Below are 57,201 nucleotides of genomic sequence, written 5' to 3' on the forward strand. Positions count from 1 at the left end.
GGGGCGATCCGGATCAAGGGGCTCCGGATGTGCCGTGTACGGTACGCATCCAGTTCCCCGGCGGCTCCTGCCGGACCCGGAGCCGCCGCCGGATCCGCAGTCGGACCCCGGTCCGCGGTCGGACCCGGGCCCGCAGCCCCGCGGGTACTCCCGCCGCCGCGCCCGGGAGCCGACCGTCCGGGCCGAACTCCGGGGCGCCGCCCCGCCGCAGTGGGGTGGGCCGCGCCCACCCGTACCGAACCGCAACGACCACCAGGGGAACCACATGGGCAAGACCGCACTGATCACCGGCGTCACCGGACAGGACGGCTCGTACCTCGCCGAGCTCCTGCTCTCCAAGGGCTACACGGTGCACGGCCTCGTGCGGCGGTCGTCCAGCTTCAACACCGAGCGCATCGACCACGTCTACCAGGACCCGCAGACCGCCAACCGGTCCTTCGTCCTGCACCACGCCGACCTCTCGGACGGCGTCGCCCTCGTGAACCTGCTGCGCGACATACGGCCCGACGAGGTCTACAACCTCGGCGCGCAGTCCCACGTCCGCGTCTCCTTCGACGCCCCGCTCTACACCGGTGACGTGACCGGTCTCGGCGCGCTGCGCCTGCTGGAGGCCATCCGGGCCAGCGGTGTGGACACCCGGATCTACCAGGCCTCCTCCTCGGAGATGTTCGGCGCCACTCCGCCGCCGCAGAACGAGGGCACCCCGTTCCACCCGCGCAGCCCGTACGGCGCCGCCAAGGTCTTCGCGTACTGGACCACGGTGAACTACCGCGAGGCGTACGGCATGTTCGCGGTGAACGGCATCCTCTTCAACCACGAGTCCCCGCGCCGCGGCGAGACCTTCGTGACCCGCAAGATCACCCGCGCGGTGGCCCGGATCAAGGCCGGCCTCCAGGAACACCTCTACCTGGGCAACCTGGACGCCGTGCGCGACTGGGGCTACGCGCCCGAGTACGTCGACGCGATGTGGCGGATGCTCCAGCAGGACGAGGCGACCGACTACGTCGTGGCGACCGGCGTTGCCGCCACCGTCCGCGAGTTCGTCGAGGCCTCCTTCACCCACGCGGGCCTCGACTGGAACGAGCACGTGCGCTACGACGCGAAGTACGAGCGTCCGAGCGAGGTCGACGCCCTCATCGGCGACGCGAGCAAGGCCCACGCGCTGCTCGGCTGGAAGCCGACGGTCCTGGTGCAGGAACTGGCCCAGATCATGGTGGACGCCGACGTGCGCCAGGTCGAGGACCAACTGGCCGGGGCCACCGTCCGCATCGACCGCTGAGGTGCCGTAACACCGCTCGCCTCGCTTAAGGTTTGCCGTGTCCCGGTCGCGTCTTCCAGGGCGTGACCGGGCCTTTTCCGCCGTATGTCCGCACCGCACCCTCCTTCCTGATCCCCGTTGATTCCAAGTTGGTATGCAATGGGTCAAGTGAGGTGACCAGGCCGTCCAGTGAGCCCTAGTCTGCGCCAGTACATATGGCTGTTCGGATAGTTTCAGCCAATTGAAACCGGGCTATTGCCCTGGGGGGCTCATGCGTAGATCCAGAGGGCTGACTGCTGCCCTCGCCCTGTCACTGGTCGGTGCCGGCGCCGGATTGGGTCTGGTGCTCATGCCCCAGGCCTCCGCCATCACCCAGCCCGTGGCCTTCACCGCCGACGACCTGCCGACCTGGCAGCCGAACGGCGTCGTCTTCGCGATGGCGCAGACGAGCGGGACCGTCTTCGCCGGTGGCACCTTCTCGACGGTCCGTCCGCCGGACAACGCCGGCAGCGGTTCCGAGCAGGAAGCGGTCAACTTCGTCGCGCTCGACGCCGCGACGGGCAACCCGACCGACTGCAAGCTCAGCTTCACCGTGGGCGACGGCACCGCGACCGTGCGCGCCCTCACCGTCTCCAAGGACGGCAAGACCCTGTACGCGGGCGGCTACTTCGGCGCCGTGAACGGCACCCCGGTCGCCAGCCTCGCCGCGATCGACATCGCCACCTGCGCGCCGAAGGCCTCGTTCCACCCCAGCTTCCCCGCCACCGTGCGCGCGCTCGCCGTCACCGACGACACCCTGTACGTGGGCGGCGACTTCAACACCGTCGAGGGCCAGACCCGCGGGCGGTTCGCCGCGGTCGACGCGACCTCCGGTGCCCTCAAGCCCTTCGTCGCCGACGCCGACGAGCCGGGCCGCGCCATCGCGGTCACCCCGGACGGCAAGAACGTCATCCTGGGCGGCGACTTCTTCGACATCAACGGCAAGAGCACGCACGCCCTGGCCGTGGTGAACGCGACCACCGGCGCCCTCACCAAGGCGTACAGCAACATCCCGAGCAACTCCGTCGTCAAGACGATCGCCACCGACGACAACGGCGGCTTCTACACCGGCAACGAGGGCTCGGGCGGCGGCGTCTTCGACGGTCGCATCGGCCTCAACCTCAGCGACTTCAACGAGAAGTGGCGCGACCGCTGCCTCGGCGCGACCCAGTCCGTCCTGCCCTACGACGGAGTCCTCTACAGCTCCTCGCACGCGCACGACTGCTCGCTGGTGAACGAGTGGCCCGACGGGAAGCGCAACTTCCTGCTGGCCCAGCCGACGAACTACACCGGCCCCGCGCCCGCACCCGAGGGCGGCTTCGTCGCCAGCCCGCGCAAGCTCGGCTGGCACCCCACCGCCAACGACGGCATCGGCGAGGGCATCGGCCCGCGCGTCATGGCCGTCGCGGAGAAGAGCGACGTCAAGTACCTCTGGGTCGGCGGTGAGTTCACCCTCATCAACGGCAACCCGCAGCAGGGACTGACCCGTTTCGCCTCCACCGGTGACGTCGGCGCCCCGACCACCCCGGTCGCCAGCGCCGCCAGCGTCAAGCCCGGCGAGGCCCAGGTCCGCTGGCGCACCAGCTACGACCAGGACGACAGCAAGCTGACCTACCGCATCTACCGCAACGGCTCGGCGAACCCGATCGCCTCGGTGGTCGCGGACTCCGTCGAGTGGGAGCGCCCGCAGGCCTCCTGGGTCGACACCACGGTCAAGCCCGGCCAGTCCTACACCTACCGGGTGACCGCGAGCGACGCGGCGGGCAACACCAGCGCCCTGTCGGCGAACGTCTCCGTCACGGTCCCGACCTCGGTCCAGACCTACCCGAACCAGGTCCGCGCGGACGGCGCCAACCTGTACTGGCGCTTCGACGACACCGTCAGCCCGTACGTCGCCGACTCCTCCAACGGCGGCAACACCAGCGGCATCCAGCTGAACGCCCCGGCCCTGCGCCAGAGCCCCGGCGCGGTCTCCGGCACCAGCACGGCCATGGGCTTCAACGGCACCAGCCAGCAGGTGTACAGCGACCACCGCCAGACGGTGGGCAGCTCGTACTCGATCGAGACGTGGTTCAAGACCAACACCACGCGCGGCGGCAAGCTGGTCGGCTTCGGCAACAACACCGACCGTGCCAGCTCGTCGAACGACAAGCAGATCTACATGACCAACGCCGGTCGCCTGATGTTCGGCGCGTACAACGGCTCGCCGCGCACCATCTCCACCGGTCTGTTCGACACGTACAACGACAACAAGTGGCACCACGTGGTCGCGACCCAGGGTCCCGGCGGCATGGCGCTCTACGTCGACGGCCAGAACAAGGGCACGCTGAACGTCACCAACTTCACGCCCTACACCGGCTACTGGCACGTCGGCGGCGACAACCTCGCCAACTGGCCGTCCCGCCCGACGAGCAACTTCTTCGCGGGCCAGATCGACGAGACGGCCGTCTACCCGAGCGTCCTCACCCAGACCCAGGTCAAGAACCACTTCGACCTGGCGAAGGCGCCGACCGACACCGTGTCCAAGGTCTCCGCGAACGAGGACACCTACATCAACCAGGGCGCCCCGAGCACCGCGTACGGCACCTCGTCGTCGCTCGCGGTGCGCGGCACCTCGGCCTACGAGACGTACCTGCGCTTCAACCTCCCGGCCGCACCGGCCGGTCAGGTCCTGAAGGCCGCGTCGCTCCAGGTCAAGACCAGCACCCAGGCGAACGCCGGGACGACCGACACCATCAACGTCGTCCCGATCACCGGAACCTGGAACGGCACGGACACCACCTTCAACACCAAGCCCGCCCTGGGCGCCACCCCGCTCGGCTCCCTCGCCGGCGTCCCGGACGGCTCCGCCATCCAGAACGTCGAGCTGGACACCACCGCGGTCACCGCGGTGCTGGGCGGCAGCTACAGCATGGCCCTGACCAGCACGGGCACCGACCCGCTCTGGATCTGGTCCAGCGAGTCGACCGCCGCGGACGCCGTTCCGCAGCTCGTGCTCACCTTCGGCCCGAAGTAGCCCCGGCCGGATGAAGAGGGGTACGGGGCCCGGCACACCGCCGGGCCCCGTACCCGTATCCACAGCCCGCACCACCCAGTACCACGGGAGCCCCCTGATGTACCGACGCTCCGCAGCGGCCGCGGTCCTGCTGGCCGCCGCCCTGACGCTGACCGCCTGCGGTTCGGACGCCAAGCCCGAGGCCGCGGGAACGGCCAAGCCGAAGCCCCCGGCCTCCTCCGGGGTCCCGGACCCGGCGGACGCGCAGTCCACGGCCACCGCGCCGCCCGCGGCGAAGCCCACCGGGCCGGTGCTGCCGGACGCGAAGCTCACCCCGGCGACGGGCAGCTTCACGGCCCAGGAGAAGAAGTACCTGAGCGGGCGCGTGCCGGAGAGGATGGACCCGGCCGCGGTGCTCCAGACCGGGCAGGAGGCGTGCCAGCGGGTGCAGCGCACCGCGAAGCACGACAAGGACGCGGCGGTCGGCTCCATCATCGCGGGGGAGATCCCCACGGCGAAGGACGCGATCCCGGCCCTGTGCCCCGACCAGCAGCCGGTGCTCACCGCTGCGCAGAAGGGCTTCCCCGACGGTACGCGCACGGACCTGGCGGCGGGTTCGTACCGGGCGCTGACCCAGAGCACCACGTGCACCTGGCAGGCGAAGGGCAAGGACGGGTCCGTCCTGGCCTCCAGCCCGATGACGCTCCCCGCGGGGGCCAAGATCGTGGCCGAGGTCCCGGCCGGCACGGCGGAATTCGCCTCGACGGGCTGCTACGCCTGGATCCCGGCGTAGCCCCCCGCCTCGATCGCCGGCGGGGCTGAATTCCAGCCCGCCCGGCGTTCGAGGGCCCGCCGGAGGCGGTGGTGCCTCCGGCGGCGCCTCAAACGCCGGCGGGGCTTGGGGTGAGCCCGGCTGGGCTGAATTCAGCCCGCCCGGCGTTTGAGGGCCCGCCGGAGGCGACGACGGCGTGGCTTGCTGTGCCCCCGGCGGCGCCTCAAACGCCGGCGGGGCTGTAGGTGGCCCGGCGTATTTCAGCCCGCCCGGCGTTTGAGGGCTCCCGCGTAGACGGACAGGACCGTGTCCAGGACGCCGTCCATCGAGAAGGACTCCGCGGCCAGCTTGCGCGCGGCCAGCGACGCGGCCCCGTTCACCCCCGGATCCAGCAGCTCCAGGACGGCCTCGGCCACCCCCTCCGGCCCCGGCTCCACGGCCCGCCCGGCCCCCGCCGCCACGACGTCCCGGGCCAGCCCGTTCGAGTGGGTCACCACCACCGGTACGCCCACGGACAGCGCCTCCAGCACCGACATCGGGAACGGCTCGTCCACCGACGGCAGCACGTACACGTGCGCCCGGCGCAGCTCCTCCAGTACCTGATCGCTGCTCAGCGCCCCGGGAATCGTCATGCTCCCGTCCAGCCGCATCGTCATCATCTGGTGGAACACGGCCCCGTACTCGCCCTCGTTCGGCCCCGCCACCACGTACCGCGCCTGCGGCACCCGCTGCGCGACCAGCGACATCGCGTTCACGAAATCCACCGGACGCTTGCGTTCCTGGAGCCGCGCCGAGTAGAGGATCCGCGGCGGCCCCGACAGCGCGGGCCGCGCCTCCTGCGCCGGTACGCCGTTCACCAGCCGCACGGTGTTGTCCAGCCCGGCCCCGCCGACGACCGCGTCCAGGGCCTCCCGTTCGTGCGGGGTCAGGTACAGCACCGCGTCCGCCCCGCGCAGCAGCCGTCGTACCGCCACCGCGTCCAGGACCTTCGCCAGCAGCTTCCCGCTCGGGTCGACCATGCCGTGGGTCTGGAGCACCAGCGGCTTGCCGGCGCGCAGGGCGGCCAGCGCGATCGGCAGGGTCACCAGGTCCCGGGCCAGGTGCACGTGGACCACGTCCGCCCCCCGGACCAGCCGCCCGGCCGCGGCCAGCAGCGCGGGCGAGGTCATCCCGCTGAAGCCCAGCGGCAGCAACCGCTTCGCCGGGTACAGCGCGGCCGGTACGCCCTCGACCTCGGTGGGCCAGGGGTCCGGGAACCCCTCGCCGAGCGCCAGCAGCGAGGCCTCGTGCCCGCGCGCCCGCAGCCCCTTGGCGAGGTTGAGCGCGACCCGTACCGGCCCGCCGAAGGCGTGCGTGGGGGAGTGCAGGGTGACGGCGTGCAGAACTCTCACCGGCGGGGCCTCACTTCGGTTCGTCGACCGGGCGGCGCGTGCCGTCCGCGGTCTGCAGGGTCAGCTCCGGCAGGTCCTTGTGCACGACGGCCCCCGCGCCCGCCACGGCGCAGCGGCCCACGCTCACCCCGGCCAGCACGGTCGCCCGTACGGCCACCCACGCGCCGTCCTCGACGGTGATCGGGGCGTTGCGGTACCGGAAGTCGGCGGCCCGGTGGTCGTGCGAACCGGTGCACAGCATGGCCTCCTGCGAGACGCAGGCGTGCGCGCCGATCGTGATCGGCTCCAGGTTCAGCAGCCAGGCGCCCTCGCCGATCCAGGTGTGGTCGCCGATCGTGAGCTTCCACGGCCACAGCACCCGCACCTTGTGCCGGATCAGCACGCCTTCGCCGATCTGGGCGCCGAAGGCGCGCAGCAGCGCGACGCGCAGCCGGGCCGGGCAGAACCACGCCATGAACACCGTGTTCATCACGGCGAACCAGAGCGCCTGCGTCAGCAGACCGCGCCCCTTGTCGTAACCGGCCAGTGTGAAGGCCGGGAGATTGCGCACCGAAGTACCCCCCACTCCATCCCCGTCGGGTCAGACTAGACTGCGCGCGGACCAGGCACGGGGGGCGGGGGCACAATGGCGACGGACATGCGCGGACCCGTGTCCGCACCCCGAAGGACGGCAGCCGCCGCGCACCCGCAGGACGCGGACCGGCGCTGGGGGAAGGTCACCACCCCGCGCACGCTGCTCTCCCGCGCGCTGTCCGTCCCGCTCGCCCTCGGCTTCAGCGTCTTCCTGCCGCTGTTCGTGGCCTCGCAGTCCGGCGCGGGCGCCCGGGACGCCGCGTTCTGGCTCCAGTTGGCCCTCACCGTGTACGCCGGCGCCCGTCTCTCCGCCATGGTTCTCACCAGCCGCCGCAAGCTGCTCCAGGGCTCCTTCTGGCTCTTCGTCTACATGGCCATGGGCGTCGCCCCGCTCGCACAGGCCGTCCTCGGCCAGGTCCCGACGCCCGTGGTCGGCCCGCGCTCCGACCTCACCGTGGCGATCGGCCTGGTGCTCCTCGGCTGCACCGCCTTCGACGTCGGGGTGCTGCTGGCCCGCCACCGGCCCGCGGGGCGCGCGGGCGGTTCGCAGCGCGAGCCGCGCCCCGTGATGACGCACCACCGGCGGCTCCAACTGCTCACCCTGCTGGCCTTCCTGGGCAGCGCGGCGCTGATCATGAAGCTGGGCGGCCCGGCCGTGTTCTTCAGCAGCCGCCAGGAGATCATCGCGGGCATCCAGGAGGCGGGGGTCTCCACCGACGGGCAGGCGGGCCAGGCGTTCCTGCGCGGCTTCGGGACCGTGCCGGCGCTGCTCGCGCTGCTCTGCTACACCCGCTGGCTGGTCACCTCGGTGCACGCCCGCCGCAGGCCCTCCGTGATCGCGGTGTGGACCGCGCTGGCGGTGCTCAACATCATCGTCAACAACCCGATCTCCAACCCGCGGTACTGGTTCCTGACGGTCATGTTCGCGCTGCTCTTCACGGTCTTCCCGGTCAGTGCGGCGATGTACCGGGCGGCGCTGTCGATGGCCGTGGTGGTCGCGCTGCTCGTCTTCCCCTTCGCGGACCGCTTCCGGTACGACGAGAAGAACTACAAGCCGGTCGAGACGACCTCGTTCCTGGAGCCGATGGCGCTCAAGGACTACGACCAGGTCGGCATGTTCGCGAACACGATCACCTTCTCGAACTCCGGTCCCGGCCACTTCTACGGGCGTCAGCTGGCCGGGTCGGTGTTCTTCGCGGTGCCGCGCTCGGTGTGGCCGGGCAAGCCGCGCGACACCGGGGTGATGGTCGGCCAGTGGATGGGCACGGTCAACACCAACCTGTCCTCGCCGATCTGGGCCGAGCTGTGGCTCGACTTCGGGCCGCTGGGCATGGGGGCCGGGCTGCTGGGCATGGGGTACGCCGCCGCGCGTGTCGACCGGCGGTACGCGAAGCGGGCCGTGCGGAGCACGCCGCCGGGGAGCCTGATCTCGATCGTCGTCCCGCTGGTCGCGGGCTACTCCTTCATCCTGCTCCGCGGTCCGCTCCTCCAGGCCTCGGGGCGCGTCGCGATCGCCGGTATGTGCCTGGCCCTGATCGCCACCTACCGCCAGGACCGCGCGGTAACCCTCCGCTGACACCCCAGCCCTCAATCGCCGGGCGGGCTGAGGTCGGCCCGTTTCAGCCTCGCCCGGGGGTACCTCCCAGCGGTAGCTGGGGGAGTTTGAGGCGCCCCCGGAGGGTCCACGGCGTGCGCCCGGCGACGGTCCGGTAGTGGTCCGGTCTCCGCCGGTGTTGCCTCCGGCGGGCCCTCAATCGCCGGGCGGGCTGGGGTCGCCGCCGGCCCCGCACCTGCGGCAGGCCCGCTCACCCGGCACGTCGTGACCCCGACGCCACCGCGGCCCGGAGTGTCTGCCGGCCGGAGCGTCCGGAGCCGGGTTGCGGGCGGCGGGACGGCTGCGGGACCAGGTCCGAGCCGCCACCGGTACTTGGGGCCGTCATCTGATCTCGGTGTGCCCGGGCGGTGGTCATCAGCGCGTCGAGGCTGTCCCTGGTCCGCAGCAGCTCGGCGATGTGGGCGGAGAGACGTTCACGCTCCAGCGCCATCCGCTCCAGCGCGGCATCGGAAGCCTCCTCGCTGGGCGTTTCGACGCAGGGCATCACCTCGATGATGGTGCGGCTGGACAGGCCGGCGGTGTACATCCGCTGGATGAACGCGATCCGCTCGACCTCGCTCTCCGTGTAGTGCCGCTGCCCGCTGGGACTGCGGGTGCTGGTGAGCAGGCCCTGCTCCTCGTAGTAGCGCACCGACCGGACACTGACTCCGGCGCGTGACGCGAGCTCCCCGATCCGCATACAGCCCTCCCGGCCGAACCCCGCGTCACAGGCTCTTGCCTCTGACATCGGTGTGAGGTTTTAGCGTAGCCGTTGCGCCGAAAGCGCGGACACAGCAACAGCTACGAAGGAGTCCTGATGACGAGTCTCTTCAGCAGCTACGAACTGGGCGGCCTCACGCTGCCCAACCGCATGGTGATGGCACCGATGACCCGGGTCCGGGCCGCCGAGGGCGGTCTTGCGACCCCGTCGATGGCGGCCTACTACGCCCAGCGGGCCAGCGCCGGGCTGATCGTGAGCGAAGGGGTGCAACCGAGCCTGATCGGGCAGTCGAACCCGGGCACTCCCGGACTGCACACCGACGAGCAGGTCGAGTCCTGGCGCTCTGTGACAGCCGCGGTCCACACCAGCGGGGGACGGATCTTCGCCCAGATCATGCACGGCGGACGAGTCTCGCACCCCGACACCACCGGCCTGCAGCCCGTCGGGCCCTCCGCCGTAGCCGCCGTCGGCGACGTGTTCACCCCTACCGGGCCGCAACCCGCCCCGATGCCGCGCGCCCTGGACACCGCCGAAGTTCCCGAACACGCCCTCTCCTACGCCGAGGCCGCCCGGCGCGCCGTGAAGGCCGGCTTCGACGGAGTGGAACTGCACGGCGCCAACGGCTACCTGATCTCACAGTTCCTGTCGTCCAACGCCAACCTGCGCACCGACCGCTACGGAGGGTCCGTCGACCACCGCATCAGGTTCGCCGTCGAGGCCGCCACCGCCACCGCCGAGGCCGTCGGCGGCGAGCGGACCGGCATCCGGCTCTCACCGGGAGGGACCTTCTGGGGAGTTCGGGAGGCCGAGGTCCGCGACCTCTACACCGCGCTGCTGAGCGAACTCGCACCGCTGGGGCTGGCCTACGTGCACCTCGAAGCCACCACCGACGAAGACACGCTCGTCGCACTGCGCCGGGCATGGCCGGGCACCCTCGTGATGAACCCGGTGTACCCGATGGGCCCGAAGCAGACCGGTCGGGAAGACGCAGACCACTGGCTCGACCTGGGCGCCGACCTCATCAGCTTCGGCCGTGCCTTCCTGGCCAACCCCGACCTGGTCGAACGACTGCGACGCGGGCACCCCCTGGCCCCCGCCGACGAGACCACGTACTTCCAGGGCGGCGACACCGGCTACCTCACCTACCCGGCACACCAGTACGCAGCCTGACCCGGTCCCTTACGGCTCCGGTACTTCCACCAGGTGCGCTGTGCCCAGGTCGACCGCATCGCGGACGGCCGGGGGCAGTCCGTAGGAGTTGATGTAGACGCAAGGCAAGCACCGCTCCAGCCCGGCGAGACCAATGCGGTCAGAGCACTCGTAGGCCGTCTCTTCGGGCTCGACCGGCAAGATCCGAAAGAGACGGCCTAGGTGCTGCTCGGGCTGGAGGGGGACGGTTCGGCCTCGCCGGCGATCGAGGCGCCCCCGGAGGGGAGGGGGGAGAGGCGGGAGACGCGGGTCCAGGCGGCCGCGGCTTTGAGGGCCGAGCCGGCCGCCAGGCCCCAGGCGGCGCCCTGCGCCCCCCACAGCACGTAGCCCGCGAGCAGCAGCGCCACGGACACCACCGAGAAGACCACCTGCACGGCGAGCGTCGCCTTGGGCGCGAGCACCCGCAGGGTCAGCAGGGCGCAGGTCCCCAGCCCCATCGCCGCGTACTGCGCCCCGGTCGCCGGGAGCAGCGCCGCCGCCGAACCCCAGGTGTCGCCGAGCAGCTGGCGCCCCAGCCGGTCGGGCAGCAGGTACAGCGCGGCCGCCCAGCCGGCGCCCAGTACGGCCAGGACCAGGCCGAGCGCGGCCGTCGTACGGACCACCGCCCCCTTTGCCCCGCGCCGCCCCAGCATCGGCGGCCCGAAGGCGTTGGCCGAGTTGAACAGCACGTTCAGCGGCCCGAAGAGGGTCGTCGCACCCCGCAGCGCGCCCACCGCGAGCGGGGTAGCGAAGACACCGAGCCCGAGCACGGCGAGCTGGCTGGAGCCGTTGCCCACCGCGAACTCGACCACGAACCGCTGCCCGAGGTGCCCCCGGCGCAGGTACGGGCGCAGGTCGGCGCGCGCGCCCCGGACGTACGGACGCAGCAGGTACAGCCCGAGCGCGAGCGCGGGCAGCGCCGAGACCCCCCATACGAGCACCAGCCGGCCGGGGGAGGCCCCCGACGGTTGGAGCAGCAGCGCGGCCACCACGCACACCAGGCGCAGCGCGTCCGCGGCCAGGGCCCGTTCGGGCGTGCGCAGGGCCGAGAAGCAGTACCGCAGCCCGTCCTGGACCAGGACCAGCGGCAACACCACCCCGAGCGCGAGGAACGCCCCGCCCGCCGGCCCCGGCAGGCCGAGACCGACGAGGGCCAGCGCGGCCCCCACGAGCACCGAGGCGGAGCCGGTGAAGGCCACCGCCGAGCGGCAGACCACGGCCCGCCGTTCCCCGTGCTCCAGGACCACGCTCTGGCCGACGTACGCCATGTTCAGGCCGAGCAGCACGCTGAAGGTCACGTAGACCATCGAGAACGCGGCGAAGCCGGCGGCCGAGGACAGCCGCGCGGCCAGCACCAGGACCAGGATGTTGGTGGCGCTGGACGCGGCCTGGTCCAGGACCGAGGAGAGGGCGGCGAGGCCGCGCCGGCTCATCTGCGTCCCGTGCGGACCGTGCGCAGGGCGACCGTGTCGCTGCCGTCGCCGGGGATCTGCGGCTCCGGCTCGGGCGATTCGCCGGCGGTCGTGGGGTCGACCGCGGGGGTGGCCGCGGGGGCGGGCGCGGGCGCGGCGGCCGCCTTCTTCGTGCGCGACGCGGACCGGCCGCGCTTCTCGCCCGGCAGCGGTCCGTGCAGGACCGCGCCCAGTACGGTGCCGCCCGCGCCGCTGATCAGTTCGCGGATCCGGGACAGGTCGCTCCGGTGCACGGCACGCGGGTCGCAGACCACCAGGACGCCGTCGACCCGGTCGACGAGGGCGAGCGCGTCGGCGTAGGAGAGGACGGGCGGGGCCAGCACGACCACGGTGGAGTTCGGGGAGTCGGCCTCGGAGATCAACCGGGTCGCGCGCGGGGTGGTGAGCGCGCGGGCGACGTTGCGCACCCGCTCGCCGGGGATCAGGTCGAAGGCGCCCGACTCACCTGCGTCCACGACGAGCTGGCGCCCGTCGGGCCAGTCGGAGTCGCCCTGCCCGGGCTGGCCGCCCTGGGCGGGCCCGCCCGGCGTCTGGCTCCAACGGGGCCGCCCGCCCGCGTCGGTGGGCAGCTGGCTGGCGAGCAGCGGCGTCCGCAGGTCCGCCTCGATGAGGAGCACGTCCTTGCCGGTCTCGGCGAAGGAGGCGGCGAGGTTCACGGCCACCGCGGCGGCCGTCTCGCTGCTGCCGCGCGGGGCGACCACGAGCAGGCGCCGGCGGTCGGCGAACCGGGAGTCGTAGGCGAGCCGGAAGGCCACCGACCGGTACTCCTCCGCGAGCCGCGGATCGGCCTCGCCGGCGGCGAGCAGCGGGCCGCCGCCCGTCTTGTCGCGGGGCAGGGTGCCGAGCACGGGCGCGCGCAGGGCGCGCGAGACATCGCCGTCGGAGCGCGGGGAGGGGTCGAAGACCAGGCGGACCCAGGCGGCCAGCAGGCCGAGCGCGAGGCCGACGGCCGCGCCGAGCGCGAGCGACATGACGATGCCGGGGCCGTCGGGCTGTGTGGGCACGGTGGCCGCGCTGGTGACCCGGCCCGGGGTCATGTCGAGCGCGTCGAGCTTGGCGATGTTCCCGTTGAGCTGGCCCACCTTGCTCTGCAGGTCGGTCCGGGAGGAGTACGCGGCGTCGCGCGCGCTGCCGGCGGGCATCTGGGCGATCTGCTTGACCAGGTCGTCGAGCTGCTTGGCCACCGGGTCGCGCTGGTCCTTGTAGCTCTTGACCATGGCGTCGCGGGTGACGTCGAGGGCGTCGCGCCGCTTGAGCAGGTACGCCTCCGTCATCGCGTTGGCGCGCTTGGCGGCCTGTGCGGGGGAGCCGGAGGTGTAGGTGAAGCGCAGCACCATGGTCTGCGGCGGGTTGGTGACCTGGAGTCCGGAGCGCAGTGCGGCGAGGCCGGAGTCGTCGATGCCGAGCTTCTTCGCGGCCTCGCCCGCGATGGAACTGCTGAGCGCGACCTGCCGTTCGGAGCCGATGTTGATCGCCTTGTCGGGGGCGATGCTCGGGTTGAACGGGTCGTCGGTGGGCGTGCGCAGCACCACGTCGGCGGTGGCGACGTAGGTGTCGGACGTCGATATGCCGAGGTACACACCGCCCAGCAGGCCGATCCCGATGCCCGCGCCGATGAGCCTGCGGTAGCGGGTCAGCTGGCGGAACTGGTCCCTGAGGAGGTCGGGTTCGTCCTCGACCGGGACCGCTGCCGGACGGTTCGTCTCGATCACGGCCGGGGACCCCCAAGTGCTTCGTCCATCAGTGCGTCGATGCGGGCGAGGCCCGCCGCACGGCTCAGGTGAGCCGCCACGTGGCGCGGACCGGCCGCGCCCAGCGCGTCCGCCCCGTGCGGATCCTCGGCCAGCGCGCGCACGGCGTCCAGCAGCGCGCCCGGGTCCTCCGGGGCGACGAGCACGCCGGCTCCCGAGCGCTCCACCTCCTGGGCGGTGCCGCCTTCCGCCGCCACCGAGGCGACGACGGGTCGGCCGGCGGCGAAGTAGGAGGTGAGCTTGGAGGGCACGCTCATGTCGAGGACGGCCGCGTGCTGCGTCACCGTCAGCACGTCCGCCGCCGCGAGGATATCGGGGAACTCGCCGTCGGCGGCAGGGGGGATGATGTCCAGGTTCGGTACGTCCGCCGACAGGCCGGCCAGGGCGCCGCGCTGGCTGCCGTCGCCCATGAGGACGAAGCGGACGCGCGGGTCCAGGCGGGCCGCGCCGACGAGGACTTCGAGGCCCTGCTTGAGGCCCATGTTCCCGGAGTGCAGCACCACGGTCTGGCCGGGGGCCCAGCCCAGGTGGCGGCGGGTCTCGGCGCGCGGCTTGGTGGGCGCGGGCACGTGCGACCAGTTGGGGACCAGGCGGATCTTCCTCGGGTCCACGCCCATGCCCACGACCCGGTCCACGAAGGTCTCGTGGATGACGCCGACCAGGGTGGCCCGCTTGAGGGCGTACGCCTCGGCGCGGGCGGCGACCACGGCCGCCTTGTCGCCGCCGCTGATCCCGCTCTGCGCGGCGGCGGCGCCCATCAGGTCCTGGACGACGGGAACGAAGGGGACCTTCCAGCGCGCCGCGAGGCGGGCCGCGAGCACGCCGCCGGCCAGGCTGGGCATCTGGGCGAGGATCGCGTCCGGCTTCGGCATCCGCGGCGGGGCCACGGCGCCGTGCAGCAGAATCGATCCTTCAAAAAGGGCGCGCTTGACGGCGGTCTGGCGCGCGGGGACGGTGTGCGCACGCCGGTGCACGGTGACCCCGGAGCGCTCCTCGGTGCGCCGCAACGCCCCCTTGTACTCCGGTTCGAGGGACCAGGAGGGGTAGTGGGGCATGCCCGTGAAGACATGGGCGTCGTGGCCGGAATTCGCCCAATGTTCCGCTATTTGTGTGGCGTACGGGCCTATGCCCGCGTGCTCGGGAGCGTAATTGGTGGAAACCAGCAGCAGGCGCCGGTGACCGGATATGGACACTGAACGTTCCCTTCCCCCCACGTTGATGCGCTGCACACCCTAATCGTTCACCCGCACGGCGGAGGACGTGCACGCTATTGTCTGCTAATCCGCCGCGCCGGGGGGTGCGGCTCCTGGGGGGTAACAGATGACGGAGCTGGACATGTCCGGACTTGGCGCGCCCGCGCGCAGGCCGTATCGGGTCGGCTACGCGCCGGGCGCCTACGACCTGTTCCACATCGGGCACCTCAACATCCTGCGGCACGCCCGTAGTCAGTGCGACTACCTGGTCGCAGGAGTGGTCTCCGACGAGATGGCAGAACTGGCCAAGGGTCGCCGCCCGATGATCCCGCTCGTCGAGCGGCTGGAAATCGTCCGTAGCGTCAAGTACGTCGACGCCGCCTTCGTGGAGACGGTTCCGGACAAGGTCGAGACCTGGAAGCAGGTCCGCTTCGACGTCATCTTCAAGGGCGACGACTGGCGCGGCACGCCCAAGGGGCAGCGCCTGGAACAGGACTTCGCCGCCGTCGGCGTCGACGTCGTCTACTTCCCCTACACCGTGCACACGTCCAGCACCCAGCTGCGCCGGGCCCTGGACGCGCTGGCCGCCCCGGCGGCCCCGCTCAGCGCCGAACTGCGCTGAGCTCGCGGAACCACTTCGCGAGGAACGCCAACAGGAACAGCGCGGCCACCGCGCCGAGACCCGTGTACGCCCACCGGAAGAGCTCCCCGCCGCCCAGCAGCAGGAACACCAGGCAGAACACGCCGTAGTCCACCGGCAGCAGCGCGATCGCGCGCAGGGTGGAGGGTGCGGCGGCGGGGCTCCCCGGAGCGGGCCTGGGCTTGAGCTTCTCGGTCAGCAGCCCGCCGAAGAAGGTCACCACCGCCGCGAACTGGAAGCCCAGCGGCACCAGGAGCCACCCGTCCCCGGTGGTCCCGTAGGCCTCGGGGAAGCGGTAGAAGGCGATCAACACGCAGGTGTGCAGCGCGGTCAGCTTCGCGCAGTCCACCACGTGGTCGAGCCACTCGCCCGCCGCGCTGCCACCGCCGCGCAGCCGCGCGAGCTGCCCGTCCGCCGAGTCGAAGGCGAAGCCGACGGCCAGCGCCGCCCACACCGCGATCCCCAGCGCCCACGAAGGCTCGCTCAGCGCCACCGCCGCGACGGCGGCGAAGCTGAAGGCGGCGCTGATCAACGTCACCTGGTTCGGGCTCAGTCCCACCCCGTACGAGCCGGCGGCCAGGTACCGGCCGGCCGGCCGGTTCACGTAGCGCGAGTACAGGGACACCCCCTTCGCCGACTTCTGCGCCCCGCGCAACTCCCGCAGCGCGGTCCCCACACTCGCCATCCGCACACAGCCCCTTCGACCTCACGATGCCCCGACGCCCCCGTTGACACGCGCGCGCAGGGGCACGCGTGTACGACGGCACATCATCGCAGGGAGATCCGCGGCGCCCGCCGCCGTTGCCCGAAAGGACCGGCCGAGGCGCGCCCCCGGCCACCGCGCGCCTCAGGACACCACCCGCAGCAGCACCACCGACCGCGCCGGGACCGTCATCGACCGACCGCCCCGGTGCCGCACCCCGGGAGCCGCCTCCTGGTCCTCCCGCGAGGTGTCCAGCACCACCTCGTACTCCGCGGCCCACGGCGCCCCCGGCAGCGTCCACGACACCGGCCGGTCCCCGGCGTGCAGCAACGCCAGGAAGCTGTCGTCCGTCACCGGCCGGCCCCGCTCGTCGCGCCCGGGGATGTCGCGCCCGGACAGGTACAGGCCCAGCGCGGCCGTGGGCGCGTACCAGTCCCGCTCGGTCATCTCGGCGCCGTCCGGGGCGAACCACGCCAGGTCCCGCAGCCCGTCCGCGCCCTGGGCCCGCCCCGAGAAGAACGCCCGCCGCCGCAGCACCGGGTGCTCCTGGCGCAGCCGCACCAGCCGGGCGGTCAGCGCGAACAGCTCCCGCCAGGCCGGGTCCTCCAGCAGCGACCAGTCCACCCAGCCCGTCTCGTTGTCCTGGCAGTACGCGTTGTTGTTGCCGCCCTGGGTCCGGCCGAACTCGTCGCCCGCCACCAGCATCGGCACCCCCGTCGACAACAGCAGCGTGGTCAGGAGGTTCCGCAGCTGGCGCCGGCGCAGCGCCGCGATCCGCGGGTCCGTGCCCTCGGGCGGCTCCCCCTCCACGCCGCCGTTCCACGACCGGTTGTCGTTGGTCCCGTCGCGGCCCCCCTCGCCGTTCGCCTCGTTGTGCTTGCGCTCGTAGGAGACCAGGTCGCGCAGGGTGAAGCCGTCGTGCGCGGTCACGAAGTTCACCGAGGCGTACGGGCGCCGCCCGCCCCACGCGTAGAGGTCGCTGGACCCCGACAAGCGGTAGCCCAGGTCCCGCACATCGGGCAGCGCGCCCCGCCAGAAGTCGCGGACCGCGTCCCGGTACCGGTCGTTCCACTCGGTCCACAGCGGCGGGAACGCGCCGACCTGGTAGCCCCCCGATCCCACGTCCCACGGCTCCGCGATCAGCTTGACCCGCCGCAGCACCGGGTCCTGCGCGATCACCGCCAGGAACGGCGAGAGCATGTCCACGTCGTGCATGGAGCGGGCCAGCGCGGCCGCCAGGTCGAAGCGGAAGCCGTCCACCCCCATCTCCGTCACCCAGTACCGCAGCGAGTCGGTGATCAGCCGCAGCACGTGCGGGCGCCCGGCGTGCAGGGTGTTGCCGCAGCCGGTGTAGTCGGCGTAGCGCCGCTGGTCGTTCTGCAGCCGGTAGTAGCCGCGGTTGTCGATCCCGCGCAGCGACAGGGTCGGCCCCAGCTCGCCCGCCTCCGCCGTGTGGTTGTAGACCACGTCGAGGATCACCTCGATCCCCGCCGCGTGCAGCGCCCGGACCATCCGCTTGAACTCGCCGACCTGCTGACCGGTGGTGCCCGAGGCCGAGTAGCCGGCGTGCGGGGCGAAGTAGCCGACCGAGTTGTAGCCCCAGTAGTTGCGCAGCCCCCGACGCAGCAGGTGGTCCTCGTGCGCGAACTGGTGCACCGGCAGCAGCTCCACCGCCGTCACCCCGAGCCGGGTCAGGTGCTCGATCGCCGCCGGATGGGCGAGGCCCGCGTAGGTGCCGCGCAGCTCCTCGGGGACGCCGGGGTGGCGCATGGTGAAGCCGCGCACGTGCAGCTCGTAGATGACGGAGTCCGCCCACGGCGTCTTGGGCCGCACGTCGTCCGCCCAGTCGTCGTCGTCGTGCACGACCACCCCCTTCGGCACGAAGGGCGCCGAGTCCCGGTCGTCGCGCACGGTGTCGGCGATGTACTGCTGCGGCCAGTCCCGTACGTGTCCGTACACCTCCGGGGGCAGCGTGAAGTCCCCGTCCACGGCGCGGGCGTACGGGTCCAGCAGCAGCTTCGCCGGGTTGTGGCGGGCCCCCGTCCACGGGTCCCACCGGCCGTGCACCCGGAAGCCGTACCGTTGCCCCGGGCGTACGCCCGGCACGAATCCGTGCCAGATCTCGTGCGTGAGCTCCGTCAGCCCGCACCGGGTCTCGGCGCCGCCCTCGTCGAAGAGGCACAGCTCCACCGACTCCGCCCCCTGCGCCCAGAGCGCGAAATTGGTGCCCCGGGTGCCGTCCGGGCCGGCCCGGAAGCGGGCCCCCAGGGGGTGCGAGGAGCCCGGCCACACGCTCGGTCCCGGAAGCGCGCCGGCCCGTACCGGATCCGCGACCACCCCGCTGACCGGGCCGCTGACCTGGCCGTTGCCGTACCCGGTGCCCCGGCCGCCCCGCCGGGCGTCGGTCCTGCCCGCGGCGTGCGGAACGGATTCCACCGCCTCGTCCTCGGCTGCGCTCGTCACTGCCCGCCTCCACGGCTCCTGGGTACCTGCGGGGGAGGGAAGGGGGCTCCGGCGTCCCGGCCGGGCCCCCTCCCCCTCTGGTCCTTCCCACTGTTCTGCCCGGAACCTGGGCCGCACTCACGTTTCCCCTGGACGGCACGGTCGTTGGACGCACCGTGAGACATGTGAAGAGGCGGGCACGGGCGGCAGTCGCCGCCATGGCGGCGTGGGCGGGCCTGATGGGCACACTGGCCGGATGCACCGAGGGCGGCGGGTCCCCGGTGGAGATCCAGCTCCCCGGGAAGGCCAGGTCGCCGCAGGAGGCCATCCGGGTCACCCCCGAGGACAACGCCAAGGGGGTACCGGCCGAGGGGCCGCTGACCGTGCACGTGCCCGAGGGCCGCCTGGAGCGGGTCGTGGTCACCAAGGTGGAGGACGCCACGGAGGAGCAGGTACCGGGATCGATCGACCCCGACGGCCTGAGCTGGCACCCCGACGCGGCGGCCGGACGGCTCGCGCTCGCCGCCAAGTACACGGTGGACGCCGTCGCGGTCGACGGCCACGACCGCCGCCAGGCCCGGCACACCAGCTTCACCACCTACGTCCCCGAGGAGCGGTTCATCGGCTACTTCAAGCCCGAGAACCGCTCCACCGTCGGCACCGGCATGATCGTCTCCTTCAACTTCAACCTGCCGATCAAGAACCGCGCCGAGGTCGAGCGGGCCATCACCATCACCTCCGAACCCGCCGCGGAGGTCACCGGCCACTGGTTCGGCAACGAGCGGATCGACTTCCGGCCCAAGGAGTACTGGAAGCCCGGGACCGAGGTCACCGTGGAGATGAAGCTCCGCGACGTCGAGGGGGCGCCCGGTTCGTACGGGGTGCAGAGCAAGACCGTCCGCTTCACCGTCGGGCGCCGACAGGTCTCCACCGTCGACGCGGCCGCCCACACGATGGAGGTCCGCCGCGACGGCCAGCTGCTGTCCACCATCCCGATCAGCGCCGGGGCGCCCAAGAACACCACCTACAACGGCAAGATGGTGGTCAGCGAGATGTTCGACGTGACCCGGATGAACGGCCAGACGGTGGGCTTCGGCGGCGAGTACGACATCCCCGACGTCCCCCACGCCATGCGGCTCACCGCCTCCGGCACCTTCCTGCACGGGAACTACTGGGCCAGCCCCGACACCTTCGGCGCCACGAACACCAGCCACGGCTGCATCGGCCTGCGCGACGACAAGGGCGGCGGCTCGGACACCCCGGCGGGCTGGTTCTTCGACCGGACGCTGGTCGGGGACGTGGTCGAGATCGTGAACTCCCAGGACAAGACCGTCGCGGCGGACAACGGCCTCGGCGGCTGGAACCTCTCCTGGCCGGACTGGGTCGCGGGCTCCGCACTCGGCTGAACCGCGACGACCGATCACGGTCCGATCGAGTGATTGTCGGACCGGAATGTCGTAGCGGGGAGTGTCGGTCCGCCCGGCTCGCCGCCGCCGCCGTCCAGCCTGTCAGCGCACACAGCGGCGACAGCGGTGACCGCGGCAGGCAACGGACGGAGCGTCATGTCAGCAAGGAAGTGGACCCTCGGGGTCGCGATCGGGGCCGTACTGGCCACCGGTGCGCCCACGGCCCTGGCAGCGGGCCCCGGCGGCCCCGGTGGCTCCGGCGGCTCCGGCGGCTCCGCGGGCGAGCGCCCCGCGGCGGCGGCGGTGCGCGCCCCGCTGCCCGGCGGGCTCGGTCCCTGCGTACCGGGGGACTGCCCCGACCCGTACCCGCAGATCGGGTTCGACGGCATCCCCAAGGGCCGCGACAACGGCATCAACATCTTCGTCGGCGGCGACTTCCGGGTCCGCGAGCGCGCCGCCGAGGCCGAGGGCCGGGTCGTCGTGCTCGGCAGCTTCGACCAGGACAAGGTGGCCGGGGCCAGCTCCGCCTACAACATCGGCATCGTCGGCGCCGGCTCCCTCGTCCCGCCGCCCGTCGGCGCGGACTTCCTCACCACCGGCAGGAACGTGAACATCGCCGCCGGCGAGCGGCTGATCTCCGACGGCGGCGTGGTCCGGCACGCGGGCACCGCCCCCGGCGCGGGTACCGTCACCGGCCCGCTGCTCCACGACCTGAACGCCGCGACCCCCTACACCCCGCTGCGCGACCGGCTCACCGCCGCCAGCACCTGCTACGCGCACCCCGGCGGGCAGCGCCGCCCGGCCACCGGCACGGTCACCAACGAATTCGGCACCGTCACCTTCACCGGCGACAACGCCTCGCCGCTCCAGGTCTTCGACGTGGACGCCGACCTGGTCGGGCGCAACAACGGGCAGGTCACCATCGCCTTCGCCCGGATCCCGGCGAGGGCCACGGTCCTGGTCAACGTCTACGGCGCGACCCGGACCGTCAACATCTCCAACGGCACCATCAACGACACCGGCCCGGGCGCCGACCCGTGGAACGTCCTGCGCAGCCGGCTGCTGTGGAACTTCCCCGACGCCACCACGGTGCACCTGAACGGCACCGGCCAGTTCCAGGGCAGCGTGCTGGTCGGCCCGCAGGCCTCGGGCACCGAGGTCACCCTGCCCGGCATGAACGGCCGCTTCTTCACCACCGGCAACCTCACCCACACCGGCATCCAGGGCGGGGGCGGCGGCCAGGAGTTCCACGCCTACCCCTTCAACGGCGACCTGCCGGACTGCGGCGCACCTCCGGTGGTCGAAGGCAGGACCTCCGTCGTCAAGCACGACGCGCAGGGCGCGGCCCTGGCCGGAGCGAAGTTCGAGCTGTGGCACGAGACCAACGGCGTGCCGGGCGCCCAGTTCACCGGCATGAACGCCGACACCAAGGTCAAGGACTGCACGACCACGGCCACCGGAGTGTGCGACTTCACCGGCCCGCTCGGCACGTACTACTGGCGCGAGACGGCCGCCCCGACCGGCTACCTGCTGCCCGCGAACCCGGTCCACACCGTGCGGCTGACCCCGGAGAACGCCCAGGAGGGCGTCCGCGTCGTCGCGGTCAACGAGAAGGAAGCGGTGCCGCCCGGCACCGCCAAGGTGGTGCTGTGGAAGACCGACAAGGACACCGGCGTACCGCTGCGCGGGGCGCGGTTCGAGCTGTGGAAGGAGACCAACGGCGTCCGCGGCCTGCAGACCGCGGGCGGCCCGGGCACCGGCCCCGACACCAAGCTCCCCGGTGACTGCGTGACCGACGCGCAGGGCAGCTGCACCGTCGAGCTGCCGATCGACGCCACGTACTACTGGCGCGAGACCGGCACCCCCGCGGGGTACGAGCCCCCCGCCGACCCGGTCAGGGAGTTCGCCCTGGACGAGGGGGACGTCAAGGACGGCATCATCCTCAACGTCCCGAACAAGAAGAAGCCCGAGGACCCCAAGGGCAAGATCAAGGTCCTGAAGGTGGACAAGAAGACCCAGCGGCCGCTGCGCGGCGCGGTGTTCGAGGTCTGGAAGGAGACCAACAACACCAAGGGCCTCCAGCGGCGCGGCATCAACGCCGACACGCTGGTCTCGCAGGGCTGCGCCACCGATCGGAGCGGGGTCTGTGAGTTCCCGAACCTCTCCGACGGCTACTACTACCTCGTGGAGACGGACGTCCCCGACGGGTACCTGCTGCCGAAGGACCGGGTGACCGGACCGCTGCACCTGGACCAGAGGACCCCGAACCACGTCCTGATCCAGCGCCTCGCCAACGAGCGCGACCACCACGGCAAGGGCAAGGGCGGCCGCGAGCCGAAGGGCCCGCGCGGCTGAACCGCCGCGGGGGCCGCACGCCTCCCGGGTGCGCCGGTGGGGTGACCTCGTCACCGCATCGGCGCACCTGCGCGCGCCGGGCGGGCCGGGGCCGGTTTAGCTGGCAGCGGCGGCCCGGTCGGCGGGCGCGAGGAGGCGGGCATGGCGACTGGCGCGATACGCGGAGCGGCCGCACTGGCCGCCGTACTGGCCCTGGGCGGCCTGACCCGGCCCCCGGGACCGCAGCGGCCCCCGGAACCGGCGGCGGCCGGAGCGCCCCGGTCCGCGCCGGAGGCTCCCTGCACCTCCCGCACCGGCCCCTACCAGCGCGAGCTGGAGGCGTACCTGGAGCGTCCCGTCGACGGGATCCAGAGCCCGGCGGACTGCGCCGCCGTGCGGACCTTCCAGCAGGCCCAGGGGCTGCGGCCCGCCGACGGGTACGCGGACCTCGGGACCTACCGCACGATGGTCGCCGTACAGGCGCGCCCCGACCCCAACGCGCAGGGGCTCTGCCCGGTCCGCCCGCACCGGGTCACCTGCGTGGACATGGACCGCCAGCTCCTGTGGGTGCAGCGCGACGCGAAGGTCGTCTTCGCCCCGGTCCCCATCCGGACCGGCCGCGACACCCAGGAGACCCGACCCGGCTGGCACGAGGTGTACTGGCGGGACGAGGACCACTACTCCTCCCTCTACGACAACTCGCCCATGCCGTACTCGCAGTTCTTCGACGAGGGCCAGGCCGTCCACGGCCACCGCGGGGACCTCTACGACTACGGCGGATCGGCCGGGTGCGTGAACCTCACCGTTCCCGACGCGGCCCGGCTGTGGGACCTGTTGACCGAGGGGGACGCCGTCTACGTCTGGGGCACCAAGCCCGGCACGGACGACTGAGCGGCCCGCCCGCCCGTTCCACCCGTCCCCACCCGCACGTTCTCCGCATGTTCACAGGCTCTTGGGACGGAACGGTGACACACCCGTTTCCGTTCGTGATCCCCCCGTGTGATTCCATTTCGCCATGCGCGCGACTGCCCGCGCGCGGGGGACATGGGGGAGAACAAGAGTGAACCTGCAGCCGATCCGCGGCCGCTTCCGCACGGGGCTGCCGGCCCTGCTGCTCGGAGCGGCCCTGCTGCTCACCACCGGGTGCAGCGGCGGGTCACCCGACGCCAAGGTGGGTGGCGGGGACAACGGCAAGGGCGGAGCCGTCGCGAACGGCAAGAGCGGTACCGAAGCCTCCCAGGCGACGGTCACCATCAAGCCGGACGACGGCGCCAAGGAGGTCGCGACGAGCGGCATCCTGAAGATATCCAGCACCGGCGGCAAGCTCACCACGGTGACGGTCGCCGATACGAAGGGCAACGCGGTCGAGGGCAAGCTGGGCGGCGACGGCGCCAGCTGGGAGCCCGCCCGCAACCTCGCCTCCGCCACCGAGTACAAGGTGCACGCGGTCGCGAAGGACGGCTCCGGACGCGAGTCCGCGAAGGACATCACCTTCACCACGCTCACCCCGACGAACACCTTCGTCGGCCACTACGTGCCCGAGGACGGCGACACCGTCGGCGTGGGCATGCCGGTGTCGATCAACTTCAGCCGCGGGATCACCAACCCGCAGGCCGTGGAGAAGGCGATCACCGTGACCGCCGAGCCCGCGGTCCCGGTCGAGGGCCACTGGTTCGGCAACGACCGGCTCGACTTCCGCCCCGAGAAGTACTGGGCGGCGGGCACCAAGGTCACCGTCAAGATCGCCCTGGACGGCGTCGAGGGCCGGCCCGGGGTCTACGGCAAGCAGACCCGCACCGTGACCTTCAAGGTCGGCCGCTCCCAGGTGAGCACCGTGGACGCGGCCGCCCACACGATGCAGGTGGTCCGTGACAACGCCGTCCTCAAGGACGTCCCGATCACCGCGGGCGCCGCGGCCAACACCACGTACAACGGGCAGATGGTCATCAGCGAGAAGTACAAGGTGACCCGGATGAACGGCGCCACCGTCGGCTTCGGCGGCGAGTACGACATATCGGATGTCCCGCACGCGATGCGGCTGTCGAACTCCGGCACCTTCGTGCACGGCAACTACTGGGCCTCCTCCGACACCTTCGGTTCGGAGAACGTCAGTCACGGCTGCGTGGGCCTGCGCGACGCCCGCGGCGCCGGTGACGACGACATGCCCGGCGCCTGGTTCTTCAACGAGTCGCTGATCGGCGACGTGGTGGTCGTGAAGAACTCCAAGGACAAGGAGATCGCCCCGGACAACGGCCTCAACGGCTGGAACATGCCCTGGGCGGAGTGGATCAAGTAGCTCTCGGGCAGCTCACGAGCGGCTCCGCCGCGCGGGAATCCGGGTGGCCCGGTGCTGTGACCCACAGCACCGGGCCACTCCCGGTTAACCCCCGCTAACCTTCCCCGTATGACCATCACCCTCGAAGTCTCGGCAGGCGTCGGCACCATCCGCATGGACCGTCCGCCCATGAACGCCCTGGACATCGCCACCCAGGACCGGCTGCGCGAGCTGGCGGTGGAGGCGACGGACCGGTCCGACGTCCGCGCTGTGATCCTCTACGGCGGCGAGAAGGTCTTCGCGGCAGGCGCCGACATCAAGGAGATGCAGGGGATGGACCACGCGGGCATGGTCGCCCGCTCCCGCCCCCTGCAGGACGCCTTCACCGCCGTCGCGCGGATCCCCAAGCCCGTGGTCGCGGCCGTCACCGGCTACGCGTTGGGCGGCGGCTGCGAGCTGGCCCTCTGCGCGGACTACCGGATCGCTGCCGCCGACGCCAAGCTCGGCCAGCCCGAGATCCTGCTCGGCCTGATCCCCGGCGCGGGCGGCACCCAGCGGCTGTCCCGGCTGATCGGCCCCTCCAAGGCCAAGGACCTGATCTTCACCGGCCGCATGGTCAAGGCCGAAGAGGCCCTGGCCCTGGGCCTGGTGGACCGCGTGGTGCCCGCGGCCGAGGTGTACGAGCAGGCGCACGCCTGGGCCGCGAAGCTCGCCCAGGGGCCGGCGCTCGCCCTGCGCGCCGCCAAGGAGTGCGTGGACGCGGGCCTGGAGGCGGACATCGACACCGGGCTGGCCATCGAACGCAACTGGTTCGCGGGCCTGTTCGCGACCGAGGACCGCGAGCGCGGCATGCGCAGCTTCGTCGAAGAGGGCCCGGGCAAGGCCAAGTTCCTCTGAGCGCACGGGCGTCGTCCGCAGGGTCCTCCCTGCGGGTGGATTAGCCAGGGCTTAAGGGAACCTTAAAGAATCGTGGAGATCCACTGTGGGTGATGATCTCGCAGCGGTGAGTCATCGCAGGTGAGGGGGGTGTAATGGCCCTCTGATTGCCTTCGGCATATGACAGGACGCCCCCCGGAATGAAGCATTCCGAGGGGGCGTTTTCGCGCGGAACCGCTCCGGGGGGCAGCTTCGCCCTTCATGATGGGTGCATGGCGGGCCTGGAGGGTGTGGAACAGCCGCGGCAGCGCAGCAGCGCTTCCGCCGTGCGACCGACGGCGGCCCTGGAGGACGAACAGGGCCTGAAAGCAGTGGAGTTGTACGGCAGTCCGGCCGATGGCGAGGTGACCCTGCCCTCGCTCCCCGAGTCCGCGGCGATCGCCCGCCGCCTCACCCAGTGCGTGGCGGCCCGGCTGTGGGGGCTGTCCCCGCAGACCGCCGAGCACGCCGTCCTGCTCGTCTCCGAATTGGTCGGCAACGCGGTCCGGCACACCGGGGCCCGTTCCTTCGGGCTGCGGATGCTGCGCCGCCGCGGCTGGATCCGCATCGAGGTGCGCGATCCCTCGCGCGGTCTGCCCTGCCTGATGCCGGTCCACGAGATGGACACCACCGGTCGCGGCCTGTTCCTGGTCGACAAGCTCTCGGACCGCTGGGGCGCCGACCTCTTACCCCGGGGCAAGACCACCTGGTTCGAGATGCGCGTGTCCGACCGCTGAGCCGCCCCGCCGCCCGACCCCCGCAACCCGAGCCCCGCAACGCAGAAGCCCCCTGTCGCCGTAGTGCGGCGCTTCGGGGGCTTCATGAGTGAGCCGAGGATCGAAGGGGGTGTGATCCTCGGCCGGCGACTTCGCTCGGGTCAATGGGGAAGCCGTGGTTCCGACTATGGCAGATGAGGGCCCAAATGCCAAAAGTCCCAAGTCGGGCACAAGTGTGCATATCCTAAGACTTTCCACCTAAATCCTAGGTGAGGTGGGCCACTCACCTCGCAATCAGTGAATAAATATTGACTGCTCTGCGTAAATCGTTGATCACATAGTGGACAGCCCGTCGGCCGGGCGCCCTGTACCAACGGCCCGAATTGGGTCAATCATTACCTTCAGGGCCAACCACCCCTTAAATGGGCAGGTGCTCTGCTACCCAGACCGTCGTACGGCCCTGCGCGCCGGAGCGGCGGTCGCCGCCGGGGCCCTCACCGCCGCCTGCGGGACGGGCCGCTCCGCCGCCCCGCCCGCGGCCCCGCCCCCCGCCACCCGACGGGCCGCCGCGCCCGCTCGGGCCCCCGCCCCCCGCCGCTTCGCCGGGCAGCCCGTCGAGATCGCCCACGGAGCCCGGGACAGCCCCAAGGTGGCGCTCACCTTCCACGGGAACGGGGAGCCCGCCATCGCCCGCGCGGTCCTCGCCGAGGCCGAGAAGGCCGGGGCGCGGGTGACCGTACTCGCCATCGGCGCCTGGCTCGACGCCCACCCGGAGATGGCGCGCCGGATCCTGGACGGAGGTCACGAACTCGGCAACCACACCCAGCGCCACCTCGCGATCAACACCCTGCCCGAGGCGGAGGCCTACGCCGAGATCACCGGGTGCGCCGATCGCCTCAAGCGGCTCACCGGGTCCATCGGCACCTGGTTCCGCCCCTCCCAGACCCAGTACGCCAGCCCGCTGGTGCGCACCCTCGCCGGGCGGGCGGGCTACCCGCACGTCCTCTCCTACGACGTGGACTCCCTCGACTTCACCTCACCCGGCGCCGCGGCCGTCATCCGCAACGTCACCGGGCCGATCCTCGGCGGATCGGTGGTGAGCCTGCACTTCGGCTACGCGGACACGGTCGACGCGCTGCCACCCCTCCTCGAAGACCTCGCGCGCCGCAAACTGCGCGCGGTGACCACCACGGAGCTGCTGACCTCATGACGACCAACCGCCTTCCCCGGAAGGCCACCGTGCTGCTGGCCGGACTGGTCCTCGCCGCCCTCGCCGGCTGCGGAGCGGCCGACAAGGGCACGCCCGAGGCGCTCGGCTCCGGCGGGCCCGCCAAGCCCGTGAAGGCCGTTCCGGCCGCGCCGCCGGGGCTGGCCGGAATGCCGCCCCTGCTCGCACCCGACGACGTGTACGCGGCCGACCGGCCGAACCAGCTCTCGCCCGTGGTCAAGAACTTCCCGTCCCGGGTCTACGTGCCGAACACCAGCTCCAACACGGTGTCCGTCATCGACCCGGCGACGTACAAGGTGATCGAGACCATCCCGGTCGGCATCCAGCCGCAGCACGTCGTGCCCTCCTGGGACATGAAGACCCTGTGGGTGAACAACAACCGGGGCCACACGCTCACCCCGATCGACCCCGCCACCGGCGAGGCGGGCAAGCCCGTCGAGGTGCACGACCCTTACAACCTGTACTTCACGCCGAACGGCAAGTACGCCATCGTCATGGCCTCCATGGACAAGGAGCTGGTCTTCCGCGACCCGCACACCATGGATCGCGTGAAAACCGTCCCGGTGACCTGTTTCGGCGTCAATCACGCCGACTTCTCCGCGGACGGCCGGTACTTCATCGTCTCCTGCGAGTTCTCCGGTGAACTCCTCAAGGTCGACACCGAGAAGATGGAGGTCGTCGGGCAGCAGAAACTGCCTTTCGAGGGAGCGATGCCGCAGGACGTCAAGGTCTCCCCGGACGGAAAGACCTTCTACGTCGCGGACATGATGGCGCACGGCATGTGGGTGCTCAGCGGCGATGCCTTCGACACCCCCAAGCTGCTGCCCACCGGAAAGGGCTGCCACGGTCTGTACGTGAGCCGTGACTCCCGGGAGATGTACGTCTCCAACCGCGGCGAAGGCAGCATCTCCGTCTTCGACTTCAAGCAGAACCGGCTGACCAAGAAGTGGGACCTGCCCGACGGCGGCAGCCCCGACATGGGCGGCGTCTCCGCCGACGGAAAGGTGCTGTGGCTCTCGGGCCGCTACAACTCCGAGGTCTACGCGATCGACACGAAGAGCGGCGAGCAGCTCGCCCGCATCCCCGTGGGCAGCGGCCCGCACGGCCTCGCCGTCTACCCGCAGCCCGGCCGTTACTCGCTCGGCCACACCGGCATCTTCCGCTGACGCGCCCGCACGTGACGGTGGACCGGAGGTCCGCCGACCTCCGGTCCACCGTCACGTGCGGCGGCCGCCCCTACCAGGCGACGGGGAGCCGCTCCGGGAGCCGCTTGATGAAGCCCGTGCGCCACACCAGGTTCTCGGCCGGCACCGCGAGCCGCAGCTGCGGCAGCCGGTCGACCAGCACCGACAGCGCGATCTCGGCGTGGGCGCGGCCCAGCGCCGACGCCGGGCAGAAGTGCCGCCCCGCACCGAAGGCCAGGTTCGCGTTCGGTGCGTCGCGCTCCAGGTCCAGCTCGTCCGGCCGCTCGAAGGCCTCCGGGTCGAAGTTCGCGCCTTCGAGGAGCACGAGGACCAGCTCGCCCTCCTTGATCAGCACGTCCCCGACCTGGATGTCCGCCAGGGCGATGCGCGGCAGCCCGTCACCGACGGACAGGTTCCAGCGCAGCAGCTCGTCCACGGCCTTGCCCATGCGCTCCGGGTGGGCGCGCAGGTAGCCGATCAGCTCGGGCTTCTGGAGCAGCGCGAGGATCGCGAGCACCAGGAAGGCCGAGGTGGAGACCGCGCCCGCGCCGAAGAGCGAGACGGCCACCGTCGCGAACATGTCGTCGGTCAGGTGCGCCGATTCGGGGTCGGCCTCCTTCAGCTCCGCGAACTTTCCGAGGAGCCCCGTACGCTCCTCGGCCGGCAGCGCCAGCTGCGCCCGCAGCGCGTCGGAGAAGTACCCGACGTCCTTGTACCAGTTGAGGGCCGAGTCGGCGAAGGGCTCGCGCGCGGTCATGAACGCGACGTCCAGCCCCGACATCAGCCGCCGCCAGTCCTCGAAGGGCACGCCCAGCACCTGGCAGTGCAGCGCCGCGGAGAAGGGGTCGGCGAACCCCGCCCGCAGGTCCGCCGGGCCCCCCTCGGCGACGATCTGGTCGATCAGTTCGCCCGCCTTGGCGGCGAGCCAGTCCTGGAGCCCCTTCTGGCGGGGGTTGAGCGCCTTCATGACGGCGTTGCGCAGCCCGGCGCTGTTGATGTTGCCCATGTTGTTGACGACCTCGGGGGGGATCGTCAACGCGTATTGGCGGGGCACCCCGGCGTTCGCGGTGTCCTTGAGGCTGAAGCGCTCGTCCTCCAGCACCTGCTTGGCCAGCGCGTAGCTGCTCACCAGCCAGGCCGGGTCGCCCGTGAGGGTGCGGACCTTGGCGACCGGGGCCTTCTCGCGCAGCCACGTGCACTCCTCGGGCAGCACGTCGCCGCGCCGGGAGAGGGGGAAGTCGAGGACCGCAGTGTCCTCCGTGCCCTCAAGCTGCTCGACGCTCATCGACGGTCCCTTCGGTTGGTGCGGTGTGTGCGCTGTGCATGGTGCTCGCGACGACCTCGGGCCGTACGACGGCGGAGGCCTGGTTGCGGGTGGCGCGAAGGCCCCCGCCGCGTGCGTAGAGGACATCGGTCAGCGGCATCTTGACGTGGTAGGCCGCGACGGAGGAGGGCACCCCGAGAATGCTCGGGGTGTCGAGGAAGAACGGCAGCTCGGCGGCCATGTAGTCGAAACAGACCTGCAACTGCTCGTCGGTGATGGATTCGCCCTCGGGGAGTTTTGAACCCACGAAGTGGAGTGCCATTTCCTCGCACCCCTTGCGGAATTCGTCGTCCGTCTCCAGGAAATGCAACACGCGCCGGTGCAGGAGTTCGTACACCGGGTTGCCCTGGAATTCGGAGAGTGCCCTCACCCGGATCTCGGCGTCCTGCGGAGCTGATTCCCCGACGCCCTTCAAGATCCGCCTCCGGACCGCCTTGATCTCCTTGGCGGCACGCTTCTCGGCGTGCTCCTGTGTGTAACCGAAGGCGGCGAACATCCGGTCCACGTGGAGGTCTGCGTAGACGAAGTCGACCTGCGCGAAGCGGGTCGTGGCCCACTGGGTGAGGCTGCTGATGCGCTCGGCGGTGAAGTAGCTGTTACCAGGACTTACGCCAATCAGCACATGGTCGCCATCTTCCCAGATGTGGCGGCAGGTACGGGTGAAGGGCAGAACTTCGAATGATGCGTCAGCTGTGATCGTCACCTGTGTGAACGCCCTTGTTGCCGCTTGTCCCTGGGAGCCCTGCGCTCCTGGTGTGGCGGCAATGTCGGTACGTTATGCCGTGATCCCGGAGCGTGACAAGTGGGGGTCCGATTTGTTGGCTGGAATTGTTGCTTCCGCCTTACTCCGGGGTAATCGAATTTCTATCGACCGCTCGATCGGGCCCCCCGGCGGGAGACGGCTCCCGGGGCCGCTACCCTGAGCCGGTCAACAAGCACCAAGAAGGGGTGGATCCATGGCGGACATCGAGAGCGCGCGGGCGACGTTCGACCGCTTCGACGCGGACGGCGACGGCTTCGTCTCGGCCGACGAGTACAGCGCGGCCATGAAGGCGATGGGCGACGCGTACGTCACCGGTGCGGTCGCGGACGCGATCGTCGCGAGCAAGGACGCCAACGGCGACGGCCGCATGAGCTTCGACGAGTTCTGGGTCTCCCTGAACAAGTAGTCCCGGTCAGCGGTACCGCACGCGCCTGCGCCCCCACCTGCCGGGGCCAGGCGCGTCAGCGACCGCCGGGCTCCACCGCGCGGCCGCCGGGCTCGGCCGCCGGCCCATCGGGCTCCTCGCGGGGCTCCGCGGACAGCCGGTCCACCTCGGCCACGGCCTCCTCCAGCCAGCTCAGCCAGAAGGTCTCCAGGGCGAGCCCGCCGTGCAGCACGAGCCGCCGCACCCGGTCCTCGTCGGCGTCCCGGCCCGGCGGGAAGTCCCGCTCGTCGATGGCCCGGTACTGCGCCAACTGACGCCGGTGCAGCTCCAGGTGGCGCCGCAGCTCCGGCCCCAGCCCCCGCACCCCGACGACCCCGGCCGCCCGCACCCGCAGCAGCAGCGGATCCCGGATCGGCTTGGGATCCTGGCTCTCCCCGATCCAGCGCGCCAGTTCGGCGCTCCCGGCCGCCAGCACCTCGTACTCCTTGCGCTGGCCGCGTACGGGCTGCTCGCTCGGCAGCGCGCGGATCAGCCCGGCCTCCTCCAGCCGCCCCAGCTCGCGGTAGATCTGCTGGTGGGTGGCCGACCAGAAGTACCCGATCGACTTGTCGAACCGCCGGGTCAGCTCCAGTCCGGAACTGGGCTTCTCCAGGAGCGCGGTGAGGATGGCGTGCGGCAGCGACATGCGGTCATCCTAGGTTCGCCCGGACCGGGCACCTCCCCGGGCGCCGCTCAGCGCCAGGCGGCCAGGGCCTCCGGGGTCGTGGGACCCGGGGTCTGCGGGGAGAGCAGGCCGTGGGCGCGCAGCAGGGCCGTCACCGCGGGGGACCAGGCGGCGCGCAGGCCCGCCGAGGCGAGCAGCTCGGGGTCCGCGAGCAGGGTCCGCGCCGGGCCGAGCCGGATGCCGGCCGGGGTCAGGACCGCGGCGTCGTCGGCCCACCGCACGGCGAGGTCCACGTCGTGCGTCGCCATCACCACGGTCGTCCCGGCCGCCCGCAGGCCCGCCAGGGCCTCCAGCAGCCGCTCCTGGCCGTCCGGGTCGAGCCCGGCCGTCGGCTCGTCCAGGATCAGCACCCGGGGGGCCATCGCCACGGCGCCCGCGATCGCGGCCCGCTTGCGCTGACCGTAGGACAGCAGGTGCGTCGGCCGGTCCCGCAGCGCGGTGATGTCGAGGGCGGCCAGCGCCGCGTCGACCCGGGCCCGTACCTCCGGGGCCGCCAGCCCCAGGTTCATCGGGCCGAAGGAGACGTCCTGTTCCACGGAGGCGGCGAAGAGCTGGTCGTCCGGGTCCTGGACCACCAGTTGCACGGCCTTGCGCAGCCGGGTCAGCCCGGCGCGGTGGTACGAGACCACCGCCCCGTCCAGGTGCAGCTCGCCCGCGTCGGGGCGCAGCCCCCCGCTGAGCAGGCGCATCAGCGTGGTCTTGCCGCTGCCGTTGCGGCCCAGCAGGGCCAGGGCCCGGCCCGGGGCGATCGGGAAGTCCACGCCGGACAGCACGGCGGGCCCGTCCTCGTAGGCGTAGCCCGCGCCCGCCAGCCGGACGAGCGGTTCGGGTTCCACGGGTACGTTCACGAGACGAAGCCCTTCGAAGCGAGGGTGACGGCGACCAGCGCGGCGAGCAGGGCTCCCGACGCGGTCAGGAACCGCCAGGACGGGGAGGACTGCGGTACGAGCACCCGCAGCGTGCCGTCGTAGCCGCGCCCCGCCAGCCCGCTCTGGAGCCGGGACGCGCGGTCGAAGGCGCGGACGAAGGCGGTCGCGGCCAGCCCCGCCACGGACCGCCACGCGGCCGCCCGGCCGCTGTGCCCCAGCCGGGCGGCCTGGGCCCGGCGGACCTGGGCGAGGGAGTCCAGCAGCAGGAAGCCGATCCGGTACATCACCAGCGCCACGTCGACGACGGGCGCCGGCACCCCGGCCCGCACCAGCCGGGGCAGCACGTCCGAGACCGGGGTGGTGAAGGCGAACAGGAGCACGCCGAGCGAGGCCGCCGACGTGCGCAGCAGCAGCTCGACGGCGTGCCGCGGGCCGTCCGGGGCCAGGGAGACCAGCCCCGCCGGGCCGCCCACCGCGAGCAGCAGGGGAGCCGCCCCGGTGAAGCAGAACCCGAGCGGGATCCGGAAGGCCCGCCACAACTGCCGCGGGGGCACCCCCGCCGGGCCGAGCAGCACGGCGAGGGTGGTGGCGGCCACCAGTGGTCCGCCGGGCCAGGGCGGCAGGCAGACCGCGGTGACGGTCAGCCCGAGCCCCAGCAGGGCCTTCTCCAGGGGGTGTCGGCGGCGCCAGCGGCTGCTGTGCGCCGCGGCGTCGATGGGCAGCACCGCCTCACGCGCCCCGGGAGCTCTGGTCGTCCCCGTGGCCCGCGCCGGCCGCGACGGCGCTCTCGCCCTGACGGCGCCCGCGGCGCACCCCGAAGTAGTAGGCGAGCACGCCCGCGCCGAGCGCCGCCTGGAGGGCGAAGAGCGCCGACTCGACCTCCCCGGAGGGGGGTTCGTACAGCGGGGAGAACCACGGCTCGTAGTCCGGCCTGAGTTCCGTGATCGCCGTCTCCGCCTGCGCGTCGGCGCCGGCGAACGGCTCCTCCTTGCCCTCGCCGAGGCCCAGGGCGATCGGGAGCACCGCCAGCGCCGCCACCAGGAGCAGCAGCAGGGTGTTGATCTTCGCGTTCCTGGTCATCGGACGGCCGTCCCCTGCTCGTGGCGCGCGGTGGTGCGGGCGCCGGTCAGCTTGGCCACGCCGAGCCGCACCAGGTCCGACTTGCTCGACTGCATCAGCAGCCGCATCACGAGCACGGTGAGCAGGCCCTCGCTGACCGCCAGCGGGATCTGGGTGACGGCGAAGATCCCGCCGAACTTCGCGAGCGAGCCCGCGAAGCCGGACGCCGGGTCGGGGAAGGCCAGTGCGAGCTGCACGCTGGTCACGCAGTAGGTGATCAGGTCGGCGAAGAAGGCGCCGCAGAAGACCGAGACCATCAGGGGCGCGTCGAACCGCTTGAGCAGGCGGTAGACGGCGTACCCGGCCCAGGGGCCCGCGATCGCCATCGAGAAGACGTTCGCGCCGAGCGTGGTCAGCCCGCCGTGGGCCAGCAGCAGGGCCTGGAACAACAGGGTGATCGTGCCCAGCACCGCCATGATCGGCGGGCGGAACAGGATCGCACCGAGCCCCGTCCCGGTGGGGTGCGAGCAACTGCCGGTCACCGAAGGGATCTTCAGGGCGGACAGGACGAAAGTGAACGCACCGGACGCCCCGAGCAGCAGGGTGCTCTCGGGATGCGCCTTGACCTCGCGGGTCAGGGCGCGCACTCCGTGGACGACGAAGGGGGCGGACGCGACGCCCCAGGCGGCCGCGTGCAAAGGGGGTAGAAACCCCTCGGCTATATGCATGTGTAGGGAGACCTCTCCAGCACCTCGTGGATGGAACAACGCACCCCGGTCGGTCTCCTGGCTCACGGGTGCTGATGCCGCGGCGCCGCCTTCCCGGCCCGGGCGGTCTCCCGCCCGGTCCAGTGGCTCCCCGCGGGGATGGCGCCGGACTTCCCGTTCACAGTGGCGAGGGCCGCACCGGTTTCCCACCGGTTTCCCGTACACCAAGGCCCGTTGACCCTACCTGACCAGGGGCAACGGGCCGTCGGCGGCGCCGTCGTACAGGTGCGCGCGGCACCCAGCCGTCTCAGCAGACGTTCGGGTGGGCGATGTCGACCACGAAGCGCTCCGGGTTGTGGAGCGTGGAGGTGGTGAACTGCGGTGCGGTGTCGAAGGCGGCGCCGAAGGTGACGTACCCCTCGAAGTCGCCGGTGAAGGCGAGGCCCTTGAGCTTGCTGAGGTAGATCTTCTGGAGCCTGGGGCCGGTGTAGACGGAGTGCCCGGCGTCGTCGTGCGCCTGGGCCGGGTGCAGGCGGATCTCCAGGAAGTACGTCCCGGCGAGCGGGACGGGCTTGCCGGAGCCGTCGTAGACGAGCTCGGAGACGGGAGTGACGGTGACCCCGGGGACGTAGCCCTGGAGGTCGATGACGATCCGGTCGTAGGTGCAGTGCCCGCCCCAGCGGGCATTGGTCACGAGCGGGGTCTGGGTGGCGGAGGCGGAGGCCGGTACGGCGAGGCCGAGTCCGGCGGTGAGGAGCAACCCGGCGGTGACGGCCGCCAGCCGCCGCCGGTGGACGGAGCCGGGGCGCGTACGGCGCCGCAGCGAGTGGACGGAGTTGCGGACGGAGCGTATGAGGTGGTCCAGCATGACGTCCCCCGATTCTTCGGATGTGGGGACAGTAGTGTCATCGTGGAAGACACGCCATACGGCCTCGCGGTTGCACGCGGCGCACGGGCCGGGGCCCGGCCCGCCGATGCGGACCGGGCCCCGGGAGCGGTCGTGCGCCTTACGGGACCGGGTTGAAGACCACGGACTCGTGCGTGTTGGACTGCCCGATGGCGGTGAAGCCGGAGCCGTTCGACTGGGCCGTGTTGTTCTGGTTCGACGCTCCGGAACCGGTGGCGACCTGCTGTGCGGTGGAGGAGTTGCCGAGGTTGCTGCCGCCCACCCCGCTGCCGAGGATGCTGGCGACGGCCGCGTTCGACGCGTTGGCCGCGCCGGCTCCGTTGTCGGCCTGCGCCACGCCCGTGCACAGGGCGGCGGCGAGGGGGAGCGCTGCGAGCGCCGCCATCACGCGGATGGTGCGGATGCTTGCCATGATCGAGTCCTCCAGTGGGCAAAAAGCGGCACGCGGCGCACGGGCCGGGGCCCGGCCCGCCGATGCGGACCGGGCCCCGGGAGCGGTCGTGCGCCTTACGGGACCGGGTTGAAGACCACGGACTCGTGCGTGTTGGACTGCCCGATGGCGGTGAAGCCGGAGCCGTTCGACTGGGCCGTGTTGTTCTGGTTCGACGCTCCGGAACCGGTGGCGACCTGCTGTGCGGTGGAGGAGTTGCCGAGGTTGCTGCCGCCCACCCCGCTGCCGAGGATGCTGGCGACGGCCGCGTTCGACGCGTTGGCCGCGCCGGCTCCGTTGTCGGCCTGCGCCACGCCCGTGCACAGGGCGGCGGCGAGGGGGAGCGCTGCGAGCGCCGCCATCACGCGGATGGTGCGGATGCTTGCCATGATCGAGTCCTCCAGTGGGCAAAAAGCGTGTGGTCCAAGGCGGTTGGCCGACCGCCGGGTGCTGCGTGCAACGTCGCAGGCCCCACTTTTGCGTACCGGATCATGAAGAAACCAGCCCAGACGCGATGGTTCCCCCTCAAGCATGATCAATCCAGTTCAAACAAATGTTTCCCGCCATTTATGCGGTCTGGATTGTCGAGAAGGGGTGCGTCTGGGCTGGTCGGTGCCGTCCGCGCGGACGGCGGGTGCTGCGGGTGCGCCGGATGATGTGGCGGGTGTGACGGTTACGGGATCAGGTCCCGGTCAGCACTCGATGACGTTGACCGCGAGCCCGCCGCGGGCCGTCTCCTTGTACTTGATCTTCATGTCGGCGCCGGTCTCCTTCATGGTCTTGATGACCTTGTCGAGGGAGACCTTGTGGCTGCCGTCGCCGCGCATCGCCATCTTCGCCGCGGTGACGGCCTTGACGGCCGCCATGCCGTTGCGCTCGATGCACGGGATCTGCACCAGGCCGCCGACCGGGTCACAGGTCAGGCCCAGGTTGTGCTCCATGCCGATCTCGGCCGCGTTCTCCACCTGCTCCGGGGTGCCGCCCAGCACCTCGGCGAGGGCGCCCGCCGCCATCGAGCAGGCCGAGCCGACCTCGCCCTGGCAGCCGACCTCGGCGCCGGAGATCGAGGCGTTCTCCTTGAACAGCATGCCGATGGCGCCCGCCGAGAGGAGGAAGCGGACCACGCCGTCCTCGTCGGCGCCGGGCACGAAGTTCATGTAGTAGTGCAGGACCGCCGGGATGATGCCCGCCGCGCCGTTGGTGGGGGCGGTGACGACCCGGCCGCCGGCCGCGTTCTCCTCGTTGACGGCCATCGCGTACAGCGTCGCCCACTCCATGGCGTGCGCCTGCGGGTCGCCCTCGGCGCGCAGCTGGCGGGCGGTGCCCGCGGCGCGGCGCTTGACCCGCAGCCCGCCCGGCAGGATGCCCTCGCGGGACATGCCGCGCGCGACGCAGGCCTGCATGACGCGCCAGATCTCCAGGAGGCCCTCGCGGATCTCCTCCTCCGTGCGCCAGGCCTTCTCGTTCTCCAGCATCATCGAGGAGATCGACAGGCCGCTCTCGTTCGCGAGCCGCAACATCTCGTCACCGGAGCGGAAGGGGTACTTCAGCACCGTGTCGTCGAGCTTGATCCGGTCCTCGCCGACCGCGTCCTCGTCCACGACGAACCCGCCGCCGACCGAGTAGTAGGTCTTCTCCAGCAGCGGGTTGCCCGTCTCGTCGTAGGCGAAGAGGGTCATGCCGTTCGCGTGGTACGGCAGCGACCGGCGGCGGTGCAGGATCAGCTGGTTCGGCTCGTCGAAGGCGATCTCGTGGCCATCGCCTATTTCCGCGCCCAGCAGGCGCAGCCGACCGCTCTGGCGGATCCGCTCGACCTCGGCGTCGGCGGTCTCCACGTTCACGGAGCGGGGGGAGTGGCCCTCCAGGCCCAGCAGGACGGCCTTGGGGGTGCCGTGGCCGTGCCCGGTGGCACCGAGCGAGCCGAAGAGCTCGGCCCGTACGGAGGAGGTCTGGGCGAGGACACCGTCCTTCTTCAGCCGGTTCACGAACATGCGCGCGGCGCGCATCGGACCGACCGTGTGGGACGAGGACGGACCGATGCCGATGGAGAAAAGGTCGAAGACGGAGATGGCCACGGTGGCGGACTCCCTTGTCTGCTCGTGGGGTGGGAGGGGGCAGGAGAGGTGGATTGTTCGGATTTTGTCCGACAGCCGAGCTTAACGCGGTGAGGTGAACGGCTCGGCTGTCGGACGGGTCACAGAAGGGTCAGGCGTGCGACAGCTCACGTCCCCGCTCGTCGGCGGCGGGCCGCTCCGCGGCGAGCTCGGCCGCGTCGGGGTCGGCGTCGAGCACCGGGTCCGGGCCCGGGAGCCCGTCCCGGTGGGCCTTGATGCCGGCCCGCACGGCCCAGTAGTAGACGGCGAGGGCCATGCCCGCGACCAGGGCGATGTCCAGGCCGTCCGGGATCCGGCCGGTGCCGCCGAAGTCGGTGCTGCCCAGGTAGGACAGCAGGGACAGGCAGCCCAGGAAGACGACGATCCACCAGGCCGGGGCGAACTGCTTGACCAGGTCCTTCTCGCCCTTGCGGGCCAGTACGACCGCCGCGATCGGGGCCGCCACCAGGGTCAGCGCGGTCACGATGCCGGTGTTCGGCCACTTCGACCAGTACAGCGCGCAGGCCGCGAAGACGAAGGTCAGCGGGCACAGCACGGCCGCCAGGGGCAGCCGGAAGGGCCGCTTGAGGCCGGGCTTGGTGACCCGGAAGACGCCGACCGCGATGGGGCCGATCAGGTAGGAGATGACCATGGCGGCCGAGATGATCGGGGCCAGGGTCTTCCAGCTGTGGCCGACGGTGACCAGCAGCAGGACGGAGAAGCCGAGGTTCAGCCACATCGCGGGCCGGGCGGTGCCGTAGACGGGGTGGGTCTGCTTGAGCTTCTTGGGGAAGAAGCCGGTCTCGGAGAGGTTCTGCACCATGTACGCGGCCGAGGCCACGTTCGCGATGTTGGAGCCGGCGGGCGAGATGAAGGCGCCGAACTGGAGCATCACCACGACCCAGTGGATCATCAGCAGCTTGGCGAGTTCGGCGAAGGGGGAGTTGAAGTTCACTCCGGCCCAGCCGCCGGCCTGCGCGAGGTGCTCGGGCGGTACGGCGCCCAGGAAGGCGGCCTGCAGGGCCAGGTAGATGACCAGGCCCAGCGACAGCGCGCCGACGAGGGCGATCGGGATGGCGCGGCCGGGGTTCTTGGCGGCCCCGCCGAGGTTGACCACGGCCTGGAAGCCGTTGAAGGCGAAGACCACGCCGGAGGTGGTGACGGCCGTCAGGACGGCGGACCAGCCGTTCGGCGCGAAGCCGCCGTGCGCGGTGAAGTTCTCGGTGTGGAAGCCGGAGGCGACCAGCGCGATCACGGCCAGCACCGGGATGGCGAACTTGACCAGGGTCAGCCCCGCGTTGATCCGGGCCAGCAGCTGGACCGACCAGTAGCAGGACAGCCACAGCAGCACGGTCAGCGCCAGGGCGACCAGCATGCCGAAGGTGGTCAGCTGGTGGGACTGGGCGTCGACCAGGTCCTTGGCCCAGCCGAAGCTCCAGGAGGACATGTACTGGGTCGCGGCGATCGACTCGATCGGGATGAGCGAGGCCACCGCGATCCAGACCGCCCAGCCGGTGATGAAGCCCAGCACCGGACCGTGCGAGAGGTGGCCGTAGCGGGCCATGCCGCCCGGGATCGGATAGGCGGCGCCCACCTCGGCGTAGGACATGGCGATCATGCCGATGAAGACGGCGCCGATCACCCAGGCGACGAGCGCCGCCGGGCCCGCGACCTGGGCCGCCGTACCCGCTCCGAAGAGCCAGCCGGAGCCGAAGATCGAACCGATGCCGATCATGATCAGCGCGAAGAGACTGAGTCCCTTCCTGTTCGCTGCGCTCATGTCCATGAGATGGGGTGTCCGTCCTGACGGGGGATGCCTGGCTGGCTGCTGCCGCGCCTTTACATGAAGCCTATTTGCCGTAATTTGGCTATTTCATAGGCAGAAAGGCACGCCCGTCTGGGACCTTGGTCGCCAAAGAGGGCCCGGGCCTGTGGAAAACAGGGCCGGACCCTCCGGGCGTGGCTAGAGCGACGGGTACAGCGGGAACTTCGCGGCGAGCGCGGAGACGCGCGCCTTGAGGTCCTCGGCGTCGAACTCGGGCTTCAGCGCGGCGGCGATGACCTCGGCCACCTCGGTGAAGTCCTCGGCGCCGAAACCGCGGGTGGCCAGGGCCGGGGTGCCGATCCGCAGGCCCGAGGTGACCATCGGCGGCCGCGGGTCGTTCGGGACGGCGTTCCGGTTGACCGTGATGCCGATCTCGTGGAGCCGGTCCTCGGCCTGCTGGCCGTCCAGCTCGGAGTCGCGCAGGTCGACCAGGACCAGGTGGACGTCCGTACCGCCGGAGAGCACCGAGACGCCGACCTTGGTGACGTCCTCCTGCACCAGGCGCTCGGCGATGATCTTCGCGCCCTCCAGGGTGCGCTCCTGGCGCTCCTTGAACTCGGGCGAGGCCGCGACGAGGAAGGAGACCGCCTTGGCCGCGATCACGTGCTCCAGCGGGCCGCCCTGCTGACCCGGGAAGACCGCGGAGTTGATCTTCTTGGCCAGCTCCTGCGTGGACAGGATCACGCCACCGCGCGGACCGCCGAGGGTCTTGTGCGTGGTGGTGGTGACGACGTGGGCGTGCGGCACCGGGTTGGGGTGCAGGCCCGCGGCGACCAGACCGGCGAAGTGCGCCATGTCGACCATCAGGTACGCGCCGACCTCGTCCGCGATGCGGCGGAAGGCGGCGAAGTCCAGCTGGCGCGGGTAGGCGGACCAGCCCGCGACGATCATCTGCGGCTTGGACTCCTTGGCGAGGCGCTCGACCTCGGCCATGTCCACCCGGCCGGTCTCGTCGACGTGGTACGGGACCACGTTGTAGAGCTTGCCGGAGAAGTTGATCTTCATGCCGTGGGTCAGGTGACCGCCGTGGGCCAGGTTCAGGCCCATGATCGTGTCGCCCGGCTTCAGCAGCGCGAACATCGCGGCCGCGTTGGCCTGCGCACCGGAGTGCGGCTGCACGTTCGCGGCCTCGGCGCCGAAGAGCGCCTTGATGCGGTCGATCGCGATCTGCTCGACCACGTCGACGTGCTCGCAGCCGCCGTAGTAGCGGCGACCGGGGTAGCCCTCGGCGTACTTGTTGGTCAGGACCGAGCCCTGGGCCTCCATGACGGCGACCGGAGCGAAGTTCTCCGACGCGATCATTTCCAGGGTCGACTGCTGGCGCACGAGTTCGGCGTCGACGGCGGCGGCGACGTCCGGGTCGAGTTCGTGCAGCGGGGTGTTGAGAACAGACATCAGGATCCCCTGGGGTCAGTTGTCGGAGTGGGTGAGCTCGGCGTACTGCTCCGCGCTGAGCAGGTCTTCCGGCTCGCCCGCGAGGCGCACCTTGAACAGCCAGCCACCCTCGAACGGAGCGGTGTTGACCAGCGCCGGGTCGTCCACGACGTCCTGGTTGGCCTCGACGACCTCGCCCGTGACGGGGGAGTACAGGTCGCTGACGGACTTGGTCGACTCCAGCTCGCCACAGGTCTCGCCCGCGGTCACCTGGTCGCCCACGGCGGGCAGCTGTGCGTAGACGACGTCACCGAGCGCGTTGGCCGCGAACTCCGTGATGCCGACCGTCGCGACGCCGTCCACGGCGTCCGACAGCCACTCGTGCTCCTTGCTGTAACGCAGCTGCTGGGGGTTGCTCATGACCTGATTCTCCTGGATGCGGGGGAGTGCTGATGAACAGGGGTGTGACGAGGCACGACGCCCGGCGCGAGGTGCGCCGTGACGTCCGCCGTGGTGTCCGTCGTGGTGCGCGGAGCGGGCTTCCCGATGGGGGGAAGCGTCACTTCTGACGCTTGTAGAACGGCAGGGCCACGACCTCGTACGGCTCATGCGTACCGCGAATGTCCACGCCGACGCCGGAGGTGCCCGGTGCGGCGTGCGACGCGTCGACGTACGCCATCGCGATCGGCTTGCCCAGCGTCGGGGACGGGGCGCCCGAGGTGACCTCGCCGATGACCTGGCCGTCGGCCACGACCGGGAACCCGGCGCGCGGGACCCGGCGGCCCTCGGCGATCAGGCCGACGAGCTTGCGCGGGGCCGCGGAGGCGGCGCGCTCGGCGGCGGCCTCCAGGGCGGCGCGGCCGACGAAGTCGCCCTCCTTCTCGAACTTCACGACCCGGCCCAGGCCCGCGTCGAACGGGGTCAGCGCGGTCGTCAGCTCGTGCCCGTACAGCGGCATGCCCGCCTCCAGGCGCAGCGTGTCGCGGCAGGACAGGCCGCAGGGGATCAGGCCGACGCCCTCGCCCGCCTCGGTCAGCGCCTGCCACAGCTCCACGGCGTGCTCGGGGGAGACGAACAGCTCGAAGCCGTCCTCGCCGGTGTAGCCGGTGCGCGCGATCAGCGCGGGCACCCCGGCGACCGTTCCGGGCAGACCGGCGTAGTACTTCAGCCCGTCGAGGTCGGCGTCGGTGAGCGACTTCAGGATGTCGGGGGACTCCGGCCCCTGGATCGCGAGCAGGGCGTACGCGTCGCGGTCGTCGCGGACCTTGGCGTCGAAGCCGGCGGCGCGCTCGGTGATCGCGTCCAGGACGACCTGGGCGTTGGAGGCGTTGGCGACGACCATGAACTCCGTCTCGCCGAGGCGGTAGACGATCAGGTCGTCGAGGATGCCGCCGTCCTCGCGACAGATGTGCGTGTAGCGGGCGCGGCCGACTCCGACGGTGGAGATGTTGCCGACCAGGGCGAAGTCGAGGACCTTGACGGCCTCGGGGCCGGTCAGCGTGATCTCGCCCATGTGGGAGAGGTCGAAGAGGCCGGCCCGGGTGCGCACGGCGTTGTGCTCGTCGCGCTCGCTGCCGTAGCGCAGCGGCATGTCCCAGCCCGCGAAGTCGGTCATCGTCGCACCGAGGGAACGGTGCAGCGCGTCAAGGGCGGTCAGGCGGGGGGCAGTGCTCATGGGTGTGGCTCCCAGGTCCCGGGGCGTCGACAGGGCATGACATGACGAGGATGATCCTCCCCATCTGTCATCGGAACCTGAGAGGTTCGCCGAGAGTTCCTCGACTTGCACCTTGGGTGGAGCGCACCGGCCAGAAGGCGGTACGGCTCGCTTTTCAGATCTGCCTCATCCACGCGGTACGGGGCCTGAGAGATTCAAGGGAGGGTCTTGCTCCTTCGGCGCCCGGGGTGCGGAGCAACTCCCGGGACTCTCCCGCGCGGATTCAAGCGGCCTTTATGCAGTTGGGTCCAGATGGCGCACATCATTGCACGGCCCGGCCGCGCATGGGGGTGCGGGTCCCGGATGTGACCCGCGCCCCGGCCCGTCCTCCCGCGCCGGCTCCCGATCCGGCGCGATGACCCGACCGGAACCATGTCCGCCGCATTACCGTCTCTTTACACTCAGGGGGCAAGGGTCCTGGTGACCCGATCCGGGGGAGGCGATCACTGTGCGCAGATTCGGCGCGGCAGCGGGGACGACGGCAGGAGCGGCGGCCGGGACGGTGGCGGGAGCGGGTGCGCCGGTGGGTGCGCCGGTGGGCGCCGTACCGGTCCAGCCGGGGCACCGACCACGGGGCACGGCCGCCGATGGAGCGGTCCCCGCGGCCCCCGTGGCCGCCGTGCGGGACCTGCGCGGCCGGGGGAGCGCGAGCCGCGGCCCGGCCCGCCTCGGCTTCGCCGAAGGCGACATCGTCGTCGTGTCCGGCCTGCCCGGCGGCGGCAAGAGCACCCTCATCAAGCGGGCCGTCGCGGGCGGCGGGATCGACTCCCAGGACGCCCGCGAGCGCTGGGAGCGCCGGATGCCCCGGGCGCTGCCGTACGCCGCCTACCGCCCGCTGGTGCGCGCCGCGCACTACTGGGGGCTGTGGCGCGTGCTGCGCTCGGGGGACTCCGCCGTCGTCCACGACTGCGGCACGCAGACCTGGGTACGGGCGCTGCTGGCCGGGGCCGCCCGCCGCCGCGGCCGGGCCCTGCACCTGGTGCTGCTCGACGCCACCGCCGAGGAGGCGCTGGCCGGGCAGGCGGCCCGGGGGCGCGGAGTGTCGACCTACGCCTTCGCCCGGCACCGCGGCGCGGTCACCCGGCTGCTGCGCGAGGCGGAAGCGGGCCGGCTGCCGGCGGGCTGCGCCTCCGCCGTCCTGCTCGACCGGGCGGCGGCGGCCCGGGTGACCCGGATCGGCTTCGGCTCCGGGCCCGGGACGCATTAGCCTCACCGGTGACAGGGCCCACGGGCCGCCGGTCCACGGACCGGCGCCGCGGCGGCCTTCGCGACCGTACGCACACGGGGAGACACGGGCATGCAGGGCAGTGGCTGGCCGGCCAACGAACTCGAAGCGGTCCTGGGCACGGCGATGGGCGACCCGCAGGCCGGACCGCGGATCCTGGAGACCCTGGCCCGCAGTCACGTCTGGGTACCGCTGCCCGCCGGCGGCGGCCCCGACGCGGGGAGCCTGACCCTGGCGACCATGGACATCGGCGGCGACGCCTACGCGCCCGTCTACAGCTCCGAGGCGCAGTTCCTGGCCTGCGTGGGCACGGGCATGGACTTCGTCGTCGCACCCGCCGTCGAGTTCGCCCGCGGCCTGCCCCCGCAGCTCGGCATCGCCGTGAACCCCGAGGGCGCCGTCGGCGTCCCGCTGCCGCCGCCCGCCGTGGCGCTGCTCTGCCGGACCGGCCGCAGCGAGCTGGACGGCCCGGCCACGGGCGGCCGGGTCCGGCTGTACGAGCCGGACTGGCAGGAGGACCCCGTGGACTTCCTGGCCGCCGCCGCCGAGGAGTTCCGGGCCAGCGGGGTGGTCGCCGCCGCCCACCGCTGCCTGGCCAGCGTCGAGGGCGCGGCCCCGCAGCTGTACGTCGGTGTCCGCCTGCTGGGATGGGAACCGGAGCACCGCAACGCCCCGATGGACGCCCTGGGACGGGCCCTGGGGCGGGTCCAACCGCCCTGGCAGGTGCAGTTGATCCTGCTCGACGCGGTCGAGGACCCGGTGGCGGATTGGATCCGTGAGCGCGTGCGCCCGTTCTACCTGCCGTAGTCGCGCTTAAGCTGTTCGCATTGCCCGGACGCACGCGTGGCCCGGGGGTACGCGTGGACGACGGGCGGACGAAGAGGGGTACCGGGTGAGTGCGTCAGGCACGGCCGCGGCCGGGCAGGTCGAGCACATGCTGCGCCAGGTGACACCCGGGCGCTACGACAGCTACGAGCAGCTGCTCCACGGGCTGGCCGAGGGCCGGCTGTGGATGCTGCTGTGGCAGGGGCAGTCCGGCTCGCCGGACGCCCAGTACGGGGGCATGGAGGTGGAGGGGCTCGGTTACGCGCCCTGCGTGACCTCCCCGCAGGAGCTGGCCGCGAGCGGCTGGAACCGCGGCTACGAGGTGGTGACCGGGCGCGACGTCGCCCGCGCCCTCTACCCGGACCGCTGGGGTCTGTGGCTCAATCCGCACGCCCAGGGCGGCGGCCTCGGCATTCCCTGGGCCGACCTGCGTCGGATCGCCACGGGCCTGGACCGGATGCCCGCCGGGCCGCTGCGGCTGTCCGAGCCCTCGATCGAGCTCCCGCAGTTCTACGGACTGCTCACCCAGCACGCCCACCGCACGCCCGCCGTGCGCTCGCTGCGGCGCGCCTGGGTCCAGCCGGTGCTCGGCTCGCCCTACCTCGCCGTGGGCCTCGACCTCTACGACGCCTCCGTGCCCGCGCTGGAGTCGGTGCGCGAGATGATGCGCCAGTCCGTGGGGGCCGTGCCCGAGGGCGTACCGGTGTGCACGGTCGCGCTCGCCGACGAGCACGATCCCGTCGCGATGTGGCTGCGCGCCCAGGCGCGGCCGTTCTACGACCGCGAGGGTCAGGCGCCGGCGTACTGACCACCTGCTGAGACCGCCGTATCAGGCCGCATGGAACCCGCTTCCGTGCGGCCTTTGCGTTGTCCTGATTTGCCCCGTCGCCCGTGTCCAAATAGCACACGAGAAGCGAGAGTTGACCCGGATGTCCGATTGTGTACCGAACGGACGGTCTTGCTCCGCTGAGGGGCCAGCGAAGTCCGGATAGCGGGTCACGGGTCCGCACATCACGGTTGCGCATCCATTCATCTGCGGGTCTGGCGGGTGATCGAGGGCCCCATGAAGACTCCCCACCCAAGAGCCGATCAGTCCTGCTGTTACCCGGCTCGGCATCTGCATTTCACTCTGCACTTCACCTTGCACTTCCAGCGGTTCCTGCACCTCACGCACCACGCAGCACGCGCCACCGAAGCCAACGCACTGAAGCAAACGCAGTCCCCGCAGTACGCGCAGTCCCCGCAGTTCCGTGCACTCCCGTGTGCCGCACGGTCACACCCGGGCGCACAGTCCCACGCACTCCGAGCGCCACTCCGCACCAACGCCGCCACAGCGGCGGGCATGGGCCGACCCACCCGTCGGCCGAGAGGGGTCCCCACCACGATGACGGCACCACTGCATGACACGAGCGCGGAAACGCCCGCTCCCGTGTCCGTAGCCGACGTCCCAGCCAAGGCCATCGAAGGCCGCTCACCCGGCCGCATCGCCTGGATGCGGCTCAAGCGCGACAAGGTCGCGCTCACGGGCGGCATCGTCGTGCTCCTCCTGATCCTGGTGGCGGTGTTCGCGCCGCAGATCGTGAGCCTGCTGGGCCACCCGCCCAACGAGTTCCACGAGGACCTGATCGACCCGAACCTGGGCACGCCGATCGGCTCCTACGGCGGAATGAGTTCCGACTTCCTGCTCGGCGTCGAACCCACCAACGGTCGCGACGTGTTCAGCCGGATCGTCTACGGCGCCCGCATCTCCCTGACCGTCGCCTTCCTGGCGGCCGTCGTCTCCGTGGTCATCGGCAGCCTGCTGGGCACGCTGGCGGGCTTCCTCGGCGGCTGGGTCGACGGGGTCATCAGCCGCGTCATGGACCTGCTGCTGGCCTTCCCGCAGCTGCTGTTCACCATCGCCCTGGTGTCCGTGGTCCCCAACTCCCTGTGGGGGTTCGAGGGTTCGGGTGTCCGGATGGGCGTCCTGGTCCTGGTGATCGGCTTCTTCGGCTGGCCGTACATCGGCCGGATCGTGCGCGGCCAGACGATCTCGCTGCGCGAGCGCGAGTACGTGGAGGCCGCCCGCAGCCTCGGCGCGGGCCGGGCGTACATCCTGTTCAAGGAGCTGCTGCCGAACCTGGTCGCGCCGATCCTCGTCTACTCGACGCTGATCATCCCGACCAACATCCTGACGGAAGCGGCCCTGAGCTTCCTCGGCGCGGGCGTCAAACCGCCCACCGCGTCCTGGGGAAAGATGCTCTCCGACGCCGTCCCCATCTACCAGTTCGACCCCATGTACATGGTGGTCCCCGGTGTGACGATCTTCATCACCGTCCTGGCGTTCAACCTCTTCGGGGACGGTCTGCGCGACGCGCTCGACCCCAAGGGCAACTGATCCGAGTCCTCGACTCATCCACTCATGTCATCCACTCATGGAGGTTGGACAAACGTGATCCGCAGAAAGCAGGCAATCGCGATCACCGCCGTGGTCGCAGCCCTGTCGCTGACCGCCGCGTGCGGTGGCAAGGGCGATGACGGTGCGAAGGACAAGGCCTCCACCGGAGCCGCCTTCGACGCCGCGACCAAGGGTGTCGTCAACGCGTCCGACAAGAAGGGCGGCGAGCTCAAGCTCTGGTCGCCCCAGGACGTCGACTACCTCGACCCGGCGCGCGCCTACTACGGCTTCGTCTGGAACCTGCAGCGCCTGTACATCCGCCAGCTGCTGGCCTACGACAGCAAGCCGGGCAAGGACGGCACCAAGCTGGTCCCGGACCTCGCCGAGGCCCTGCCGGTGCTCAGCAACGACGGCAAGACCTACACGCTGAAGCTCAAGGACGGCGTGAAGTTCGAGGACGGTACGCCGATCACCTCGAAGGACATCAAGTACGGCATCGAGCGCGTCTTCGCGCAGGACGTCCTCTCCGGTGGTCCGACGTACCTGATCGACCAGCTGGACCAGGGCCAGAAGTACCCCGGCCCGTACAAGGACACCGACCCGAACAAGATGGGTCTCAAGTCCGTCCAGACGCCGGACGACAAGACGATCGTCTTCAACCTGGCGAGCGCCAACTCGGACTTCAGCTACCTGCTGGCCATGCCGTCCTCCTCGCCGGTCCCGGTGGCCAAGGACGAGGGCGCCAAGTACACCAACAAGCCCGTCTCCACCGGTCCTTACAAGGTCGAGTCCTTCACCTCGGGCAAGGGCGCCACCCTGGTCCGCAACGAGAACTGGGACCCGAAGACCGACACGATCCGCAAGGCGCTGCCGGACAAGGTCTCCTTCACGGTCACCACCAACCCGGACGACATGGACCAGCGCCTGCTCAGCGGCGACATCGACCTCGCCGTCGACGGCACCGGCGTCCAGCAGGCCGCGAAGAACAAGATCCTGCAGACCCCGGACCTGAAGAAGAACGCGGACAACCCCTTCACGGGCTACATCCGCTACATGGCCTTCCCGCAGACGGTCGCGCCGTTCGACAACATCGAGTGCCGCAAGGCCGTCATCTACGCGGCCGACCCGAAGTCCCTGCAGACCGCCCGCGGCGGCCCGACCAGCGGTGACCTCGGCGCCAACATGCTGCCGCCCGGCGTCCCCGGCTCCGACAAGTCCTACGACCCGTGGGGCCTGACCGCCGGCGCCCCGCAGATCGACAAGGCCAAGGCCGCGCTCGCCGCTTGCGGCCAGCCGGGAGGCTTCAAGACCACCATCGCGGTGCGCAACAACCGCGCCCCCGAGGTCAAGACCGCCGAGTCGCTCCAGGCCGCGCTCAAGGCCGTCAACATCGACGCGACGATCGACCAGTACGACGGCAAGCTCTCCTCCTCCACGATCGGTTCGCCCGAGAACGTGAAGAAGAAGAACTACGGCATCATCGTCATGGGCTGGGGTGCCGACTTCAACAGCGGCGCCGGCTTCCTGCAGCCGCTGGTCGACGGCTCGTTCATCCTGCCGAACGGCAACAACAACTACACGATGCTGAACGACCCCGAGGTCAACGGGCTGTTCAAGAAGGCCGCCGCCGCTGCCACGCCGGAAGCGGCCGCGCCGATCTACACCGACATCAACAAGAAGGTCATGGAGAAGGCGCTCTACCTTCCCATCAACTTCGACAAGGCGCTCATCTACCACAACCCGCGGCTGACGAACGTCTACTTCAACGACTCGATGGGCCGCATCGACCTCGCCACCCTCGGCGTCGTCAAGTAACAGTCGGCACGTGCCTTCACCGCACATGCGCTAGTCCGAAGGGCAGGTGAAGGCCGTTAGGCGGTGGCTGCCGTCCCCACAAGGGGCGGCGGCCACCCGCCGGAGCGGCCGACTGCAGTGCTCGTCTACCTCATCAGGCGGCTGTTCAATGTCGTCGCCACTCTGCTGGTGGTCTCCGTGGTCACCTTTGGCATCTTCTTCGCGGTGCCGAAGATCACCGGGTCCGACCCGGCGCTCATGTACGCCGGCCGCGAGACCAACGAAACCGCCTTGGCGGGCATCCGCGTGAAGATGGGCTTCGACAAGCCCATTTCCGAGCAGTACTTGCTCTTCCTCAAGGGAGTCGTGGCCGGTCGCGACTACGACTCCGGCGTCGAGCAGACGCACTGCCCCGCCCCCTGCTTCGGCTACTCCTTCAAGAGCGAGGCCCCCGTCTGGGAGCTGATGACCAGCCGCATGCCGGTCACCCTCTCGCTCGCCTCGGGAGCCGCCGTCATCTGGGTGCTCGCGGGCGTGGCCACCGGCGTGGTCTCGGCGCTCAAACGCCGAACGGCCATCGACCGAACGGTCATGGTCGGTGCGCTCGCCGGCGTCTCGCTCCCCATCTTCTTCACCGGCATGGTCGCCCCGGCCGTCCTCGTCTACGGCCTCGGCTGGCTGGACGTCTCCAACTACCGCCCCATCACGGAGGATCCGGCGGCCTGGCTCAACAGCATGATCCTGCCCTGGATCACCCTGGCCTTCCTCTTCGCCGCCACCTACGCCCGCATCACCCGCGCCACGATGCTGGAGGTGATGGGCGAGGACTACATCCGTACCGCCCGGGCCAAGGGCCTCACCGAGAGCGTGGTCATCCGCAAGCACGCCCTGCGCTCCACGCTCACCCCGATCGTCACGATGTTCGGCCTCGACCTCGGCGGACTCCTCGGTGGCGCGGTACTGACCGAGACGACCTTCAACTTCCAAGGTCTGGGAACGGCGGCCGTCGCCGCCATCGGCCAGGGCGACCTCCCCGTGATCATGGGGATCACCCTGCTCGCCGCGCTCTTCGTGGTGATGGCCAACCTGATCGTGGACATGCTGTACGCCGTCATCGACCCGCGCGTGAGGCTGACGTGACCGAGACCCCTTCGACCCCTTCCCTCGTGCCCGAGCAGGCGGGTCCCTCGGATCCCGCCCGTGCCTTCCTCTCGGTGCGCGACCTCAAGGTCCACTTCCCGACCGACGACGGCCTGGTCAAGTCCGTCGACGGACTCTCCTTCGATCTGGAGCGCGGCAAGACGCTCGGCATCGTCGGCGAGTCCGGCTCGGGCAAGTCGGTGACCTCGCTGGCCATCATGGGCCTGCACCGCACCGGCAACACCCGCAGCCGCCCGCACATCTCCGGCGAGGTGCTGCTGGACGGCGAGGACCTGGTCCGGGCCGACGCCGACGACGTGCGCAGGCTCCGCGGCCAGAAGATGGCGATGGTCTTCCAGGACCCGCTGTCCGCGATGCACCCGTACTACTCGGTCGGCAAGCAGATCATCGAGGCCTACCGGACCCACCAGAACGTCGACAAGAAGGCGGCCCGCACGCGGGCCATCGAGATGCTCGACCGGGTCGGGATCCCCGAGCCGCACCAGCGGGTGGACTCCTACCCGCACGAGTTCTCCGGCGGCATGCGCCAGCGCGCGATGATCGCGATGGCCCTGGTCAACAACCCCGAACTGCTCATCGCGGACGAGCCGACGACCGCCCTCGACGTCACCGTCCAGGCGCAGATCCTCGACCTGATCCGCGACCTGCAGAAGGAGTTCGGCTCGGCCGTCATCATGATCACGCACGACCTGGGCGTGGTCGCCGAGATGGCCGACGAGATCCTCGTGATGTACGGCGGCCGCTGCGTCGAGCGCGGCAGCGCGGAGCAGGTCTTCTACGAGCCCCGGCACCCGTACACCTGGGGCCTGCTCGGCTCCATGCCGCGCATCGACCGCGACCAGACCGAGCGGCTGATCCCGGTCAAGGGCTCGCCGCCCAGCCTGATCAACATCCCGAGCGGCTGCGCCTTCCACCCGCGCTGCCCCTTCGCCGACGTGCCCAAGGGCGGCGTCACCCGCACCCAGCGGCCCGAGCTGGCCCTGACCAGTGCCGGACACTGGTCCGCCTGCCACATGTCGCAGGAGGACCGGACCCGGATCTGGACCGAAGAGATTGCGCCGAAGCTGTGACCGATACGACGGACGTGAAGAAGACGGCGGAGCAGGCGGCGGGCCGGACCGCGGACGGCGCCGGCACCGCCGAGGAGCCCCTGCTCAAGGTCACCGGCCTGGTCAAGCACTTCCCCATCCACAAGGGGCTGCTGCGCCGCCAGGCCGGGGCCGTGAAGGCCGTCGACGGCATCGACTTCGACGTCCGCCGCGGTGAGACCCTCGGCATCGTCGGCGAGTCCGGCTGCGGCAAGTCGACCATGGGCCGGCTGATCACCCGGCTGCTCGAACCGACCGGTGGCACGGTGGAGTTCGAGGGCAAGGACATCACCCACCTGGGCGTGGGGGCGATGCGGCCGCTGCGCCGTGACGTCCAGATGATCTTCCAGGACCCGTACGGCTCGCTGAACCCGCGCCACACGGTCGGCACCATCGTCGGCGCCCCCTTCAAGCTCCAGGGGGTGCGCCCCGAGGGCGGGCTCAAGGCGGAGGTCCAGCGGCTGCTGTCGCTGGTGGGCCTGAACCCCGAGCACTACAACCGCTACCCGCACGAGTTCTCCGGCGGCCAGCGCCAGCGCATCGGCATCGCGCGGGCCCTGGCGCTGAAGCCGAAGCTGGTCGTCGCGGACGAGCCGGTCTCGGCGCTGGACGTCTCGATCCAGGCCCAGGTGGTGAACCTGCTGGACGACCTCCAGCAGGAGCTGGGCCTCACCTACGTGATCATCGCCCACGACCTGTCGGTCATCCGGCACGTCTCGGACCGGATCGCGGTGATGTACCTCGGCAAGATCGTCGAGTTGACGGACCGCGACTCCCTGTACGCGAGCCCCATGCACCCGTACACCAAGGCGCTCCTGTCGGCCGTGCCGGTCCCCGACCCGCGCCGCCGGGGCGTCAAGAGCGGGCGCATCCTGCTCAAGGGCGACGTCCCCTCGCCGATCTCCCCGCCGAGCGGCTGCCGCTTCCACACGCGGTGCTGGAAGGCGACGGAGATCTGCGGCAAGCAGGAACCGCCGCTGGTGGCCCTCAAGCCGGGCCACGAGGTCGCCTGCCACCACCCGGAGAACGCGGACACCCCGGCCGTGGCCGAGGCTTCCGTCTAACCGGATGCGCCCCTGAGCGCCGGCGAGTCGCGCCGGCGCTCAGGGGTGTTCTCAGCCCCTCCGGCGTTCGAGGAGCGGGGTCCGGGGCGGAGCCCGGCAGTGACCCGCACCCGGGTCGGCGCGGCCCGCCGCCGGGCGCCCGGCACAATGAACCGGTGCCCCACGATCTCTTCCCGCCCGGCGTCCAGCATGCCCTGGACCTCGCGGGCATCTTCGTCTTCGCCACCGCGGGCGCGCTGCTCGCGGTCCGCAAGAACTTCGACGTCTTCGGCATCGCCGTCCTCGCCCTCGTCACCGCCCTCGGCGGCGGACTCCTGCGCGACCTGGTCATCGGCGCCGTCCCCCCGGCCGCCTTCGGCGAGCTGAGCTTCTTCGTCACCCCGCTGGTCGCCGCCGCCCTGGTGTTCTTCCTGCACCCCGAGGTGCAGCGGATCAACCGGGCCATCAACGTCTTCGACGCGGCGGGCCTCGGGCTCTTCTGCGTGACGGGCACGACGAAGGCGTACGAGTACGGCCTCGGGCTGACCGCTTCGGCCGCGCTGGGCCTGGCCACGGCGGTCGGCGGGGGCGTGCTGCGCGACGTCCTGGTCAATGAGGTGCCGTCGCTGCTGCGCGACCGCGAGATGTACGCCGTGCCCGCGATCATCGGGGCCGCGATGGTGGCCGTGTTCATCGCCTTCGACATGCTCAACGCCGTGACCAGTGGCGTCGCGATCGTGACCACCTTCGTCCTGCGGCTGCTGGCGATGCGCTACCACTGGCGGGCGCCGCTGGCCTGGAACCGGCGCTCGTCGGTCCCGGAGGAGCCGTAATCGCCCGGACGGGGAAAGCTACCGCTTAGTAGCTACTGGAGGTAACCTCGTTCCATGTCTCAAGCAGCAGCCCTGGCCGCCATCGGCGACAGCGAATTCGACCGCGACACCGCCGTCACCGAGCGCGCGGACGAGCCCGGTGTGTACGACGCGGAACTCTCCGGCGGATGGACGATCATCACCGCCGTCAACGGCGGGTACCTGCTCGCCCTGGTCGGCCGGGCCTTGTCGGCGGCCCTGCCGCATCCGGACCCCTTCACGGTGTCCGCCCACTATCTGACCTCGTCGGTTCCCGGCCCCGCCGTGATCCGCACCCAGGTGGTCCGGGCGGGGCGCGCGCTGTCCACGGGCCAGGCCTCGCTGTTCCAGTACGACGAGAACGGCGTCGAGGTCGAACGCATCCGCGTCCTCGCGTCCTACGGCGACCTCGCCGCGCTGCCCGACGACGTCCGTACGACGGCCACGCCGCCGGTGATGCCGGCCTACGCCGACTGCCTGGGCGCCGAGGCGGGCCCGGCCCCGATCCCCGGCAGCTCGGCCATCGTCGACCGCCTCCGGCTGCGGCTGGATCCGGCCACGGCGGGCTGGGCGGTGGGCGCGCCCTCCGGCAAGGGCGAGATGCGGGCCTGGTTCGAGCTCGCCGACGGGCGGGACGCGGACGCGCTGTCCCTGCTGCTCGTCGTCGACGCGCTCCCGCCGACCTCCTTCGACCTGGGCCTCATCGGCTGGACCCCGACGCTGGAACTCACCACCCACGTCCGCCGCCGGCCCGCGCCGGGTCCGCTGCGGGTCTCGATCACGACGCGCAACCTCGCCGGCGGCATGCTGGAGGAGGACGCGGAGGTCTGGGACTCCACGAACCACCTGGTGGCCCAGTCCCGCCAACTGGCCCGAGCCCCCCGCCCGACCGCCTGACAGACCCTTCCCGTTCGGGCCGACCTCTTGCAGCCCGTCCGGCGTTTGAGGACCCGCCGGAGGCCGTGCGGTCGGGCACCCGCGCACCGGCCCCGGCCCCCCGCCGGGTGCCCGACGGTCGGGCCCCGACCTCTCCCAGCCCGTCCGGCGTTTGAGGACCCGCCGGAGGCCGTGCGGTCGGGCATCCGCGCACCGGCCCCGGCCCCCACCGGCCCGACGCCCGTCCGGCCAGGACCAAGGCCCGGCCCGTCCGATGGCTGGATGCCCGGTTCGGCCCCGCCCCGGGGACTCGTAGAATCGGGGAATCATGGCCTACCTCGACCACGCCGCCACCACGCCGATGCTGCCGGAGGCCGCCACGGCGATGACCGCGCAGTTCGCCGCGACGGGCAACGCATCCTCCCTGCACGCCGCCGGCCGCCGGGCCCGCCGTACCGTCGAGGAGGCCCGCGAAGCCTTCGCCGAGGCACTCGGCGCGCGTCCGAGCGAGGTGGTCTTCACCGCCGGCGGCACCGAGGCCGACAACCTCGCCGTCAAGGGCCTGTACTGGGCCCGCCGCGACGCCGACCCGGCCCGGACCCGGATCCTCGCCAGCCCCGTGGAGCACCACGCCGTCCTCGACGCCGTGCACTGGCTCGGCGAGCACGAGGGCGCCCGCGTCGAGTACCTCCCGGTCGACGGCCACGGCCGCGTGCACCCCGAGGCCTTCCGCGAGGCCATCGCCCGCGACCCGGACGACATCGCCCTCGCCACCGTCATGTGGGCCAACAACGAGATCGGCACCGTCATGCCGATCCACGAACTCGCCCGAACCGCCCGCGAGTTCGGCATCCCGCTGCACTCCGACGCCGTCCAGGCCATCGGTCAGCTCGACGTCGGCTTCGCCGACAGCGGCCTCGCCGCGATGGCGGTGAGCGGCCACAAGATCGGCGGCCCCTACGGCATCGGCGCGCTGCTCCTCGGCCGTGACCAGAGCCCCGTCCCCGTCCTGCACGGCGGCGGCCAGGAACGGCACGTCCGCTCCGGGACCCTCGACGTGCCCGCCATCGCCGCCTTCGCCGTGGCCGCCGTACTGGCCACCGAACGCCGCGAGCTCTTCGGCCGCGAGGTCGGCGCCCTGCGCGACGAGTTGATCGCCGCCGTCCGCGCCGCCGTGCCGGACGCGATCCTCGGCGGCGACCCGGATGACCGTCTCCCCGCCAACGCGCACTTCAGCTTCCCCGGATGCGAGGGCGATTCGCTGCTGCTCCTCCTGGACGCCCAGGGCATCGAGTGCTCCACCGGCTCCGCCTGCACCGCGGGCGTCGCCCAGCCGAGCCACGTACTGCTGGCCACCGGAACGGATCCGGACCTGGCCCGCGGCACCCTGCGCTTCTCCCTCGGGCACACCTCCACCAAGGAGGACGTCGCCGCCGTGGCCGCCGCCATCGGCCCGGCGGTGGAGCGCGCCCGCACCGCCGGCCTCAGCTGAGCCGCACCACGCGCCGTGGCCGGGGTCGCGGCCGGGGTCGGACCGCTCAGCGCAGCAGCTCGCCGACCAGGCGCAGGTAGCGGTCCCAGTCCCAGTACGGCCCGGGGTCCGTGTGGTCGGCGCCGGGCACCTCGGAGTGCCCGAGCAGGTGCTTGCGGTCGGCGGGTATCCCGTACCGCCGGCAGATGTCGGCGGCCAGCCGCGCGGAGGCGGCGTACATCGCGTCCGTGAAGTCCCGCGGGCGCGTGACGAAGCCCTCGTGCTCGATGCCGACGCTGCGCTCGTTCATGGAGCGGTTGCCCGCGTGGAAGGCGACGTCGAGCTCGCGGACCATCTGCTCCACGTGCCCGTCCTGGCGGACTATGTAGTGCGCGGACGCCTTGTGCCACGGGTTCTGGAAGGCCTCCACCGACGAGGCGAAGTCGCCCTGGGTCACATGGATCACGATCCGGTCGACGCGGTAGTCGTCCGGCCGGTCGGCCAGGCGCCAGTTCGCCGGCGAGGCCGCCGACCAGCTCGCGCCCGCGTGATCCAGCGCACCCTCCTGGCGCGGCTTGCGCACCCCCGGCAGCAGCCACCAACCCCGCGCGATGCTGTCCCGGCCCGCCACGGCACCGGCCGCGACCACCCCGAGTCCCCCGATCACAAACGCCCGGCGCCCCCTGGAACCCATCCGAACCACCCCCCGCTCCCGATAACGCGCTGTGACCCCGCGCGGTTCCCCGTACCCTGGACGGTGCTATGACTGAGAACCTGCCGAGCACCCGCCCCCTTCGCGTCCTGGCCGCCATGTCCGGCGGCGTGGACTCCGCCGTCGCCGCCGCCCGCGCGGCCGAAGCCGGGCACGAGGTGACCGGTGTCCACCTCGCGCTCTCCGCGAACCCGCAGTCCTTCCGCACCGGCGCCCGCGGCTGTTGCACGATCGAGGACTCCCGCGACGCCCGCCGCGCCGCGGACGTCATCGGCATCCCCTTCTACGTGTGGGACCTGGCCGACCGCTTCCGCGAGGACGTCGTCGAGGACTTCATCGCCGAGTACGAGGCCGGGCGCACCCCGAACCCCTGCCTGCGCTGCAACGAGAAGATCAAGTTCGCCGCGCTGCTCGACAAGGCCCTGGCCCTCGGCTTCGACGCCGTCTGCACCGGCCACTACGCCACGGTCGTGCTGAAGGAGGACGGCAGCCGCGAGCTGCACCGCGCCTCCGACATGGCCAAGGACCAGTCGTACGTGCTCGGCGTCCTGGACGAGAAGCAGCTCGCCCACGCCCTCTTCCCGCTCGGTGACACCCTCACCACCAAGGAAGAGATCCGCGCCGAGGCCGAGGCGCGCGGCCTGGCCGTCGCCAAGAAGCCCGACAGCCACGACATCTGCTTCATCGCCGACGGCGACACCCAGGGCTTCCTCGCCGGCCGCCTCGGCAAGGCCGAGGGCGACATCGTGGACGAGTCCGGCGCGAAGCTCGGCACCCACGAGGGCGCCTTCGGCTTCACCATCGGCCAGCGCAA

50 protein-coding genes, 1 pseudogene and 2 riboswitches (1 of these 53 running past the window's edge) are annotated in these 57,201 nt (G+C 71.5%); of the genes and pseudogenes, 27 read left to right on the forward strand and 24 right to left on the reverse strand.

Annotated features, from left to right (window positions below):
* Positions 1-265: 265 nt before the first annotated feature.
* From gmd to ACIBEA_RS20700, 3 genes are all read left to right on the forward strand, one after another.
* Positions 266-1,279, forward strand: coding sequence for a GDP-mannose 4,6-dehydratase (gene gmd / locus ACIBEA_RS20690; RefSeq protein ID WP_399262859.1), 1,014 nt, complete (start codon positions 266-268; stop codon positions 1,277-1,279).
* Positions 1,280-1,529: 250 nt separating this feature from the next.
* On the forward strand, positions 1,530-4,313 hold the full coding sequence (locus ACIBEA_RS20695; RefSeq protein ID WP_399262861.1) for a DNRLRE domain-containing protein: 2,784 nt from the start codon (positions 1,530-1,532) through the stop codon (positions 4,311-4,313).
* Between the two features lie 97 nt (positions 4,314-4,410).
* Positions 4,411-5,085, forward strand: a complete 675-nt coding sequence (locus ACIBEA_RS20700; RefSeq protein ID WP_399262863.1) for a hypothetical protein — start codon at positions 4,411-4,413, stop codon at positions 5,083-5,085.
* A 239-nt stretch (positions 5,086-5,324) separates the two neighbouring features.
* Here ACIBEA_RS20700 and ACIBEA_RS20705 read toward each other — a convergent pair whose 3' ends face one another.
* Positions 5,325-6,455, reverse strand: a complete 1,131-nt coding sequence (locus ACIBEA_RS20705; protein ID WP_399262865.1) for a glycosyltransferase — start codon at positions 6,453-6,455, stop codon at positions 5,325-5,327.
* A 10-nt stretch (positions 6,456-6,465) separates the two neighbouring features.
* Entirely contained in the window at positions 6,466-7,005 is a 540-nt protein-coding gene (locus ACIBEA_RS20710; protein WP_399262867.1) for a WcaF family extracellular polysaccharide biosynthesis acetyltransferase, read from the reverse strand.
* Positions 7,006-7,092: 87 nt separating this feature from the next.
* Between ACIBEA_RS20710 and ACIBEA_RS20715 the strand changes: the two genes are divergently transcribed.
* Entirely contained in the window at positions 7,093-8,604 is a 1,512-nt protein-coding gene (locus ACIBEA_RS20715; protein ID WP_399262869.1) for a hypothetical protein, read from the forward strand.
* A gap of 355 nt (positions 8,605-8,959) precedes the next feature.
* Here the strand turns inward: ACIBEA_RS20715 and ACIBEA_RS20720 are convergent.
* A pseudogene (locus ACIBEA_RS20720) lies at positions 8,960-9,322 on the reverse strand (MerR family transcriptional regulator); the annotation flags it as partial.
* 117 nt (positions 9,323-9,439) lie between these two features.
* On the opposite strand from ACIBEA_RS20720, the gene ACIBEA_RS20725 reads away from it, so the two are divergent.
* A complete protein-coding gene (locus ACIBEA_RS20725) occupies positions 9,440-10,513 on the forward strand; it encodes an alkene reductase (protein ID WP_399262871.1) in 1,074 nt (357 codons plus the stop codon).
* 197 nt (positions 10,514-10,710) lie between these two features.
* On the opposite strand, the gene ACIBEA_RS20730 is transcribed toward ACIBEA_RS20725, so the two are convergent.
* Genes ACIBEA_RS20730 through ACIBEA_RS20740 form a run of 3 tightly spaced genes read right to left on the reverse strand, consistent with a single transcriptional unit; the run spans position 10,711 to position 14,917 of the window.
* Entirely contained in the window at positions 10,711-11,964 is a 1,254-nt protein-coding gene (locus ACIBEA_RS20730; protein ID WP_399262873.1) for a hypothetical protein, read from the reverse strand.
* Entirely contained in the window at positions 11,961-13,715 is a 1,755-nt protein-coding gene (locus tag ACIBEA_RS20735; RefSeq protein ID WP_399262875.1) for a lipopolysaccharide biosynthesis protein, read from the reverse strand. Before ACIBEA_RS20735 ends, ACIBEA_RS20730 begins: the two co-directional genes overlap by 4 nt.
* The gene (locus tag ACIBEA_RS20740) at positions 13,712-14,917 is read right to left on the reverse strand and encodes a glycosyltransferase family 4 protein (RefSeq protein ID WP_399262999.1); all 1,206 of its coding nucleotides are present in this window, start codon (positions 14,915-14,917) and stop codon (positions 13,712-13,714) included. Before ACIBEA_RS20740 ends, ACIBEA_RS20735 begins: the two co-directional genes overlap by 4 nt.
* A 172-nt stretch (positions 14,918-15,089) precedes the next feature.
* On the opposite strand from ACIBEA_RS20740, the gene ACIBEA_RS20745 reads away from it, so the two are divergent.
* The gene (locus ACIBEA_RS20745) at positions 15,090-15,569 is read left to right on the forward strand and encodes an adenylyltransferase/cytidyltransferase family protein (protein ID WP_385774401.1); all 480 of its coding nucleotides are present in this window, start codon (positions 15,090-15,092) and stop codon (positions 15,567-15,569) included.
* Here the strand turns inward: ACIBEA_RS20745 and ACIBEA_RS20750 are convergent.
* Both ACIBEA_RS20750 and glgX read right to left on the reverse strand, forming a co-directional pair.
* Positions 15,550-16,272, reverse strand: a complete 723-nt coding sequence (locus ACIBEA_RS20750) for a CDP-alcohol phosphatidyltransferase family protein (RefSeq protein ID WP_399262877.1) — start codon at positions 16,270-16,272, stop codon at positions 15,550-15,552. The genes ACIBEA_RS20745 and ACIBEA_RS20750 overlap by 20 nt on opposite strands.
* Before the next feature lie 162 nt (positions 16,273-16,434).
* On the reverse strand, positions 16,435-18,753 hold the full coding sequence (gene glgX, locus ACIBEA_RS20755; RefSeq protein WP_399262879.1) for a glycogen debranching protein GlgX: 2,319 nt from the start codon (positions 18,751-18,753) through the stop codon (positions 16,435-16,437).
* A 155-nt stretch (positions 18,754-18,908) separates the two neighbouring features.
* Here glgX and ACIBEA_RS20760 point away from each other — a divergent pair, with 155 nt between their 5' ends.
* The 8 genes from ACIBEA_RS20760 (at position 18,909) to ACIBEA_RS20795 (ending at position 28,772) form a co-directional block, all read left to right on the forward strand.
* Positions 18,909-20,138, forward strand: coding sequence for an Ig-like domain-containing protein (locus ACIBEA_RS20760; protein WP_399262881.1), 1,230 nt, complete (start codon positions 18,909-18,911; stop codon positions 20,136-20,138).
* Positions 20,139-20,294: 156 nt separating this feature from the next.
* Positions 20,295-22,493, forward strand: coding sequence for a choice-of-anchor A family protein (locus ACIBEA_RS20765; protein WP_399262883.1), 2,199 nt, complete (start codon positions 20,295-20,297; stop codon positions 22,491-22,493).
* Between the two features lie 141 nt (positions 22,494-22,634).
* Entirely contained in the window at positions 22,635-23,363 is a 729-nt protein-coding gene (locus ACIBEA_RS20770) for a L,D-transpeptidase family protein (RefSeq protein ID WP_399262885.1), read from the forward strand.
* 169 nt (positions 23,364-23,532) lie between these two features.
* The gene (locus ACIBEA_RS20775) at positions 23,533-24,768 is read left to right on the forward strand and encodes an Ig-like domain-containing protein (RefSeq protein ID WP_399262887.1); all 1,236 of its coding nucleotides are present in this window, start codon (positions 23,533-23,535) and stop codon (positions 24,766-24,768) included.
* Between the two features lie 108 nt (positions 24,769-24,876).
* Positions 24,877-25,644 (forward strand): enoyl-CoA hydratase/isomerase family protein, encoded by a 768-nt coding sequence (locus tag ACIBEA_RS20780; protein ID WP_399262889.1) that lies wholly within the window; start codon positions 24,877-24,879, stop codon positions 25,642-25,644.
* A gap of 251 nt (positions 25,645-25,895) precedes the next feature.
* The gene (locus tag ACIBEA_RS20785) at positions 25,896-26,399 is read left to right on the forward strand and encodes an ATP-binding protein (RefSeq protein WP_399262891.1); all 504 of its coding nucleotides are present in this window, start codon (positions 25,896-25,898) and stop codon (positions 26,397-26,399) included.
* A 409-nt stretch (positions 26,400-26,808) separates the two neighbouring features.
* Positions 26,809-27,588, forward strand: coding sequence for a polysaccharide deacetylase family protein (locus tag ACIBEA_RS20790; RefSeq protein ID WP_399262893.1), 780 nt, complete (start codon positions 26,809-26,811; stop codon positions 27,586-27,588).
* Positions 27,585-28,772: a YncE family protein gene (locus ACIBEA_RS20795; RefSeq protein WP_399262895.1), complete on the forward strand. Its 1,188-nt coding sequence runs from the start codon at positions 27,585-27,587 to the stop codon at positions 28,770-28,772. Before ACIBEA_RS20790 ends, ACIBEA_RS20795 begins: the two co-directional genes overlap by 4 nt.
* A gap of 70 nt (positions 28,773-28,842) precedes the next feature.
* Here ACIBEA_RS20795 and ACIBEA_RS20800 read toward each other — a convergent pair whose 3' ends face one another.
* Together ACIBEA_RS20800 and ACIBEA_RS20805 are read right to left on the reverse strand one after the other, a co-directional pair.
* Complete coding sequence (locus tag ACIBEA_RS20800) at positions 28,843-30,075, reverse strand: cytochrome P450 (RefSeq protein WP_399262897.1); 1,233 nt, start codon at positions 30,073-30,075, stop codon at positions 28,843-28,845.
* A complete protein-coding gene (locus ACIBEA_RS20805) occupies positions 30,056-30,817 on the reverse strand; it encodes a tRNA-dependent cyclodipeptide synthase (protein WP_399262899.1) in 762 nt (253 codons plus the stop codon). The genes ACIBEA_RS20800 and ACIBEA_RS20805 overlap by 20 nt, the downstream gene beginning before the upstream one ends.
* A gap of 253 nt (positions 30,818-31,070) precedes the next feature.
* Here ACIBEA_RS20805 and ACIBEA_RS20810 point away from each other — a divergent pair, with 253 nt between their 5' ends.
* The gene (locus ACIBEA_RS20810) at positions 31,071-31,283 is read left to right on the forward strand and encodes an EF-hand domain-containing protein (RefSeq protein ID WP_399262900.1); all 213 of its coding nucleotides are present in this window, start codon (positions 31,071-31,073) and stop codon (positions 31,281-31,283) included.
* 55 nt (positions 31,284-31,338) lie between these two features.
* Here the strand turns inward: ACIBEA_RS20810 and ACIBEA_RS20815 are convergent, their stop codons facing one another.
* From ACIBEA_RS20815 to gcvT, 13 genes are all read right to left on the reverse strand, one after another.
* Complete coding sequence (locus ACIBEA_RS20815; RefSeq protein WP_399262902.1) at positions 31,339-31,947, reverse strand: PadR family transcriptional regulator; 609 nt, start codon at positions 31,945-31,947, stop codon at positions 31,339-31,341.
* Between the two features lie 47 nt (positions 31,948-31,994).
* Positions 31,995-32,834, reverse strand: coding sequence for an energy-coupling factor ABC transporter ATP-binding protein (locus ACIBEA_RS20820; protein WP_399262904.1), 840 nt, complete (start codon positions 32,832-32,834; stop codon positions 31,995-31,997).
* On the reverse strand, positions 32,831-33,580 hold the full coding sequence (gene cbiQ, locus ACIBEA_RS20825; protein ID WP_399262906.1) for a cobalt ECF transporter T component CbiQ: 750 nt from the start codon (positions 33,578-33,580) through the stop codon (positions 32,831-32,833). The genes ACIBEA_RS20820 and cbiQ overlap by 4 nt, the downstream gene beginning before the upstream one ends.
* A 4-nt stretch (positions 33,581-33,584) precedes the next feature.
* The gene (locus ACIBEA_RS20830) at positions 33,585-33,935 is read right to left on the reverse strand and encodes an energy-coupling factor ABC transporter substrate-binding protein (RefSeq protein WP_399262908.1); all 351 of its coding nucleotides are present in this window, start codon (positions 33,933-33,935) and stop codon (positions 33,585-33,587) included.
* On the reverse strand, positions 33,932-34,642 hold the full coding sequence (locus ACIBEA_RS20835; RefSeq protein WP_399262909.1) for an energy-coupling factor ABC transporter permease: 711 nt from the start codon (positions 34,640-34,642) through the stop codon (positions 33,932-33,934). Before ACIBEA_RS20835 ends, ACIBEA_RS20830 begins: the two co-directional genes overlap by 4 nt.
* A gap of 29 nt (positions 34,643-34,671) precedes the next feature.
* A riboswitch (cobalamin riboswitch) is annotated at positions 34,672-34,889 on the reverse strand.
* A 39-nt stretch (positions 34,890-34,928) separates the two neighbouring features.
* Complete coding sequence (locus tag ACIBEA_RS20840) at positions 34,929-35,489, reverse strand: hypothetical protein (protein WP_399262911.1); 561 nt, start codon at positions 35,487-35,489, stop codon at positions 34,929-34,931.
* A gap of 139 nt (positions 35,490-35,628) precedes the next feature.
* On the reverse strand, positions 35,629-35,940 hold the full coding sequence (locus tag ACIBEA_RS20845) for a hypothetical protein (RefSeq protein WP_399262913.1): 312 nt from the start codon (positions 35,938-35,940) through the stop codon (positions 35,629-35,631).
* 95 nt (positions 35,941-36,035) lie between these two features.
* Positions 36,036-36,347: a hypothetical protein gene (locus ACIBEA_RS20850; RefSeq protein ID WP_399262913.1), complete on the reverse strand. Its 312-nt coding sequence runs from the start codon at positions 36,345-36,347 to the stop codon at positions 36,036-36,038.
* A 303-nt stretch (positions 36,348-36,650) separates the two neighbouring features.
* Positions 36,651-38,033, reverse strand: a complete 1,383-nt coding sequence (locus tag ACIBEA_RS20855; RefSeq protein ID WP_399262915.1) for an L-serine ammonia-lyase — start codon at positions 38,031-38,033, stop codon at positions 36,651-36,653.
* Positions 38,034-38,163: 130 nt separating this feature from the next.
* Positions 38,164-39,837, reverse strand: a complete 1,674-nt coding sequence (locus tag ACIBEA_RS20860; protein ID WP_399262917.1) for an APC family permease — start codon at positions 39,835-39,837, stop codon at positions 38,164-38,166.
* A 177-nt stretch (positions 39,838-40,014) separates the two neighbouring features.
* Positions 40,015-41,271 carry a serine hydroxymethyltransferase gene (gene glyA / locus ACIBEA_RS20865; RefSeq protein WP_399262918.1) on the reverse strand — a complete coding sequence of 419 codons (1,257 nt, stop codon included), beginning with the start codon at positions 41,269-41,271 and terminating at the stop codon, positions 40,015-40,017.
* A 15-nt stretch (positions 41,272-41,286) separates the two neighbouring features.
* Complete coding sequence (gene gcvH / locus ACIBEA_RS20870) at positions 41,287-41,670, reverse strand: glycine cleavage system protein GcvH (RefSeq protein ID WP_399262920.1); 384 nt, start codon at positions 41,668-41,670, stop codon at positions 41,287-41,289.
* A 139-nt stretch (positions 41,671-41,809) separates the two neighbouring features.
* Positions 41,810-42,925 (reverse strand): glycine cleavage system aminomethyltransferase GcvT, encoded by a 1,116-nt coding sequence (gcvT, locus tag ACIBEA_RS20875; RefSeq protein WP_399262922.1) that lies wholly within the window; start codon positions 42,923-42,925, stop codon positions 41,810-41,812.
* 164 nt (positions 42,926-43,089) lie between these two features.
* Positions 43,090-43,190: riboswitch (glycine riboswitch) on the reverse strand.
* Between the two features lie 309 nt (positions 43,191-43,499).
* Here gcvT and ACIBEA_RS20880 point away from each other — a divergent pair.
* From ACIBEA_RS20880 to ACIBEA_RS20930, 11 genes are all read left to right on the forward strand, one after another.
* On the forward strand, positions 43,500-44,171 hold the full coding sequence (locus ACIBEA_RS20880; protein WP_399263001.1) for an AAA family ATPase: 672 nt from the start codon (positions 43,500-43,502) through the stop codon (positions 44,169-44,171).
* Between the two features lie 90 nt (positions 44,172-44,261).
* Positions 44,262-44,996: an enhanced serine sensitivity protein SseB gene (locus ACIBEA_RS20885; RefSeq protein ID WP_399262924.1), complete on the forward strand. Its 735-nt coding sequence runs from the start codon at positions 44,262-44,264 to the stop codon at positions 44,994-44,996.
* A gap of 85 nt (positions 44,997-45,081) precedes the next feature.
* Positions 45,082-45,822, forward strand: a complete 741-nt coding sequence (locus tag ACIBEA_RS20890; protein ID WP_354379993.1) for an enhanced serine sensitivity protein SseB C-terminal domain-containing protein — start codon at positions 45,082-45,084, stop codon at positions 45,820-45,822.
* Positions 45,823-46,398: 576 nt separating this feature from the next.
* The gene (locus ACIBEA_RS20895; protein WP_399262926.1) at positions 46,399-47,391 is read left to right on the forward strand and encodes an ABC transporter permease; all 993 of its coding nucleotides are present in this window, start codon (positions 46,399-46,401) and stop codon (positions 47,389-47,391) included.
* A 24-nt stretch (positions 47,392-47,415) separates the two neighbouring features.
* Positions 47,416-49,206, forward strand: a complete 1,791-nt coding sequence (locus ACIBEA_RS20900; RefSeq protein ID WP_399262928.1) for an ABC transporter substrate-binding protein — start codon at positions 47,416-47,418, stop codon at positions 49,204-49,206.
* A 117-nt stretch (positions 49,207-49,323) separates the two neighbouring features.
* Complete coding sequence (locus ACIBEA_RS20905) at positions 49,324-50,325, forward strand: ABC transporter permease (RefSeq protein ID WP_385779579.1); 1,002 nt, start codon at positions 49,324-49,326, stop codon at positions 50,323-50,325.
* A complete protein-coding gene (locus ACIBEA_RS20910) occupies positions 50,322-51,416 on the forward strand; it encodes an ABC transporter ATP-binding protein (protein ID WP_399262930.1) in 1,095 nt (364 codons plus the stop codon). Before ACIBEA_RS20905 ends, ACIBEA_RS20910 begins: the two co-directional genes overlap by 4 nt.
* Before the next feature lie 14 nt (positions 51,417-51,430).
* Positions 51,431-52,498, forward strand: coding sequence for an ABC transporter ATP-binding protein (locus ACIBEA_RS20915; protein WP_399263003.1), 1,068 nt, complete (start codon positions 51,431-51,433; stop codon positions 52,496-52,498).
* A 155-nt stretch (positions 52,499-52,653) separates the two neighbouring features.
* Complete coding sequence (locus ACIBEA_RS20920) at positions 52,654-53,310, forward strand: trimeric intracellular cation channel family protein (RefSeq protein WP_399262932.1); 657 nt, start codon at positions 52,654-52,656, stop codon at positions 53,308-53,310.
* A gap of 54 nt (positions 53,311-53,364) precedes the next feature.
* Complete coding sequence (locus tag ACIBEA_RS20925) at positions 53,365-54,225, forward strand: thioesterase family protein (protein ID WP_399262934.1); 861 nt, start codon at positions 53,365-53,367, stop codon at positions 54,223-54,225.
* 307 nt (positions 54,226-54,532) lie between these two features.
* Positions 54,533-55,696: a cysteine desulfurase family protein gene (locus ACIBEA_RS20930; RefSeq protein ID WP_399262936.1), complete on the forward strand. Its 1,164-nt coding sequence runs from the start codon at positions 54,533-54,535 to the stop codon at positions 55,694-55,696.
* 46 nt (positions 55,697-55,742) lie between these two features.
* Here ACIBEA_RS20930 and ACIBEA_RS20935 read toward each other — a convergent pair whose 3' ends face one another.
* The gene (locus ACIBEA_RS20935; protein WP_399262938.1) at positions 55,743-56,324 is read right to left on the reverse strand and encodes an N-acetylmuramoyl-L-alanine amidase; all 582 of its coding nucleotides are present in this window, start codon (positions 56,322-56,324) and stop codon (positions 55,743-55,745) included.
* A gap of 113 nt (positions 56,325-56,437) precedes the next feature.
* On the opposite strand from ACIBEA_RS20935, the gene mnmA reads away from it, so the two are divergent.
* Positions 56,438-57,201, forward strand: the 5' portion of a protein-coding gene (gene mnmA / locus ACIBEA_RS20940; protein ID WP_399262940.1) for a tRNA 2-thiouridine(34) synthase MnmA. It continues 370 nt past the right edge of the window; 764 of the gene's 1,134 nt are visible here — the first part of the coding sequence; it begins with the start codon at positions 56,438-56,440; its stop codon lies beyond the right edge, outside the window.

Origin of the sequence: Streptomyces sp. NPDC051555 (assembly GCF_044454405.1) — a bacterium.
Lineage (GTDB): Bacteria > Actinomycetota > Actinomycetes > Streptomycetales > Streptomycetaceae > Streptomyces.

Bases quoted from the DNA above. Each gene is read 5' to 3' on its own strand.
- gmd (WP_399262859.1), top strand. From the start codon at position 266: ATGGGCAAGACCGCACTGATCACCGGCGTCACCGGACAGGACGGCTCG.
- ACIBEA_RS20695 (WP_399262861.1), top strand. From the start codon at position 1,530: ATGCGTAGATCCAGAGGGCTGACTGCTGCCCTCGCCCTGTCACTGGTC.
- ACIBEA_RS20700 (WP_399262863.1), top strand. From the start codon at position 4,411: ATGTACCGACGCTCCGCAGCGGCCGCGGTCCTGCTGGCCGCCGCCCTG.
- ACIBEA_RS20715 (WP_399262869.1), top strand. From the start codon at position 7,093: ATGCGCGGACCCGTGTCCGCACCCCGAAGGACGGCAGCCGCCGCGCAC.
- ACIBEA_RS20725 (WP_399262871.1), top strand. From the start codon at position 9,440: ATGACGAGTCTCTTCAGCAGCTACGAACTGGGCGGCCTCACGCTGCCC.
- ACIBEA_RS20730 (WP_399262873.1), bottom strand. From the start codon at position 11,964: ATGAGCCGGCGCGGCCTCGCCGCCCTCTCCTCGGTCCTGGACCAGGCC.
- ACIBEA_RS20745 (WP_385774401.1), top strand. From the start codon at position 15,090: ATGTCCGGACTTGGCGCGCCCGCGCGCAGGCCGTATCGGGTCGGCTAC.
- ACIBEA_RS20750 (WP_399262877.1), bottom strand. From the start codon at position 16,272: ATGGCGAGTGTGGGGACCGCGCTGCGGGAGTTGCGCGGGGCGCAGAAG.
- ACIBEA_RS20765 (WP_399262883.1), top strand. From the start codon at position 20,295: ATGTCAGCAAGGAAGTGGACCCTCGGGGTCGCGATCGGGGCCGTACTG.
- ACIBEA_RS20770 (WP_399262885.1), top strand. From the start codon at position 22,635: ATGGCGACTGGCGCGATACGCGGAGCGGCCGCACTGGCCGCCGTACTG.
- ACIBEA_RS20780 (WP_399262889.1), top strand. From the start codon at position 24,877: ATGACCATCACCCTCGAAGTCTCGGCAGGCGTCGGCACCATCCGCATG.
- ACIBEA_RS20785 (WP_399262891.1), top strand. From the start codon at position 25,896: ATGGCGGGCCTGGAGGGTGTGGAACAGCCGCGGCAGCGCAGCAGCGCT.
- ACIBEA_RS20795 (WP_399262895.1), top strand. From the start codon at position 27,585: ATGACGACCAACCGCCTTCCCCGGAAGGCCACCGTGCTGCTGGCCGGA.
- ACIBEA_RS20800 (WP_399262897.1), bottom strand. From the start codon at position 30,075: ATGAGCGTCGAGCAGCTTGAGGGCACGGAGGACACTGCGGTCCTCGAC.
- ACIBEA_RS20810 (WP_399262900.1), top strand. From the start codon at position 31,071: ATGGCGGACATCGAGAGCGCGCGGGCGACGTTCGACCGCTTCGACGCG.
- ACIBEA_RS20815 (WP_399262902.1), bottom strand. From the start codon at position 31,947: ATGTCGCTGCCGCACGCCATCCTCACCGCGCTCCTGGAGAAGCCCAGT.
- ACIBEA_RS20830 (WP_399262908.1), bottom strand. From the start codon at position 33,935: ATGACCAGGAACGCGAAGATCAACACCCTGCTGCTGCTCCTGGTGGCG.
- ACIBEA_RS20835 (WP_399262909.1), bottom strand. From the start codon at position 34,642: ATGCATATAGCCGAGGGGTTTCTACCCCCTTTGCACGCGGCCGCCTGG.
- ACIBEA_RS20840 (WP_399262911.1), bottom strand. From the start codon at position 35,489: ATGCTGGACCACCTCATACGCTCCGTCCGCAACTCCGTCCACTCGCTG.
- ACIBEA_RS20845 (WP_399262913.1), bottom strand. From the start codon at position 35,940: ATGGCAAGCATCCGCACCATCCGCGTGATGGCGGCGCTCGCAGCGCTC.
- ACIBEA_RS20850 (WP_399262913.1), bottom strand. From the start codon at position 36,347: ATGGCAAGCATCCGCACCATCCGCGTGATGGCGGCGCTCGCAGCGCTC.
- ACIBEA_RS20860 (WP_399262917.1), bottom strand. From the start codon at position 39,837: ATGGACATGAGCGCAGCGAACAGGAAGGGACTCAGTCTCTTCGCGCTG.
- glyA (WP_399262918.1), bottom strand. From the start codon at position 41,271: ATGTCTGTTCTCAACACCCCGCTGCACGAACTCGACCCGGACGTCGCC.
- gcvH (WP_399262920.1), bottom strand. From the start codon at position 41,670: ATGAGCAACCCCCAGCAGCTGCGTTACAGCAAGGAGCACGAGTGGCTG.
- gcvT (WP_399262922.1), bottom strand. From the start codon at position 42,925: ATGAGCACTGCCCCCCGCCTGACCGCCCTTGACGCGCTGCACCGTTCC.
- ACIBEA_RS20885 (WP_399262924.1), top strand. From the start codon at position 44,262: ATGCAGGGCAGTGGCTGGCCGGCCAACGAACTCGAAGCGGTCCTGGGC.
- ACIBEA_RS20895 (WP_399262926.1), top strand. From the start codon at position 46,399: ATGACGGCACCACTGCATGACACGAGCGCGGAAACGCCCGCTCCCGTG.
- ACIBEA_RS20900 (WP_399262928.1), top strand. From the start codon at position 47,416: ATGTCATCCACTCATGGAGGTTGGACAAACGTGATCCGCAGAAAGCAG.
- ACIBEA_RS20925 (WP_399262934.1), top strand. From the start codon at position 53,365: ATGTCTCAAGCAGCAGCCCTGGCCGCCATCGGCGACAGCGAATTCGAC.
- ACIBEA_RS20930 (WP_399262936.1), top strand. From the start codon at position 54,533: ATGGCCTACCTCGACCACGCCGCCACCACGCCGATGCTGCCGGAGGCC.